This window comes from Lyngbya sp. CCY1209 (assembly GCF_055795065.1).
Genome location: NZ_JAYFER010000444.1, coordinates 1 through 57483, shown reverse-complemented (window position 1 = coordinate 57483; position 57483 = coordinate 1). Strand labels below are relative to the sequence as shown.

57 protein-coding genes and 1 pseudogene (1 of these 58 only partly in view) are annotated in these 57483 nt (G+C 55.4%); 8 read left to right on the top strand and 50 right to left on the bottom strand.

Going from position 1 to position 57483, the window contains the following annotated elements:
• The 38 genes from AC0QHF_RS13980 to AC0QHF_RS13795 form a co-directional block, all read right to left on the bottom strand.
• Positions 1–129, bottom strand: partial view of a hypothetical protein gene (locus AC0QHF_RS13980; RefSeq protein ID WP_324704832.1) — the 5' end (the start) only. 1836 nt of this gene lie to the left of the window's left edge; 129 of the gene's 1965 nt are visible here — the first part of the coding sequence; the start codon lies at positions 127–129; its stop codon lies off the left edge, out of view.
• Positions 130–253: 124 nt separating this feature from the next.
• Complete coding sequence (locus AC0QHF_RS13975) at positions 254–937, bottom strand: hypothetical protein (RefSeq protein WP_324704831.1); 684 nt, start codon at positions 935–937, stop codon at positions 254–256.
• Positions 934–2061, bottom strand: a complete 1128-nt coding sequence (locus tag AC0QHF_RS13970) for an AAA family ATPase (RefSeq protein ID WP_324704830.1) — start codon at positions 2059–2061, stop codon at positions 934–936. Before AC0QHF_RS13970 ends, AC0QHF_RS13975 begins: the two co-directional genes overlap by 4 nt.
• A gap of 53 nt (positions 2062–2114) precedes the next feature.
• On the bottom strand, positions 2115–2699 hold the full coding sequence (locus AC0QHF_RS13965) for a Uma2 family endonuclease (RefSeq protein WP_324704829.1): 585 nt from the start codon (positions 2697–2699) through the stop codon (positions 2115–2117).
• A 104-nt stretch (positions 2700–2803) separates the two neighbouring features.
• The gene (locus AC0QHF_RS13960) at positions 2804–4504 is read right to left on the bottom strand and encodes an ABC-F family ATP-binding cassette domain-containing protein (RefSeq protein WP_324704828.1); all 1701 of its coding nucleotides are present in this window, start codon (positions 4502–4504) and stop codon (positions 2804–2806) included.
• 129 nt (positions 4505–4633) lie between these two features.
• Complete coding sequence (locus tag AC0QHF_RS13955) at positions 4634–5044, bottom strand: response regulator (RefSeq protein WP_324704827.1); 411 nt, start codon at positions 5042–5044, stop codon at positions 4634–4636.
• Positions 5045–5792: 748 nt separating this feature from the next.
• Complete coding sequence (gene prfA / locus AC0QHF_RS13950) at positions 5793–6899, bottom strand: peptide chain release factor 1 (RefSeq protein ID WP_324704826.1); 1107 nt, start codon at positions 6897–6899, stop codon at positions 5793–5795.
• A 174-nt stretch (positions 6900–7073) separates the two neighbouring features.
• Entirely contained in the window at positions 7074–7307 is a 234-nt protein-coding gene (rpmE, locus tag AC0QHF_RS13945) for a 50S ribosomal protein L31 (RefSeq protein WP_324704825.1), read from the bottom strand.
• A gap of 207 nt (positions 7308–7514) precedes the next feature.
• Positions 7515–7925 (bottom strand): 30S ribosomal protein S9, encoded by a 411-nt coding sequence (gene rpsI / locus AC0QHF_RS13940; protein WP_324704824.1) that lies wholly within the window; start codon positions 7923–7925, stop codon positions 7515–7517.
• Positions 7925–8383 carry a 50S ribosomal protein L13 gene (gene rplM / locus AC0QHF_RS13935; protein ID WP_473113721.1) on the bottom strand — a complete coding sequence of 153 codons (459 nt, stop codon included), beginning with the start codon at positions 8381–8383 and terminating at the stop codon, positions 7925–7927. The genes rpsI and rplM overlap by 1 nt, the downstream gene beginning before the upstream one ends.
• 15 nt (positions 8384–8398) lie before the next feature.
• A complete protein-coding gene (truA, locus tag AC0QHF_RS13930) occupies positions 8399–9220 on the bottom strand; it encodes a tRNA pseudouridine(38-40) synthase TruA (protein WP_324704823.1) in 822 nt (273 codons plus the stop codon).
• Between the two features lie 19 nt (positions 9221–9239).
• Entirely contained in the window at positions 9240–9590 is a 351-nt protein-coding gene (gene rplQ, locus AC0QHF_RS13925) for a 50S ribosomal protein L17 (protein WP_324704822.1), read from the bottom strand.
• Positions 9591–9667: 77 nt separating this feature from the next.
• The gene (locus tag AC0QHF_RS13920) at positions 9668–10612 is read right to left on the bottom strand and encodes a DNA-directed RNA polymerase subunit alpha (RefSeq protein WP_324704821.1); all 945 of its coding nucleotides are present in this window, start codon (positions 10610–10612) and stop codon (positions 9668–9670) included.
• A gap of 122 nt (positions 10613–10734) precedes the next feature.
• Positions 10735–11127, bottom strand: a complete 393-nt coding sequence (rpsK, locus tag AC0QHF_RS13915; protein ID WP_324704820.1) for a 30S ribosomal protein S11 — start codon at positions 11125–11127, stop codon at positions 10735–10737.
• A 90-nt stretch (positions 11128–11217) separates the two neighbouring features.
• A complete protein-coding gene (rpsM, locus tag AC0QHF_RS13910) occupies positions 11218–11601 on the bottom strand; it encodes a 30S ribosomal protein S13 (RefSeq protein WP_324704819.1) in 384 nt (127 codons plus the stop codon).
• A gap of 285 nt (positions 11602–11886) precedes the next feature.
• Positions 11887–12000 carry a 50S ribosomal protein L36 gene (gene rpmJ / locus AC0QHF_RS13905; RefSeq protein WP_324704818.1) on the bottom strand — a complete coding sequence of 38 codons (114 nt, stop codon included), beginning with the start codon at positions 11998–12000 and terminating at the stop codon, positions 11887–11889.
• A gap of 108 nt (positions 12001–12108) precedes the next feature.
• Positions 12109–12333 carry a translation initiation factor IF-1 gene (gene infA / locus AC0QHF_RS13900; protein WP_009782729.1) on the bottom strand — a complete coding sequence of 75 codons (225 nt, stop codon included), beginning with the start codon at positions 12331–12333 and terminating at the stop codon, positions 12109–12111.
• A gap of 203 nt (positions 12334–12536) precedes the next feature.
• On the bottom strand, positions 12537–13106 hold the full coding sequence (locus AC0QHF_RS13895) for an adenylate kinase (protein WP_324704817.1): 570 nt from the start codon (positions 13104–13106) through the stop codon (positions 12537–12539).
• Positions 13106–14422, bottom strand: coding sequence for a preprotein translocase subunit SecY (gene secY, locus AC0QHF_RS13890; RefSeq protein WP_324704816.1), 1317 nt, complete (start codon positions 14420–14422; stop codon positions 13106–13108). The genes AC0QHF_RS13895 and secY overlap by 1 nt, the downstream gene beginning before the upstream one ends.
• Positions 14423–14461: 39 nt before the next feature.
• On the bottom strand, positions 14462–14947 hold the full coding sequence (gene rplO, locus AC0QHF_RS13885; RefSeq protein WP_324704815.1) for a 50S ribosomal protein L15: 486 nt from the start codon (positions 14945–14947) through the stop codon (positions 14462–14464).
• A 70-nt stretch (positions 14948–15017) separates the two neighbouring features.
• The gene (gene rpsE / locus AC0QHF_RS13880; RefSeq protein ID WP_324704814.1) at positions 15018–15551 is read right to left on the bottom strand and encodes a 30S ribosomal protein S5; all 534 of its coding nucleotides are present in this window, start codon (positions 15549–15551) and stop codon (positions 15018–15020) included.
• 68 nt (positions 15552–15619) lie between these two features.
• Positions 15620–15982: a 50S ribosomal protein L18 gene (gene rplR / locus AC0QHF_RS13875; protein ID WP_324704813.1), complete on the bottom strand. Its 363-nt coding sequence runs from the start codon at positions 15980–15982 to the stop codon at positions 15620–15622.
• Positions 15982–16521 carry a 50S ribosomal protein L6 gene (rplF, locus tag AC0QHF_RS13870; RefSeq protein ID WP_324704812.1) on the bottom strand — a complete coding sequence of 180 codons (540 nt, stop codon included), beginning with the start codon at positions 16519–16521 and terminating at the stop codon, positions 15982–15984. Before rplF ends, rplR begins: the two co-directional genes overlap by 1 nt.
• A 65-nt stretch (positions 16522–16586) precedes the next feature.
• A complete protein-coding gene (gene rpsH / locus AC0QHF_RS13865; protein ID WP_324704811.1) occupies positions 16587–16988 on the bottom strand; it encodes a 30S ribosomal protein S8 in 402 nt (133 codons plus the stop codon).
• Positions 16989–17011: 23 nt separating this feature from the next.
• Entirely contained in the window at positions 17012–17557 is a 546-nt protein-coding gene (gene rplE / locus AC0QHF_RS13860; RefSeq protein WP_324704810.1) for a 50S ribosomal protein L5, read from the bottom strand.
• A gap of 106 nt (positions 17558–17663) precedes the next feature.
• Entirely contained in the window at positions 17664–18020 is a 357-nt protein-coding gene (gene rplX, locus AC0QHF_RS13855; protein WP_324704809.1) for a 50S ribosomal protein L24, read from the bottom strand.
• Positions 18021–18023: 3 nt separating this feature from the next.
• Positions 18024–18392, bottom strand: a complete 369-nt coding sequence (gene rplN, locus AC0QHF_RS13850; RefSeq protein ID WP_324704808.1) for a 50S ribosomal protein L14 — start codon at positions 18390–18392, stop codon at positions 18024–18026.
• A gap of 103 nt (positions 18393–18495) precedes the next feature.
• Complete coding sequence (rpsQ, locus tag AC0QHF_RS13845; RefSeq protein WP_324704807.1) at positions 18496–18744, bottom strand: 30S ribosomal protein S17; 249 nt, start codon at positions 18742–18744, stop codon at positions 18496–18498.
• A 77-nt stretch (positions 18745–18821) separates the two neighbouring features.
• Positions 18822–19049, bottom strand: coding sequence for a 50S ribosomal protein L29 (gene rpmC / locus AC0QHF_RS13840; RefSeq protein WP_324704806.1), 228 nt, complete (start codon positions 19047–19049; stop codon positions 18822–18824).
• Between the two features lie 84 nt (positions 19050–19133).
• Complete coding sequence (gene rplP / locus AC0QHF_RS13835; protein WP_324704805.1) at positions 19134–19553, bottom strand: 50S ribosomal protein L16; 420 nt, start codon at positions 19551–19553, stop codon at positions 19134–19136.
• Between the two features lie 73 nt (positions 19554–19626).
• Positions 19627–20355: a 30S ribosomal protein S3 gene (gene rpsC, locus AC0QHF_RS13830; RefSeq protein WP_324704804.1), complete on the bottom strand. Its 729-nt coding sequence runs from the start codon at positions 20353–20355 to the stop codon at positions 19627–19629.
• 102 nt (positions 20356–20457) lie between these two features.
• Positions 20458–20820, bottom strand: coding sequence for a 50S ribosomal protein L22 (gene rplV, locus AC0QHF_RS13825; RefSeq protein ID WP_324704803.1), 363 nt, complete (start codon positions 20818–20820; stop codon positions 20458–20460).
• An 11-nt stretch (positions 20821–20831) separates the two neighbouring features.
• The gene (rpsS, locus tag AC0QHF_RS13820; RefSeq protein WP_324704802.1) at positions 20832–21110 is read right to left on the bottom strand and encodes a 30S ribosomal protein S19; all 279 of its coding nucleotides are present in this window, start codon (positions 21108–21110) and stop codon (positions 20832–20834) included.
• A gap of 89 nt (positions 21111–21199) precedes the next feature.
• A complete protein-coding gene (gene rplB, locus AC0QHF_RS13815) occupies positions 21200–22063 on the bottom strand; it encodes a 50S ribosomal protein L2 (protein WP_324704801.1) in 864 nt (287 codons plus the stop codon).
• 82 nt (positions 22064–22145) lie between these two features.
• The gene (locus AC0QHF_RS13810; protein WP_324704800.1) at positions 22146–22457 is read right to left on the bottom strand and encodes a 50S ribosomal protein L23; all 312 of its coding nucleotides are present in this window, start codon (positions 22455–22457) and stop codon (positions 22146–22148) included.
• Positions 22447–23079, bottom strand: coding sequence for a 50S ribosomal protein L4 (rplD, locus tag AC0QHF_RS13805; RefSeq protein ID WP_324704799.1), 633 nt, complete (start codon positions 23077–23079; stop codon positions 22447–22449). Before rplD ends, AC0QHF_RS13810 begins: the two co-directional genes overlap by 11 nt.
• A 19-nt stretch (positions 23080–23098) precedes the next feature.
• The gene (gene rplC / locus AC0QHF_RS13800) at positions 23099–23788 is read right to left on the bottom strand and encodes a 50S ribosomal protein L3 (RefSeq protein WP_324704798.1); all 690 of its coding nucleotides are present in this window, start codon (positions 23786–23788) and stop codon (positions 23099–23101) included.
• A gap of 704 nt (positions 23789–24492) precedes the next feature.
• Positions 24493–25230: an HAD-IA family hydrolase gene (locus AC0QHF_RS13795; protein ID WP_324704797.1), complete on the bottom strand. Its 738-nt coding sequence runs from the start codon at positions 25228–25230 to the stop codon at positions 24493–24495.
• 336 nt (positions 25231–25566) lie between these two features.
• Between AC0QHF_RS13795 and AC0QHF_RS13790 the strand changes: the two genes are divergently transcribed.
• Entirely contained in the window at positions 25567–26880 is a 1314-nt protein-coding gene (locus AC0QHF_RS13790; RefSeq protein WP_324704796.1) for a tetratricopeptide repeat protein, read from the top strand.
• A 79-nt stretch (positions 26881–26959) separates the two neighbouring features.
• On the opposite strand, the gene AC0QHF_RS13785 is transcribed toward AC0QHF_RS13790, so the two are convergent.
• The 4 genes from AC0QHF_RS13785 to AC0QHF_RS13770 form a co-directional block, all read right to left on the bottom strand.
• Positions 26960–28216, bottom strand: a complete 1257-nt coding sequence (locus tag AC0QHF_RS13785) for a gluconeogenesis factor YvcK family protein (RefSeq protein ID WP_324704795.1) — start codon at positions 28214–28216, stop codon at positions 26960–26962.
• Positions 28217–28302: 86 nt separating this feature from the next.
• On the bottom strand, positions 28303–29754 hold the full coding sequence (locus AC0QHF_RS13780) for a phosphohexomutase domain-containing protein (RefSeq protein WP_324704834.1): 1452 nt from the start codon (positions 29752–29754) through the stop codon (positions 28303–28305).
• A 674-nt stretch (positions 29755–30428) separates the two neighbouring features.
• Positions 30429–30644 (bottom strand): hypothetical protein, encoded by a 216-nt coding sequence (locus AC0QHF_RS13775; protein ID WP_324704794.1) that lies wholly within the window; start codon positions 30642–30644, stop codon positions 30429–30431.
• 119 nt (positions 30645–30763) lie between these two features.
• Complete coding sequence (locus tag AC0QHF_RS13770) at positions 30764–31369, bottom strand: superoxide dismutase (protein WP_324704793.1); 606 nt, start codon at positions 31367–31369, stop codon at positions 30764–30766.
• A 589-nt stretch (positions 31370–31958) separates the two neighbouring features.
• Here AC0QHF_RS13770 and AC0QHF_RS13765 point away from each other — a divergent pair.
• The 3 genes from AC0QHF_RS13765 to AC0QHF_RS13755 all read left to right on the top strand — a co-directional run bounded on the left by AC0QHF_RS13765 (position 31959) and on the right by AC0QHF_RS13755 (position 37507).
• Positions 31959–34139 carry a hybrid sensor histidine kinase/response regulator gene (locus tag AC0QHF_RS13765; RefSeq protein ID WP_324704792.1) on the top strand — a complete coding sequence of 727 codons (2181 nt, stop codon included), beginning with the start codon at positions 31959–31961 and terminating at the stop codon, positions 34137–34139.
• A gap of 196 nt (positions 34140–34335) precedes the next feature.
• Positions 34336–35688, top strand: a complete 1353-nt coding sequence (locus AC0QHF_RS13760; RefSeq protein ID WP_324704791.1) for a response regulator — start codon at positions 34336–34338, stop codon at positions 35686–35688.
• A 202-nt stretch (positions 35689–35890) separates the two neighbouring features.
• On the top strand, positions 35891–37507 hold the full coding sequence (locus AC0QHF_RS13755; protein WP_324704790.1) for a S8 family serine peptidase: 1617 nt from the start codon (positions 35891–35893) through the stop codon (positions 37505–37507).
• 69 nt (positions 37508–37576) lie between these two features.
• On the opposite strand, the gene phnE is transcribed toward AC0QHF_RS13755, so the two are convergent.
• From phnE to AC0QHF_RS13730, 5 genes are all read right to left on the bottom strand, one after another.
• A complete protein-coding gene (gene phnE / locus AC0QHF_RS13750) occupies positions 37577–38425 on the bottom strand; it encodes a phosphonate ABC transporter, permease protein PhnE (protein WP_324704789.1) in 849 nt (282 codons plus the stop codon).
• A gap of 232 nt (positions 38426–38657) precedes the next feature.
• Positions 38658–39731, bottom strand: coding sequence for a phosphonate ABC transporter substrate-binding protein (gene phnD, locus AC0QHF_RS13745; protein ID WP_324704788.1), 1074 nt, complete (start codon positions 39729–39731; stop codon positions 38658–38660).
• Positions 39732–39799: 68 nt separating this feature from the next.
• Positions 39800–40627 carry a phosphonate ABC transporter ATP-binding protein gene (gene phnC / locus AC0QHF_RS13740; protein ID WP_324704787.1) on the bottom strand — a complete coding sequence of 276 codons (828 nt, stop codon included), beginning with the start codon at positions 40625–40627 and terminating at the stop codon, positions 39800–39802.
• Between the two features lie 54 nt (positions 40628–40681).
• A complete protein-coding gene (locus tag AC0QHF_RS13735; protein WP_324704786.1) occupies positions 40682–42691 on the bottom strand; it encodes a potassium channel family protein in 2010 nt (669 codons plus the stop codon).
• Positions 42692–42704: 13 nt separating this feature from the next.
• Positions 42705–42965, bottom strand: coding sequence for a DUF1830 domain-containing protein (locus tag AC0QHF_RS13730; RefSeq protein ID WP_324704785.1), 261 nt, complete (start codon positions 42963–42965; stop codon positions 42705–42707).
• A 524-nt stretch (positions 42966–43489) separates the two neighbouring features.
• Here AC0QHF_RS13730 and AC0QHF_RS13725 point away from each other — a divergent pair.
• The 3 genes and pseudogenes from AC0QHF_RS13725 to AC0QHF_RS13715 all read left to right on the top strand — a co-directional run bounded on the left by AC0QHF_RS13725 (position 43490) and on the right by AC0QHF_RS13715 (position 53193).
• On the top strand, positions 43490–44500 hold the full coding sequence (locus tag AC0QHF_RS13725; RefSeq protein WP_324704784.1) for a CHAD domain-containing protein: 1011 nt from the start codon (positions 43490–43492) through the stop codon (positions 44498–44500).
• Between the two features lie 569 nt (positions 44501–45069).
• Positions 45070–48561: pseudogene (locus tag AC0QHF_RS13720) on the top strand (AMP-binding protein); the annotation flags it as partial.
• Between the two features lie 111 nt (positions 48562–48672).
• Entirely contained in the window at positions 48673–53193 is a 4521-nt protein-coding gene (locus AC0QHF_RS13715) for a non-ribosomal peptide synthetase (RefSeq protein WP_375341428.1), read from the top strand.
• Between the two features lie 56 nt (positions 53194–53249).
• On the opposite strand, the gene dnaN is transcribed toward AC0QHF_RS13715, so the two are convergent.
• Complete coding sequence (dnaN, locus tag AC0QHF_RS13710) at positions 53250–54443, bottom strand: DNA polymerase III subunit beta (RefSeq protein WP_324704782.1); 1194 nt, start codon at positions 54441–54443, stop codon at positions 53250–53252.
• Between the two features lie 292 nt (positions 54444–54735).
• Positions 54736–55638 carry a DMT family transporter gene (locus AC0QHF_RS13705; RefSeq protein ID WP_324704781.1) on the bottom strand — a complete coding sequence of 301 codons (903 nt, stop codon included), beginning with the start codon at positions 55636–55638 and terminating at the stop codon, positions 54736–54738.
• 51 nt (positions 55639–55689) lie between these two features.
• Here AC0QHF_RS13705 and AC0QHF_RS13700 point away from each other — a divergent pair, with 51 nt between their 5' ends.
• Positions 55690–56055: a hypothetical protein gene (locus AC0QHF_RS13700; RefSeq protein ID WP_324704780.1), complete on the top strand. Its 366-nt coding sequence runs from the start codon at positions 55690–55692 to the stop codon at positions 56053–56055.
• On the opposite strand, the gene dnaA is transcribed toward AC0QHF_RS13700, so the two are convergent.
• Positions 56004–57368: a chromosomal replication initiator protein DnaA gene (dnaA, locus tag AC0QHF_RS13695; RefSeq protein ID WP_324704779.1), complete on the bottom strand. Its 1365-nt coding sequence runs from the start codon at positions 57366–57368 to the stop codon at positions 56004–56006. The genes AC0QHF_RS13700 and dnaA overlap by 52 nt on opposite strands.
• Positions 57369–57483: the final 115 nt, after the last annotated feature.

Here is a 57483-nt window from a genome sequence, read left to right as displayed (position 1 = left end):
GAGGATCAACAGGGCGATCGCGCGATCGTAAAATAGGCGAAGTTGCGATCGCACCGCATCTCGATCGGGAAAATATTTCCGTATCGCGGCGGAGAATGGCGGAAATGAAATGAGTTTCTGACCAAACACCGCTTTTTTCCTCCCTTCCCCTTGGGTGTACGACTGATCTCGTCGGCGATCGCGATCGATCCCATCTTACAGTATAGCGGATCTCGGTATCATTTATTCCTCGACCTTCGTAAATTTTCGCCTTCTACATTTCTCTTTTCATTTTTTTGCAAAATTCCAAGAAGGTTTGAAAACTTTTTAAATGGTCGGGATTGTTTGTGACTCTTCTCTTGAGTTCGTCCAAGTAATACTGTTTCTGAGCCTCCCCGGGTCTTTTTTTGGTATAAATGATATTTTTTGCTATAAAAATTTCTCTCAAATATTCAAAATGAAAGTCAGCATGATTTTTCATATTATACTGACCCATCAATTCCGGATCGTTTTGAGAAACGTCATAATAACTAACATAATCTGACAATGGATATTCCTGGGGTTGCCTCGAATCAAAAATTTTACGATTTCCCAACAGCCAAGTTTCTATACATCGATTCTGTGCAATAATTATAATTTCCGTCCCGCCCAAATTAATATTTCTATCTTTGATAAAATTTTGAATATAAATCACTCGTTCATCGACAGTATCTTCATCTACATCTACACAAATCACCAAATAATCATAATTGTTGGTTTCATTAATTTTGTTAATTGCATTATCTAGACCATCATATAAAATATTGGGATAACCCCTGCCACTAATGATATAATAGTTGTTTTTGATCGCTTGATCATGATAATCAACTCTTTCAAGTTCGGGGATAAGATACTCAAGCCATTTGGGATAAATCTTCTTTTCTGTACTTCGTCCCTCCACCAAAAAGTAAATATTCATTCATCGTCCTCATCTTCAAGAATATTGATTAAATCAATAAACGCTTTCTGTCGCGATTCTGAAATATGAAAATCTTTGGCATTTTTGACTGTTACCAAGCTGCCTTGTCGAGTCACGATTTTCCAAAATGCCGGACTGATATTGTTAATGATATACGGATGATGACTGGTAATAATGAATTGTGAATTCTGATGATTCAAAATTAAATCGGTCACACTATCCATACAATTGACACCCAAACTATTCTCAAATTCATCAATTAGAATGACAGAATTATCGGGAGATAAATACAACTCGCTGATATACATCAATGTTTTGTACATTCCCGATGAAATATTGTCAATCCAGGTCGATACGCCTTTTTCTTTAATGCTGACAATCGTCGCCTCTTTTAAGAGTTGAGATAAAGCGATCGGTAACTCTTCATTTTTAATGGTTTCAATCTTAATGTCAGATACCTTATTAAAAATATTGGTAAAAGTTTTTTTGATGATTGCAAACTCTCGGGGCAGTGTTCGATATAGTATGGCTAGTTTGACGAAAATCGGAAGATCACTTTCCTTGAGTGTTGACAAAGAAGCATTTTCATATTTCTTAAAAATAGAAACTGGCAGTCGCCACATTTGATCGAAATCACGCTCTGAGTCAGTCAGAATAATTTTATCTAACTCTTCTTTGACGGGAATGATACTGTCTTCTTGCTTGAATAATTCGATAACACTTTCAAAAGGAGAGAGTTTTGGCGTTTTTACATCATCAAAAAATATTTCTTCTCCTGTCCTTTCTACGAGAGTCTTTCCGTTACATTGTAATTTCTCGTGGAGAATTTTAACTGGCTCGTTTTCGTCCGAATCAGTATCAATCGGTGTAATATTTTCTTTTGTTTCAAATTGACCACTCCAATGATACTCAATATTTTGATTCGTCTCAAAACAAACACTCCATTGGACTCCATTCATCGGTTTACCATTGGCGATCGCTTTTAACCGACGGATTGATTTTAAGATTTGCGTTTTTCCGGCCCCGGATACCCCAACCAGTAGATTCAGATTGGGCAAAAACTCGACCGGTTCCAGTTTCCATTGATATTCATCATCAAAATACTCTAATTTTTTAATTTTCATATTGGCATCAGTTAATCTACACCATATTACAGTATGCCGGATCTCGGTATCATTTATTCCTCGACCTTCGTAAAATCGACACCCTCGTATAAATCGCCGAAAGGAATTTCAAATTCTACCGAATCAAATTTCAATAAATTATCCTCGCCCTCGTACTCAGTCAACACCCATTGGCCGACTGAGTTTTTAACAAATTGCATGACATAGAATTGTTTGGGGTCGATTAAAATATATTCCTTCATTTCCGGAATCGAACGATAGTATTTGAATTGATCACCCTGGTCATAATTTTGGGTCGATTTGGATAAAACTTCCGCGACAACTGAAGGATTCATCACGGTGGTTTTTCCTTTTCCGGCATAGACGGGTTCGCCCCGAATCACCATGACATCCGGATAAGTGTATTGTCGATATCGGGGAATCCAAACTTTGACATCGCCGATATAAACGCGAAAATCCTTTTTCCGAAGTGCGAATCTCAGATAGGCGTACAAACTGCCCGCCACTTCGTTATGATTGGTCGTTCCGCCTGTCATGGGAATAATCTTTCCATCTCGATATTCGTGTTTAACTTCGGATTTTTCTTCGAGTTCCAAATATTCTTCTGGCGTATAATAACGAGTTTCCGTGATAACCATATATTTTGATTGAAATCTATTGCACCGGAATCGGAATAGAATTAACTCGTTGTTGCGCTTTAGCGCCCCCGAAAGGGGCTGAAGCACAACAACTCAACCCCAACTTACCGCCGCTTTGCCGCCGCCTTCTTCTTCGCCGTCTTAGCCGCCTTTTTCGCCGCCTTCTCCGCCGCTATTTTGGCCTGCCGTTCCTGTTCCTTCTCCTCGGCGAGTTTGTCGAGATAGTAGTGGTAATCCCCCAGATAGACGCGGAATTCCCCGTCGCGGATTTCCACAATTTTGGTCGCCACTTGGGAGATAAAATAGCGATCGTGGGAAACCAACAAAACCGTCCCGTCGTAATTCTGGAGCGCTTCCTCCATCATCTCCTTCGCCGGAATATCCAAGTGGTTCGTCGGCTCGTCCAACATCAGCAAATTGACCGGTTGCAGCAACATTTTCGCCAGGGCCAGCCGCGCCTTTTCTCCCCCGCTCAACGCCTGCACTTTTTTAAACACCGTTTCCCCGCTGAATAAGAACCGGCCCAACAGCGTGCGGACCTCCTCATTTTTCCAGTCGGGAACCTCGTCGTGGATGGTTTCCATCACCGTCCGGCTCAAGTCCAGAGCCTCGGCTTGGTTCTGTTCAAAGTAGCCGGGGATGACGTTGTGAGAGCCCAGCGTCACCGTGCCTTCGGTGGGTTTTTCCATCCCCATCATCATGCGGAGGAGGGTGGATTTGCCGCAGCCGTTGGGGCCTAGAAACGCCACGCGATCGCCCCGTTCGATCGCCAAATTCGCCCCCAAAAATAGGATCTTTTCGTCGTAAGTATGAACCAAGTCTTTGATTGTCACCACCTCCCGGCCGCTGCGGGGGGCGGGGGGAAACCGGAATTTCAATGTCTTCAAAGAAGCAGTCGGCGCTTCGATGCGCTCGATTTTTTCCAGTTGCTTTTCCCGGCTTTTAGCCTGGGTGCTGCGGGTGGCGCTGGCGCGGAATTTCTCGACAAATTCCTGCTGCTTTTCGATTTCTTTTTGCTGCCGTTCGTAGGCGCTCAGTTGGGCGACCTGGCCCTCCGCTTTTTGTTGCAGGTAGGCGGAATAGTTCCCCAAATAGGTCTGGGAAACGCCGCGCTCCGTCTCCACAATTTGGGTGCAGAGGCGGTCCAAAAATTCCCGGTCGTGGGAGACGATCACCATCGGCGTCGTCAGGCCTTTCAAGTAGGTTTCCAACCATTCGATGGTTTCCAAATCCAAATGGTTGGTCGGCTCGTCCAGGAGCAGCAAATCGGGGGCTTGGAGGAGGATTTTACCCAAACTCATCCGCATCTGCCAGCCGCCGCTGAAGGCGCTCACCAGGCGATCGCCGTCTTCGATTTCAAACCCCATCTCCGGCAGAATTTTCTCGATTTTCGCCTCCAAACCGTAGCCGTCCAAAGCCTCAAATTTCCGCTGCAGCCGGTCTAATTCGTGGATCAAGTCGTCGAGGCGATCGGGGTCGGCGGTTTCCATCTCCCGCTGCACCCGGCCCAGAGCCTCGTGGGTGGCGTTGGCTTCCGTGAATACCGTCCAAAATTCTTCCCGCACCGTGCGCCCGGGATCGACTTCAAATTCCTGCGTCAGATAGGCGATGTGGAGGCTCGACGGGCGGATCACCTCCCCGGAAGTGGGTTCGGTTTCCCCGGCGATAATTTTGAGTTGGGTGGATTTTCCCGCCCCGTTGACTCCGACTAAACCGATGCGATCGCCGGGTTTGACTTCCCAGTTGATATCTTTGAGGACGGTTCCCGTGGGGTAAATTTTGCTGATGTGTTCGAGTCGCAGCATCGAAAGTCTCCTAGGACGACAACGGGGGCGTTCGGGCAAACGAAAATTGAGCGGTCTAAAATCCCTCGCCCGCCTTGCATCTTAACAAAAATTAATCCCTTCTGGAGGTGAGGCGATCGCTCCCGAAGGTCAGGAATTTTTTTCCGCCTGCCGCTGCTGATAAGTCGCCTTTGCCTTTGCGATCGTCTCCTCAAATACCGCCGGGTCCCAGGGTTTCGTAATACAGGCAAAAATATCCGCCGCTTTCAGGGTTTCTCCCGAGGGGTCGAGCATTTCCGCCGAGTAACCGCTGAGTAAAATTCGGATCATCTCCGGAAACGGGGCGACGGTTTTCCGCAAAAATTCGATGCCCGTCATTTCCGGCATACTCTGATCGGAGATGACGATCGCCATTTCTCCCTCGGTTTCCAGCAGTTCCAACGCCGCCGTCGGACTTTCGGCTCGAAATACCCGAAATTCTCGGCGAAACGTTCGATACAGCAAATCCAGGTTATCGGGTTCGTCGTCAACCACCATCAATTTGAGTTTGTTTTTGGGCATCTCTCAACTTTAGACTGCGTTCGTCAGGGTTCCGGACTGTGAGCGAAGTCCCCATCACCTCAAATTCAATCGGGTCGCTTCTCGCCGAACAGAAACCACAGTTTCTCCCTTAATTATCTTATCGAACTGTTTATTTTCAGGCAAAATGTGGGGATGGGGTGTGCTCGGTGGGGTGTGGGGTGTGGGCGGGGGGAGCGGAGGGGGCGGAGGAAGCGGAGGAAGCGGAGGAAGCTAAGGGAGCGGAGGAAGCGGAGGAAGCTTCGGTAAGCGGAGGAAGCTAAGGGAGCGGAGGAAGCGGAGGAAGCTAAGGGAGCGGAGGAAGCGGAGGGAGCGGAGGAAGCGGAGGGAGCGGAGGAAGCGGAGGGAGCGGAGGAAGAATAGAAACGGGTGGAACATCCAGACCGCTTGGGAATCAATTCCCTTTTCTTGTAGCGAAAATCATATTCAGATGATTGGGGAGTTTGTACGGTTCAAAAACTGGCTCTGATATGGCAACCGCCTTGGCGGTTCGGACAATCAATGTCCAACTGAGTCCACGCAAGCGTGGACTTTTGCTGTGAGCCTTGAAATTCATTTCAAGGCGAGTGAACTCAATTGGCAGATCTGTCCCAACCGTTCTGGCGATCGCTATATCAACTTGCTCCCTCACCTGCCTCCGGTCGCCTCCGGTCGCCTCCGGTCGCCTCTCTCCCCAAAAAAAAGGCGGGACTCGCCAAAGTCCTCGCCGGGATGGAACGGAAATCGGAAATTAGACCGATGCGGTGGTGGTCGATTCGGCCAACTCCGCCAGCCGTTCCTGCTGGTCTTGAATGACGCAGGCTTGCACCACGTCCCCCATGCCACCTTCTAAAATCGGCGCCAGGGAGAAGTTCTGACCCAGGCGGTGGTCGGTGACGCGGTTATCCTTGTAGTTGTAGGTGCGGATTTTTTCGGAGCGGGAACCCGTCCCCACCTGCGATCGCCGCATGGACGTGACGGCTTCTTGCTGTTCCCGCAACTTCGCCTCGTACAACTTCGCCCGCAAAATTTGCAGGGCCCGCTCCCGGTTCTGGAGCTGGCTGCGTTCCTCGGTACAGAAAATCCGGATACCCGTGGGTTTGTGGAACAGGTCAACGGCCGTCTCCACCTTGTTGACGTTCTGACCCCCGGCACCGCCCGATCGCGCCGTGCTGATCTCGATGTCCTTGGCATCGATTTCCACTTCCACATCGTCCACCTCCGGCATCACGGCCACCGTGGCGGTGGAGGTGTGGACTCGCCCCCCGGCTTCGGTGACGGGGACCCGCTGCACCCGGTGCACCCCCGCCTCGAATTTGAGCTGGCTGTAAACGTTCGCGCCCTGAATTTCCAGGATCGCTTCTTTGAATCCCCCCATATCCGCCGGGGACTCGCTCAACATTTTCACCCGCCAGCCCTGGCCTTCGGCGTAGCGGGAATACATCCGCACCAAATCCCCGGCCCAAATGCTGGCTTCGTCCCCCCCGGTTCCGGCCCGGATCTCCAACATGATATTTTTGTCGTCGTTGGGATCTTGGGGGAGCAGGAGGATCTTGAGTCGCGTTTCGAGCCGTTCGAGTTCGGCGCCGAGTTCTTCCACTTCCGACGCCGCCATCTCCTTCATTTCGGGGTCGCCCCCCGCCTCTTTCAGGATCTGTTTAGCCCCGGCCAACTCCGTCTGGGCTGCCTTCCATTCCTGATAGGCGTTCACCACATCTTCCAGGGAAGATCGGGCTTTAGCCACCCGCTGAAATTCCTCCGGGTCGGTGGTAATTTCCGGGTCGGCCAGCCGCAGGGTCAGCTCCTGGAAGGTTTGCTCGACGGATTTGAGTTTGTCTAATAAATAACTTTCAGCCATTTTTAGGTTGCCTTTTGTCAGTTGTCGGTTGTCGAAGCGAGGGTTTGCGATCGGGTCAGCTCCGGTTCGTGAGCGCTATCCCTCAGTTATTTTCTGAGAACCGGAACCCTAAAATTGGTCGGTTGTCGGTAGTGAGAGCTACGGACAACAGACGACGGACAATTGACAACCGGGCTATTTTTTGTCTTCGGTTTGGCTTTCGTCGATCATGCCGTATTTGCGGAGGAAGCGCTCGACCCGTCCTTCGGTGTCGATCATTTTCTGGGTTCCGGTGTAAAACGGGTGGTTCCCGGACCAGACATCGACGTGCAGGGTGGGTTGGGTGGAGCCGACTTTCATGACAACTTCGCCGTTGCAGATGACTTCGGCTTCCGGATACCATTTGGGGTGGATGTCGGGTTTTGGCATGGTTCGATTTACAAATTTGTTGGATTGACGTTCAGTTATTATTTTAGTGGCGATCGCCTGTGTGCGGGAGTCGGTTGTTAGGGAGTCGGGAGTCGGGAGTCGGGAGTCGGGAAAATGACGGTTCCGCCGGAACGAATGTCGGGCGGGAATAACCGGGGGAAGGGAAAAATCCCGCCTTTCCCCCTTTCCTGGCAATCCTGCGGCAGTTTATCGCTTCGAGTATTGGGGAGCTTTCCGCGCTTTCCGCAGCCCGTATTTTTTCCGCTCTTTGGCTCGGGGGTCACGGGTCAGGTAGCCTTCCACCTTTAGGGGTTGGCGGTTCTCGGGGTTCAACTCGCACAGGGCGCGGGCCACGCCCAGGCGGATCGCCTCGGCCTGTCCGGTCAGCCCGCCGCCCTTGACGTTGACCAGGATATCGTAGTCATTTTCCAACCCCAGGGTTTCCAGGGGGGCTCGGGTGGCGGAGAGGTAGCTGTGGTTGAATTGCAGGTAATTTTCCCCTTCCCGGCCGTTGACGAGCAACTGGCCGCTGCCGGGAACCAAACGCACGCGGGCGATCGACGATTTCCGCCGACCGGTGCCCCAGTAAACTGCTTTGCCGGTATCTGTCGCTTGCATTATTTATCTCCTGTGGGAATGGTGTTGATGGTGATGGACTCGGGCTGTTGGGCTTGGTGGGGGTGGTTGGGGCCGGCGTACACTTTCAGCTTTGTGAACAGTTGCCGTCCCAGGGCGTTTTTCGGCAGCATCCCCTTCACCGCCTGCTCGATAATCCGCTCGGGGACGCGATCTTGCAGCTTGGCGAAGGTTTCGGTTTTCATCCCCCCGGGTCTGCCGGAGTGGCGGCGGTAGAGTTTTTGTTCCCGCTTTCGGCCCGTCACCTGAACTTTTTCGGCGTTGATGACGACGACAAAATCCCCAGTGTCCATGTGGGGGGTGTAGGTGGGTTTATTTTTGCCCCGGATAATTTGGGCGATTTCGCTGGCCAGACGGCCGAGGCGCTGGTCGGCCGCGTCGATGACATACCATTTTCGTTCGATGGAGTCAACGGCTGGCAGGTAAGTTTTGGTCATCATTTGAACTGTATCCTTCTATTTATCGGTCTGGGGGAAGCAAAATTGGGGGAGGGTGTCGAACCAGATATCGGGTGTGAAGGGGAAGTCGGGGTAGCCCACCCGCAACAGGCACAGACCCCGGGCGGGGGCGGAGGATTTAACGACTTCCCGGCGTTCGTTGACCCAGATATCTTTGAAGTTTTCGAGCGATCGCTCTTGGGTCCCCACCTGTACCAGCAACCCGACGAGGAACCGCATCATCCCATACAGAAATCCGCTGGCTTGGACTTCAATATGGATGAACGAGTCCCGCCGCCAACATCGGACATCCTGGACATCCACCCAGGCGTGGGGCCGACTCGACCCGGCCCGCTGGAAGGCGGACAGGTGGTGGCGTCCCAGCAAGGGTTTCAGGGCTGCGAGGATGAGGGTTTCATCCAGGGGTGCCTGGTAGTAGTGCCAGACGTAGGGCCTGACGAACAGGTTGGGCCGCGCCTCGGTGTACAGGGTATATCGGTAGCGCCGCCACTGGGCGGAAAAGCGGGCGTGCCAGTCGGGGGGAACTTGAGCCGACGCCCGGATCAGCACGTCGTCCGGCAGGCGGCCGTTGAGGATGGTTGCCCAGCGGTAGCCCGGAATGTGGGCGGGGGCGTCGAAGTGGGCGACTTGGGCCGCCGCGTGGACTCCGGCATCGGTGCGTCCCGCCGCGTGGACGGGGACTCGCTCCCGGTTCAAAACCCCCGCGATCGCCGTTTCGATCTCCTCCTGAACCGTCCGCCCGTTGGGTTGGCGCTGCCATCCGTGGAAGTGGGTCCCCCGGTATTGGATGACGATGGCGACGCGCTGCAGGTCGGTCATGGGCAATGGCGGAACGAGCCTAAACCAGTTCGATGATTGCCATTTCCGAGTTGTCCCCCCGGCGGCGCACGGTGCGGACGATGCGGGTATAGCCCCCGTCGCGATCGCCGTAACGATCCTTGGCCCCTTCAAACAGGGCGTGAACCAGTTGTTTGTCATAGATGTAACCCATCGCCCGACGGCGGGACGCCAGGGAGCCGTCCTTGGCGAGGGTGATCATCCGCTCTGCCTCCATCCGCAGGGCTTTCGCCCGGGTTTTGGTGGTGGTGATCCGGCCGTGGCGGATCAGTTCGGTGGTCAGCGATCGCAACAGGGCTTTTCGCTGGTCGGCCGGTTTGCCGAGTTTGGGAATACGACGACGATGACGCATGACAAGTATTTCGATCGGTACTAATGAACTGCTGCAAGTTGGGGGAAATCAGCCCCCGCTCGAATGGCGAGCCTCACTTAGGTTTTTGAGGCCCGCTCCCGGGGCAACGTGATGCCCAGGCGTTTTTGAAGGGCTTCGATCACCTCTTCGGCCGACTTTTGACCGAAATTTTTGATCTCGAGGAGATCTTCTTCGGTGTAATCCCGGAGGTCGGCGACGGAGTTGATCTGCGCTCGTTTCAGGCAGTTGTAGGCCCGAACCGAAAGCTGTAGCTCTTCGATGGGAATTTGACTGGTGGGATCGACATCATCCGTCTGGTCGCTCTTGATGGATTCCAGATTGATATCCTTGAGGGCGCCGAACAGATCCACCAGAATGGCCGCCGCTTGACTGAGGGCCTCCTGCGGTGTCAAACTACCATTAGTCCAGATTTCCAAGGTTAGCCGATCCTTCTCCATCGACCCCCCGTCCCGGGCATCCTCCACGGTGCAGTTCACCTTCCGCACCGGCATGAACACCGAATCAATTTGGAGAAAGTCCAAAGCGCTGGATTCGTCCCGGCCGCGCTCGACGGCTCGATACCCCGTCCCCTTCTCGATCTGGCACTCCATCTCCAGAGTTGACCCCGGAGACAAGGTGGCAATATATTGATTTTTATCGACGACCTCTGCTTCCGAGGGCAAATCGAAGTGACCGGCCGTCACGGTCGCCGGTCCCTGTACCAGGAGCCTTCCGATCTGCTTCTGATAGGAATAACTTTTGAGAACGACCTCTTTCAAATTCAGCAGGATCTCCAGGACATCCTCCCGGACTCCCTCAATCGTTGCAAACTCGTGGTTGACGCCGGCAATTCGGACGGCAGTGATGGCAGCTCCTTCCAAATTGGACAGCAGCACCCGCCTCAGTGCATTTCCAACGGTAATGCCTTGCCCCCGATCCAACGGCCCGAGGACAAATTTGCCATACTGACTGCGGTCAGTATCCATGCTGGATTCAATACACTCAATCTTAAACTGCGCCACCGATTGACCTCCCTTCTCCTGTAACCCCCAAACATTGGAATTGATTCATTAAAAATGAAAAATGAAAAGTCTCGGGGATGCCACTTCTCATTTTTCATGACGTTTACGACTCCATAACAGGACTAAACCCGACGCCGCTTGGGAGGGCGACAGCCATTGTGGGGAATTGGGGTGACATCTCGAATCAGCGTGATTTCCAGTCCGGCGCCCTGCAGGGCTCGGATGGCCGTCTCTCGGCCCGAACCCGGGCCGCTCACCATGACTTCAATTTGGCGCATTCCCTGGTCGCCAGCCCGACGTCCGGCGCTCTCGGCCGCCGTCTGGGCCGCGAAGGGTGTCCCTTTTTTGGCCCCCTTAAAGCCGGTGGAACCGGCGGAAGCCCAGGAGACGACCTCGCCGTTCTGATCGGTAATCGTTACAATTGTGTTGTTAAACGTAGACTGAATGTAAGCCACTCCGTTCGGTACGTTCCGCTTTTGCTTTTTTGCTCCGGTTTTCTTGGTTTGTCGCGCCATAGCTGTCTCTTTAACGATCTCTTTGAGTGAATTCAATGCCCACTGAATTGGAAAATACAGCAGGCGAACGGTTCGGAACCCGGCAAAATTCTATTTCTTGGCCGCGGCTTTCTTCTTGCCGGCCACGGTGCGACGGGTCCCCCGCCGGGTTCGGGCGTTGGTGCGAGTCCGCTGGCCCCGGACGGGCAGGCCCATCCGGTGACGGCGGCCGCGATAGGTGCCGATGTCCATCAGACGTTTGATGTTCATGGCTTCGAGGCGTCGCAGGTCCCCTTCGACCTGGTATTGGGTCTGGACGACGGAACGCAACTCGGCGACTTCCGCATCGCTGAGGTCTTTCACCCGGGTATCGGGGTTGACGCCCGTCTGCGCGAGGATTTCTTTGGACCGAGACAGTCCGATTCCATAGATGTAAGTCAGACCGATTTCAACGCGCTTGTCGCGTGGAAGGTCTACTCCGGCTATCCGTGCCACGTTTTTCTCTCCCTAATAATCGTGCTGTGTCAAAATGAATTACGATGCCGAGTCGTTTCTTTAGAATGGGGCGAGTCAGACGAGTTTCGACGTCTCACTGCCGGCGAGGGGGGACTGACTGGCGGGCCGTGAGCTAACCTCGGCGCAGTCATGAACCTCCTCGGAGCGTGTCGCTGGCGTTCGGCAATTGGGATTCGGTGAAGCGCTGTATTTCCCGCTAATCGGTCTATTCCAGCGAGCAACTGGGGGCTCGACATGGAAAGCTGGATAGAGGGTCGGCCCCCGCTATCCTTGCCTCTGTTTGTGTTTGGGGTTGGAGCAAATCACCATCACCCGGCCGCGGCGGCGAATGATGCGACACTTTTCACACATTTTCCGGACTGATGCTCGAACTTTCATGCGATATAGAGCAACACTACAACAAATTTATAATTATATCACAGACGAGGGCGATCGATCCAGGGTTGAGGTGAATCAACCTGGATGAATTAACAACTTTCCCTGCACCTATTTCTTTTTCAGGCGATATGTGATCCGACCTTTGGTGAGGTCGTAGGGCGTCAATTCGACCTTGACGCGATCGCCCGGCAGAATTTTAATGTAATTGCGGCGGATTTTACCGGAAATGTGGGCAAGTACATTAAATCCGTTATCGAGATCGACCCGAAACATGGCGTTAGGAAGGGACTCGGTGACGGTTCCTTCCATTTCGATCAAGTCTTGTTTGGACAAACTGTTAATTCCTCAATTCGACAGGTGAACGGTCGGGGCGGACTGCTTCAATCTAGCCCGGTAGATTTGGGGATTGGCATCCGGATGCATTTCTTAACAGATCTTATCAAAAATTTAGAGCGAAGCTCTCCCAGAACCATCAATCCTTCGGTGAATCTTCCCCATTGGTCGGCGGGCTAGATGCAGTCGGGGAGGAATGGCAGTCATTCGGGGGCGATCGCCTTTTTCAGGCAGGCCGTCACTTCGTCCATCGAGCGATCGCCGTCCACGTCGTGCAGTTGCCCGCGATCGCTGTAAAACTCGATCAGCGGGGCGGTCTGTTCCCGATACACCTGCAGGCGGCGGCGGATCGTCTCCTCGTTGTCGTCCTGACGGCCGCGGGCCAACAGTCGTTCCACGAGGACATCATCCGGGACATCGAGGTTGATCGCCTGCAATTCGCCCCCCGACGAACTGCCGTCGGAATCCAACAATTTTTCCTCCACAAATTCCGCTTGGGATACGGTGCGGGGGAACCCGTCCAGAATCCAGCCCTTTTGGGCGTCGGGTTCTTTCAACCGCTCCTCGACCATATCCAAAACGAGCTGGTCGGGGACTAAATCGCCCCGGTCCATGTAGGTTTTGGCTTGTTGGCCGAGGGGCGTTTCCCGAGAGACGTTCGCTCTCAAAATGTCTCCGGTGGAAATGTGGGGGATTTGCAGGATTTCGGCGATGCGGGCCGCTTGGGTTCCCTTCCCCGATCCGGGCGGCCCCAAAAAAATCACTTGTTGCACTATCGTTTCACCATTCCTTCATATCTTTGCGAGATGACGTAGGTTTGAACTTGCTTGGCCGTATCGATCGCCACCCCCACCAAAATCAGCAGGGAGGTCGCCCCGAATCCCCGGAACGTCGGCACCCGGGTGGCACTTTCCACCACCGTGGGAATGATCGCCACCATGCCGAGGAAAATCGCCCCCAAAAAGGTGAGGCGATTGAGGACCCGCTCGATATATTCGCTCGTCGCCCGCCCCGGACGGATGCCAGGAATACTTGCCCCCATCTTTTTCAAGTTCTGAGCCATGTCCACGGGGTTCATGATCAGGGAGGCGTAGAAATAGCTGAAGAATAGGATCAGCAGCAAGTAAAAGGCGATGTAGAGCCAGGGAGTCGGACCGCCGGGGCTCAGGTAGGTGGAAATTTGCACCAAGACCGGATTGTTGGCGAACTGGGACAGCGACAACGGCAGGATCAGCACCGCCGAAGCGAAGATGATCGGCATCACCCCGCCCTGGTTCAGACGCAGGGGCAGGTAGCTGGTTTTTTCCCGGTACAGCTTGCGGCCGACCTGGCGGCGGGCTGAAACAATGGGGATGCGGCGGCTTCCCTCCTGAACGAAGACAATGCCGACGATCATCGCCAGGAAGATAGCGAGTAAAATAATCACCCGGCCGACGATGGCGCGATCGCCGCTCTGGGCCAACTCGATGGTGTCGCCCAGCGATCGGGGCAGCACCGCCACGATATTGATAAAAATCAACAGGGAGGCGCCGTTACCGATGCCGCGTTCGGTGATCAGTTCCGACACCCACATCACGAACATCGACCCCGCGGCCAGGGCGAGGACGACTTCAGCCATCACCAAAGCCTGGGGCAGGTTCGGATTTTGGGCGAAGGGACTGACCCAGATAGCGATGCCGATGCTCTGCAAAATCGCCCATCCCAGGGCCACGTAGCGGGTGATTTGGGAGATTTTGCGCCGTCCCGCTTCCCCTTCATTTTTCTGCAAATCTTCCAAACTCGGGAGGGCAGCCGTCATGAGCTGCATGATGATGGAAGCGTTGATATAGGGCAGAATCCCCAGGGCGAAGATCCCCAGGGCCGAAAATCCGCCCCCCGAAAACAGATCCAGAAAACCAATAAAGGGGGTATTTTGGATGTTGGCGGCGAACGCCGCCCGGTCGATCCCGGGGATGGGCAGGTAAACGCCCAAGCGCACCAAAATCAACAGGCCGATGGTCACGAGGATTCGACCCCGCAACCCCGCCGCCTGAGCCATCTGCATGAACGTTTCCTGGGCAGTTGGCGCTTTTTCTCGACTGACGACCATGAAGGACTACCTCTTGAAACACCATTGGGACGGAGAGGGTTAGGCCGACTCCGCCGGTTCCTCTCCACCTGTGTTGTCGGCTCCCAAGACTTCGCAACTCCCCCCGGCCGCTTCGATTTTGGAGCGGGCGCTTTGGGTGAAGGCGGCGGCCTTGACCTGGAGTGCCACGTTCAGTTCGCCGTCTCCCAAAATCTTCAGCGGCCCGCGATCGCTCGTGAGAATTCCCGCTTCGATCAAAGAGGAGAGGGTGACTTCCGTATTGGCATCCAGAGAAGCCAGACGACCCACATTAATCGTAGTGTACTGTTTTCGATTCACCAGGGGGAAGCTTTTGAGCTTCGGCAGGCGTCGGTAGAGGGGGTTTTGTCCGCCCTCGAACCCCGGCCGGGTGCTGCCGCCCGACCGCGACTTCTGACCCCGCATCCCCTTGCCGCAACTGGCTCCTTGGCCGGCGGAAATCCCCCGGCCCAGGCGACGGCGACGGGTTTTTGAGCCCGCTTTGGGCTGGGCATCTTCTAATCTCATGGTTATACTGTCCGCAATTCGTGAGCTGTCAAATTGAGTTCGCAAACCGCTGCGCCACCCCCAGGGGAGGTCAGGCGTAAAGCTGTTCGATGGAGATATCGCGTTCTTTGGCGACCTCCGAGAACGTCCGCAACCCCGACAGGGCGTCAATAGTCGCCCGGGCGTTGTTGAGGGGGTTGCTGGAGCCGAGTTGCTTGGCGAGGACATTTTTCACCCCGGCCAGTTCCAGAACGGTTCGCACCGCTCCCCCGGCAATTACCCCCGTACCGGGAGCTGCCGGCCGCATCATCACCTGGGCGCCGCCGCCCTCGCCGTTGGCGGGGTGGGGGATGGAGTTAGATTTGGTCAGGGGGACTTCGACGACATTCTTACGGCCGTCGGCCACGCCCTTTTTGACGGCACCGATCACGTCTGCGGCCTTGCCGACGCCGACGCCGACCTGGCCTTTTTCGTTGCCGACGATAACGATCGCCCGGAAGCTGAGTTTTTTACCGCCCTTGACCACTTTGGTAACGCGGCGGATTTGGACGACCCGCTCCTGCCATTCCGATTCTTTTTCTTTTGTCCGATTGCCTTTTTTACGGCGCTGTTGTTGCTCTGCCATAATTTGAATTCCTCATGCGGTTTTGGACATCACTCCCCGATCTTTTGAGCGTAACACTTGAGGGGACATTAAAACTCCAAGCCGGCTTCCCGGGCCGCGTCGGCCAGGGCTTTGACGCGGCCGTGGTAGATGTAGCCGCCCCGGTCGAACACCACCCGTGCGATGCCCTGGTCCAGCGATCGCTTGGCGATCAGTTGCCCGACTTTGACAGAGGCGTCGCAGGTCGCCCCCGTTGACCGGTCGGTTTTCAATTCCGGGTCTAAGCTCGACGCGGCCGCCAGGGTGTGCTGCCGGCTGTCGTCGATCACCTGGACGTAGATGTGCTTGTGGGAGCGGAACACAGCCAACCTCGGCCGCTCGGAGGTTCCGTTCACCTTGCGCCGCACCCGGCTGTGGCGGCGCTGACGGGATTCGATACGAGTTCGCTTCATTACTTCTTACCTGCCTTACCAGCTTTACGTCTGACTTGTTCCCCGGCGTAGCGAATGCCTTTGCCTTTGTAGGGTTCCGGCGGCCGAACGGCTCGAATTTTGGCGGCCATGTTGCCGACCACCTCTTTATTAATTCCGCTAACAATCACATTGGTGTTATTTTCGACGGCCACGGTGACGCCCTCCGGCGGTTTCATTTCCACCGGCTTGCTGTAGCCGACGTTTAAAATCAGGTTTTTTCCTTGCACCTGAGCCCGATATCCCACGCCTTGGATTTCCAGGCGCCGTTCAAATCCCTTGGAGACCCCATCGACCATGTTGGCGACCAGGGTGCGGCACAGGCCGTGGCGCTGGCGGGCGACCCGGGATTCGTCCCGGCGCTTGACGAGCAGGGTGTCCCCTTCCTGTTCGAGGATGACTTCGCCGGGGAGTACCCGGGACAGTTCGCCCTGGGGTCCTTTGACGGTGACTTTTTGGCCGTCGAGGGTAAGGGTGACTTTGGGGGGAATCGGAATTGGACGCTTACCAATTCTAGACATAATCCTTTCGTTGATTGTCGGTGAGCAATGGTTGGAGGTTGGGGTGCCGTCCGCCGGGCGGACCGTTACCAAACGTAGCAGAGCACTTCGCCGCCCACGCCCTGACGTCGGGCTTCTCGGTCGGTCATCACCCCCCGGGAGGTGGAAATGATCGCGATGCCGATGCCGCCGAGGACTTTGGGCAGTTCTTTGCGGTTTTTGTACACGCGCAAACCGGGGCGGCTGACCCGCTTGAGTTTGCGAATCGTGGGGGTGCGGGTTTTGGCGTTGTATTTGAGGGAAAGAACCAGAGATTTTTTGATCCCTTCGCCGGTTTCTTCAAAGTTCCCGATGAAGCCTTCATCCCGGAGGACTTTGGCGATGCTGCGGGTCATTTTGGTGGATGGAATTTCGGTCGTTTGATGCCGCGCCATGCAGGAATTTCGGATGCGCGTCAACATATCTGCAATGGTGTCGTTCGTCGCCATAGTTGTCTCGTTGTTGTACTGCCTCAGTTCTCCCGGAAGGGCATTCCCATTTCTTTGAGCAAGGCACGTCCTTCTTCGTCGGTTTCGGCCGTGGTCACGATCGCGATGTCCAGACCCCGAATTTGGTCGATGCTGTCGTAGTCGATTTCTGGGAAGATCAGTTGTTCTTTGACACCCAGGCTGTAGTTGCCGCGGCCGTCAAAACTTTTGGGACTGATGCCCCGAAAGTCGCGGATGCGGGGCAAGGCGAGGTGGATCAGGCGCTCCAGAAAGGAATACATCCGATCGCCCCGGAGCGTGACCATGACGCCGACGGGCATCCCCTGGCGGATTTTGAAGCCGGCGATCGCCTTTTTCGCCCGGGTGACGACCGGTTTTTGTCCCGCGATAATCGCCAGTTCGTTCACCGAGGATTCCAGGGCTTTGGCGTTCTGAGACGCCTCGCCCAGTCCCCGGTTGACCGTGACTTTGACGAGTTTGGGAACCTGATGGATGTTCGCATATTTGAACTGTTCCATCAGTTTCGGGACGATGGTTTCCTGATAAGTTGTTTTGAGTGTCGGGGCCATAGTTACTGTCCTAAATACGTTCCCTGGGCTTGGTCAGGGATAGGAATTGTCAGAAAGACGTTCGATGTCAAAAAAGGGGAATTCGGGGAGTTTTGACCGTCGCCGGTCAGTCGATAATTTCCCCGGTTTTTTTCAGCATCCTCACCTTCCGCCCCTCGTCGGTGAAGGTGTAGGAAACCCGGCTGGCCACTTTTTCTTTGGTGGAATACAGCATCACGTTGGAGCTGTGGATGGGGGCCTCGAAGTTGACGATTTGGCCGGATTCGCCCTCCTGTTGGGGCTTGACGTGCTTGGTTCGCACGTTCACGTCTTTGACCACCACTTTGCTGAGTTTGGGGATGGCGCGGATCACTTCCCCGACCTTCCCCTTGTCCCGTCCGGCGATCACCTGGACGGTATCCCCTTTTTTGACGTGCATTTTGAAGCCCTGGGGTGGGGCCGCTATGCGCTTGCGCTTGGGCATGATTTAGAGTACCTCCGGTGCGAGAGAAACGATTTTGGTGAAATTCTTGTCCCGCAGCTCCCGCGCCACGGGTCCGAATACCCGGGTCCCTCTGGGGTTGCCGTCCGGGTTGATGATGACGGCGGCGTTGTCGTCGAACCGGATGCTCATCCCGCTGTCCCGGCGCAACCCCTGGCGGCTGCGGACGATCACGGCCCGGACGATATCGGACTTTTTGACCGCCATGTTGGGAATCGCATCTTTGACGACAGCGATGATCACGTCACCGATCTTGCCGTAGCGACGATTTCCCCCACCCACGACGCGGATACACATGAGTTTGCGGGCTCCGCTGTTATCCGCAACATTGAGTATGGACTGCTGTTGAATCATGGTGCTCGTTTTGTCAGTTGTTAGGGGACGAAGATAAACAGAAAATGACTTGTCGATTCTGTAATGGTGAGGTGGGTTGGTAGTTACGACGAACCCCTGACATTTACTCGCCGGTTTTGTTGAGAATTTCAATGACATTCCAGCGTTTGGTGCGACTCAGCGGCCGGGTTTCTCGAATCCGGACGCGATCGCCCTCCTGACAAGCATTCTCTTCGTCGTGAACTTTGTACCGCTTGGTCTTCACGACAATTTTTCCATATTTGGGGTGGGGGGAGCGGTTTTCGATGGCAACCACCACCGTTTTTTGCATTTTGTTGCTGACGACTACGCCAACTCGTTCTTTAACTGCCATGATCGTGAGAAATGAGAAATAAAAGTTCGGGTCGAGATGGGACAAACTTGCCCGCGAAATCGGGGTGCAAGTTGCGCTCATTCCGTCGCAGCCGCCGGTGCTTCAGCTTCGAGCTGTCTCTGCCGTTCCACGGTCAGCAATTGAGCCAATCGGTGGCGGGCGTGTCGGATTTCGTGGGGCTTTTCGAGGCGCCCGGTCGCTTTGAGCAGGCGCAGGTTAGCCAGTTCTTTTTTGATGTCCAGAATGGTCTCGGACAGTTCCTCATCTCCGAGCTGTCTGGCATCTTCGATGTTGGGAAGGGGCATGGTTCGTTCCTCAAATTAGGGTCTGGGGTGTGGGGAATGAATTGATAATTGACAATTATTTTTTCTCCCGACTCCCGTAGAAATTTAGGATTGTTCGGTTTCCCGGGCCAGAAACTTGGTTTTGATGGGGAGTTTGAAAGCGGCGAGGCGCATGGCTTCCCGGGCGACATTTTCGGGGACGCCGGCGATTTCAAACATGATGCGTCCGGGTTTGACGACGGCGACCCAATATTCGGGCGCACCTTTACCGGAACCCATCCGGGTTTCGGCGGGGCGCATGGTTACGGGTTTGTCGGGGAAGACGCGAATCCAGATTTTCCCGCCCCGGCGGATGTAGCGGGTCATGGCACGGCGGGCCGCTTCGATTTGCCGGGAGGTGATCCAGGAGGGTTCGAGGGCCTGCAGGGCAAAATCGCCGAAGTTGATCTCGTTGCCGCGAGTCGCCTGACCCCGCATCCGGCCGCGCTGTTGTTTGCGGAATTTTGTTCTTCTCGGACTTAACATGATCGCGTTTGGGGTGGTGGGTGGACAATGTGGTCGGGGTGTGGGTCGGAGTTAAAGGGACTCCAGACTACACTTAAGTCTCGTTCGAGCGGTCGTCGTACTTCTGTCGCCGGGGCTGTCGGCTCCGCCGGGGTTGAGCCGGAGCCGGGGCGGCGGTTTCTTCCTGACCGGGGATGATTTCTCCCTTGAAGATCCACACCTTGACGCCGAGGATGCCGTAAATCGTCAGGGCGGTGCAGTAGGCGTAGTCGATATCCGCCCGCAGGGTGTGCAGGGGCACCCGACCTTCCCGGGTCCACTCGGTACGGGCGATTTCCGCCCCGTTCAGGCGGCCGCTGACCTGGACTTTGATGCCTTCGACGCCGGCTTTTTGGGCGCGGGTGATGGCTTGGCGGACGACGCGGCGGAAGGAGACCCGCTTTTCGAGCTGCTGGGCGATGTACTCGGCGATCAGGGTGGCGTCGGCATCGACGCGGGAGACTTCCACGACGTTGATGCGGATCTGGCGGTTGCTGCCGAGTTCTTTCTGGAGGCCGACGCGCAGGGCTTCGATCCCGGTCCCCCCGCGGCCGACCACGACACCGGGTCGGGCGGTCTGAACTTCCAGGTCGATCTGGTCGGCTTTGCGCTCGATGCGGACATCGGAGATCCCGGCGTTGCTGAGATTTTTTTGGATGTACTGGCGGATGGTGTGGTCTTCTTGCAGGAGTTGGGGATACTGGGAGGTATCCGCAAACCAGCGGGATTTGTGTTCTTGGGTGACGCCGAGGCGAAAACCAATCGGATGTATTTTTTGTCCCATAAGAGCTTAATGATTCGGTCTGTAGTTTGACGGACGGGCGATCCGGCCGAAAATGCTTTCTTTAAGGTTTAAATGCTCGACCCGGCAGGTTTGACGACCCGTTTAGCCGGCATCTTCCATCGGGGCCACCGCCACGGTGATGTGGCAGGTGGGCTTGCGGATCGGGTAGGCTCGACCTTGGGCGCGGGGCCGGTAGCGTTTGAGGCTCGGTCCGGCGTCGGCGAAGGCTTGGGAGACGACCAAATTGGCCGGATCCAAGCCCTGGTTGTGTTCGGCGTTGGCGACGGCCGATCGCAGCACTTTCAGCACGGGGGTGCAGGCGCGGTAGGGCATGAACTCCAGGACGATCAAAGCTTCCCGGTAGCTGCGCCCGCGAATTTGGTCGAGGACCCGCCGGACTTTGTGGGGGGACATTCGGATGTAGCGAGCGATCGCTCGAACTTCTGTAGTGGTATCGACAGCCATATCTGTACTCCTTATCGGCGGGCTTTCTTATCGCTCTTGGCGTGACCTCGGAAGGTGCGGGTGGGGGCGAATTCGCCCAACTTGTGTCCCACCATTTGCTCGTTGATAAAGACGGGGACGTGCTGGCGGCCGTTGTGGACGGCGATCGTGTGGCCGACCATCTGGGGGACGACGGTGGAAGCCCGCGACCAAGTTTTGATCACTTCCTTCTTTTTGTCGGAATTGAGCTTTTCAATTTTTTTGAGCAAGTGGTCGGCAACGAATGGGCCTTTTTTTAGCGATCGAGACATGGTGTGTTCTGAAATTCATGTATGGGGTTGGAACGCTGGCAGACGGCGGGGCGATTCGCGCCGGAACCGCCTCGACCTCCCAAACCGTCTTAGGTCTGACGGCCGCCTTTGCCGCGCTTCGAGGATTTCCGACGGCGGCGCACGATCAAAGCCGTGCTGCGCTTCTTCGGATTTCGGGTCTTGGCACCCAAGGCGGGTTTGCCCCAGGGCGTCACCGGGCCGCTGCGGCCGATGGGAGCCCGTCCCTCACCGCCGCCGTGGGGGTGATCGACGGGGTTCATCACGCTACCCCGGACCGTCGGGCGCTTGCCCAACCACCGATTCCGACCGGCTTTCCCGATGCTGATGTTTCTGGCGTCCACGTTGCCCACCTGGCCAATGGTGGCGTAGCACCGGGCGGGAATTTTCCGCTGTTCCCCGGAGGGCAGTTTCAGGGTGACGTAATCCCCTTCTTTTGCCATCACCTGGGCGCTGGCCCCCGCGGCTCGCACCATCTGTCCCCCTTTGCCGGGAATCATCTCCACGTTGTGGACGCTCGTACCCAGGGGGATCTTGGACAGGGGCAGGGCGTTGCCCACTTCGATGGGGGATTCGGGTCCGGAGACGATGGTGGTGCCGACGGCCAATCCCGCCGGATGCAGGATATAGCGCTTTTCGCCGTCGGTGTAGAACAGCAGGGCGATGCGGGCGTTGCGGTTGGGATCGTATTCGATCTCGGCCACTTTCGCCGGGATGTTGTGCTTGTCGCGCCGGAAATCGATAATTCGATACAGTTTTTTGTGTCCGCCCCCCCGGTGGCGGCAGGTGATCACGCCCCGGTTGTTGCGACCTTTGTTGCGGTGCTTGGAGACGGTCAAGGATTTTTCCGACTCGGCGCGAGTGACCTCTGTAAATTCCGAGACGGTATGTTGGCGGGTACTGGGGGTGTAGGGTCGGTAAGAACGAATTGCCATTTTGGATCGATCCTCTGTCTGTTTCCGTGGAAGTTAGATATTTTGCCTAACCTCCCTATCCTGTTGGGGTTCCGGCTTAAACCTAAACCTCCGGGAAGAGGATTTTTCTCAGGGGTTCCCCATCCTCTAGGGTGACGATCGCTTTCTTGTAACTCGGCTTGTAGCCCGAAAACCGGCCGACACGGCGCTTCCGGCGCGGCGGGTTTTGGGTGTTCACGCTCCGAACTTTGACCTCAAACAGCAGTTCGATCGCCGCTTTGATGGTCGGTTTGTCGGCCCTCGGATCGACATCGAACGTGAACTGGTTGAGCTCCATCTGGATGGTCGCTTTTTCCGTCACGATCGGACGCCGGATCACGTCGGCTAGATCGCGGGTCTTAAATTCAGTCACCATAAACCTCCTGAACTTTCGCAAGGGCATCGGCTGTGGTCACGATTTTGTCAGCCACCAGAACGTCATACACGTTCAAGCTGTCGGCCAGACAAATTCTCATCTTCGCCACGTTGCGACCCGACAGGTAGACGTTTTCTTGTTTTTCGGGCAACACCAGCAGCACTTTCTCTCCGGCGGAGATGCCCCACCGATCTAAAGCTGCCATCAAATCTTTGGTTTTCGGCCGGGGCAGTTGGGTGGCAAAATTTTCCACCACCACCATGTCTTCGGCCCGACTTTGCAGCGCCGTCCGCAGGGCCAGGCGCCGCTCCTTGCGATTCATCTTGATGCCGTAATCTCTGGGCTTGGGGCCGAAGATGATCCCGCCTCCCCGCCACAGCGGAGAACGGATCGAACCGGCTCTGGCCCGTCCGGTCCCTTTTTGCCGCCACGGCTTGCGGCCGCCCCCCCGCACTTCGGCGCGGGTTTTGGTGTTTGCCGTCCCCTGACGCCCATTGTTCATCTGGCGAACCAATGCTCTGTGGACGATGTGGGAGGCGTTTTCTTCTTTTGCAACTTTCAGTTCCAGGGTCGCCTGTCCGACTTCTTCCCCCTGCCAGTTGCGAACGACACAATCAACCATATTTCCCCCTGTTTTCTCTCTACTTGCCACCCACCAGGTTGGCCGGTTTGATATTGAGCAGGCCGCCCGGTTTGCCGGGGATCGAACCCTTAATTAACAGCAAATTCCGTTCTGCATCTACCCGCACGACGGTCAGCTTCCGGGTGGTAATCTGCTTGCCGCCGTAGCGGCCCGCCATTTTCTTGCCGGGGTAAACGCGGCCTGGGGTGGTTCCGGGTCCGATGGAACCGGGGAGGCGATGGTTTTTGGAGCCGTGGGCCATCGGTCCGCGCCGGAAGTTATTGCGTTTCTGGTTGCCCGCAAAACCGCGACCCATGCTGATGCCGGTCACGTCCACCAGTTGGCCGGGCTCGAAGCGATCGACTTTGATTTCGCCGCCGAGCTCGAAGCTGTCGCTGCTCTCGACCCGATATTCTTTCAGGTGGCGAACCATCGGACTGCTGGATTTCGCCAGGTGCCCCTGTTCGGCGCTGCTGAGGTATTTGTTGACCTCTTTATCGGGCGATTTTTTGCTGTTGAGCTTGCGGGTTTTGTTGGGAACTTCGCCGTAACCGACCTGGATGGCGGTGTAGCCGTCCGTCGCTTCGGTTTTGACTTGGGTGATGGGGCATGGCCCGGCTTGAACGACCGTCACCGGAATTGCCTTTCCGCTTTCGGCGTCAAATATCTGAGTCATGCCGAGCTTGGTGCCGAGGATACCTACAGACACTTAAACTAGCCTCTCTTTTCTACGCATTACAATAGGGCGGGATTTCCCGTAACGGTTAATCCGCCAAACTGACGATGCTCGGGGCATCATCAAATTGAGTTCCCCGGGTTCGGGGCAGGCATACCGATCGCCTCTTCCGGTTTTGCCCCCCGGTTGGGGAGGCGGGTTGACCTGGAAGGCTTTCAGGCTATCAACTTGTTTAAGCTGTTCCAAGACTGAGGAATGGTCCTCAGTGCTGCCCGGATGTCGCTCGGACTTGAGTAGGGTTCTACTCAGTATCCTTTTCGGCGGCTGCGGTCAAACGGTTTTGAGGCTTGACCGACCTGACTGCTGGCGCGCTACAATTGGGCGAAGCTTTGGCAGCTTTGAACAATCGACGGGATTCGGGAGTGGAGTGGCGACGATAGAACCGCCGGTTCCTGGCAAATCCTAAGAGTTAGCCATCCCCATACCAGCAGTCGCCTGCGTTTTGACGACGATTTTTTATCATATGTTAAATGTGGGGTTTCGTCAAGCCCGGTTCCGACATTTTTGGGAAGCGGATCGGCATCCAGGAGGTTTTGGCCGGTGATGGAGTAGCCGAAAGACTTGCTGGATAAGGGTTTTAGGCGATAGTGACTGCCTTTGTCCAGGGGGCGGGGGGGATTCTTCAGTTTAATTGTGGCTGAAAAATCCCCCATTATCCCCCTTTGTAAGGGGGAATTTTAACTCAATTCTATTTCTGCGAAGGTGGTACATCGTCGCAGAACGGACGGGTGGGTTTGGGGGGTGTTTTCGCCGTCGCGATCAATCCAGATGGCGGGAATTCCGGCGGCTTTCGCCCCTTCGCAGTCGGCTTTTAAGCTGTCGCCGATGTGGAGGACTTCCGAGGGGGAAATGCCGTGTTTTTTGAGGGCGATCGCGAATATTTTCGGGTCGGGTTTGGCGGCTCCGACTGCGGTGGAGATGGTGACGCGGGAGAAATGGGGGGCGAGTTCCAGGGCTTCCAATAGGGGATAAAGTCGGGAGTCAAAGTTAGATAATACGGCGAGTTCGATGTCGCGATCGCGCCATTTTTTTAGAGCTGGAATGACATCGGGATAAACGAACCAAGGCTTGGCGGTGGCAAATTCTTCGTAAAGATCGACGAAAAACTCGGAAAAATCTGCGAACTGGTCGAAGGCTTCTACCGCTTTGAAACTGCGGGCGGCGACATCGAGCCACCATTCAAACTCCAACCGGGGAATATCGTCGGGGTCGGCGTCGGGAAAGGCCATCGGGGGGGCGGTGGAGAAGGCGTGGAAGAAGGCCCGGTTGAGGGGTTTGGCGGGGACATCCACGCCCCACTGTCTGGCGATGTTTCCGTAGATTTCCCCCACGCTATCCCGGAGGCCGAATAGGGTTCCGACGGCATCGAGGAAGATCAGTTTGGGGCTGGGGATCATATCGTCTGTCGGGTTCATGTTGTCGGTTTCGTTTGCCGTTCAGAAGTTCGAGGAACTGCCGTTATTTTAGCAGGCGATCGCCCCGATGTTCCGGTCGGGATGGATGAGTGTTTTCCCCGCCGCCATCAAAGCGATCGAATTGTTAAAAGATGTGGATTTCCGGGCCGAGCCGTGATAGGATTATATCGCGCCAGAATCGAATCGGTGTTTGAGTTCATAAAAAACGGATAGAAATCTGGCGGATTCTGCACCGCCAGGGAGCGCCAGAATCTTCATTAAGAAGAACATGAAAACAGCAGTTATTCTGATTTGTCAAGCTAGAATTTTATCGGACTTATATGATGGTTTGGGGTTATGACTGGTGATTCTCAGGCTGCGGCGACTCAACCGGCCAATAGCTTTGTCGTCCAACAGTGGATCGGACGGGGCATCGAGCTCCAGAATGCCGGCAAATTCCGGGATGCCTTATCTTGCTTTGTTCGGGCTTTGGAATTAAATCCCGACCAGATGGATGTTTGGTATAAGGTGGGGGTATGTTGGCAGAGTTTGGGTCATTTTGAAGATGCGATCGCGTCCTACAAGACCTGTTATCAACGCTCCCAAACTCGACAGCATCTCTGGTTTCAGGGGGCATCCCAATTGTGTTTGGGGCAGTGTTACTTCCATTTGCAGCAACCGGACTCTGCGGTTTCCGCTTATTCTTTGGCCTATCAGTTATTCAGTCAATTGGAAAATCATCCCCAAACTCGGCAGGCGTGGGATTCTCTGAGTGTGATCGGCAATAATTTTTTGAATAACAAAAAGTTTCAGGAGGCAACTTTATTTTATCAAAAGTTGCTGAAAATTGTCAAAACCACTCGAGATCGTCGCAAGTTGGGCTGGGTTTGGCACGGTTTAGGTCGAGGATTTTCCGGGGAGGGTCTGGATGAGTTGGCCGGGGAATGTCATCGGCAGATGTTGGAGATTTCCCGGGAGTTGTCGGATTGTCAAATGGAGGGGACTGCTTTGTATTGGTCGGCTTGGGGAAGCTGGAAACGGGGAAAATTGGCGGATGCGATCGCTGATTACGAACGGGCGATCGCGGTTTGTGATCAATGGGAAGAGGGCAAAACGTGGATCGCCGTCATTTTAGAATATTTGGAGAATTTATATCAAAAAACAGAAAATTTTGAGAAGGCGATCGCGGTTTTAGAAAGGCGGTTAGCGATCGTCAGAGAGGGTCGGGACAAGCGGGGTGAGTTCAAACTTTTGGAGCAAATTGCGGGGTTATATTATCACCAACTCAAGGATTACCGTCGGGCTTTTGATTCTTATCACTCGGCTTTGGAAGTGGCACAGGGTTGGGCGGAAAGGCGGCGCTGGGATGAAGCCAAAACTTATTTTATGTTAGGGTTGACCTGCCAACATTTGAACCGCTTCGATGGGGCGCTGTCGAATTATCGAGAAGCGTCGAAACTGTATGCCGAGTTGGGTCATCAAGGAGGGGTCGATTCGAGTCGCCGGCGAATTCTGGAATTGGAAGATATCGTGGCTTCTCGTTCGTCGGGTTTTCTGTCTAAAACCGATCCCCAGCTCGAGTTTTTATTGAATGTTTTGAAAGGGACGGAAGAGGGCGGAGGTGTCCCCGAAGCGATCGAGCTGTCGGATGGGCAGTTGAGGGAAAGCTGACGGCTCAAAGCCGAGTGTCGAGCGCTATAAAAGGAGACTGCGGGGCGACAAGGGGCCCCTTGTCGCCCCGCAGTTTCAACTATACCGATCGCGTCGGCCGATGTTCTTCGTACCAATTCAGGAGAACCCGGGCCAGTCGTTGGGGATGGTGGCGGACGGCGCCGGTTTTTTCATCCTCCTGCATAACATTGGCCGCGATCGCGGAGCATCCGAGTTCTTCGACCTCCTCGCGGTCGAAATAGACGGGGTGAATATTGTCTTGGGCGTAATGCATCAGCGATCGCGCCGAAGGGCTGCCGCGCTGCACCAAAACCGCATCAAATAGGGAGCCGCCGCAGGCGTCGTGGAGGGTGCGAAGGTGTTCGGCGACCGTATATCCGTCCGTTTCGCCCGGTTCCGTCATGATATTGCAGACGTAGACGCGCAGGGCCTTGGCCGAGGCGATGGCATCTCGAATTTCGGGGGCGGTCAGATTCGGAATCAAATGGGTGTGCAAACTTCCCGGACCGACAACAATACAGTCAGCTTCTTGAATCGCCCGCACCAATTCTGACCGCATGGAATCCCGGATACACTCGCCCCCGTTGAGGCAGGGGAGCGACTCGGATGAGGCCACCCAAGACGGGTAATTCGCCGGAGTCCCCGGACATGGAGGTGTGGATTTCTCGGCGACCGACACTGCGGACGACCGGGGCATCCCCGTGCCGACCGTTTGAAATAAATTGACCGAGTTTTGCAGGAGGCGATTGGGTCCCGAAAACGAATCGGGCCAGAGGGAGAAAAGCGGATGCTTGCTGTTGAAGGACTCAGATTGTTTCCCCCCCGCCGTCAAGTCGATGGTGGCGGTGATAGTGGCGCGATAAGATTTCAAACCTCGCGAGATGCCGGACAACCCTTTTCCGCCTCCGATGAGGACGACTTTGGGAGAGGGCTGGGAAGAAAGGGACTCCAGGCGGCGATCGCGGGACACGACGGCCGCTCCGGCGAGCAGGTCGGTCATGGAAGTCGCCGCCCGCACCTGCCCCCAGATCGTCAAAAACAGGCCCAGGAAGACCGCGATCGCGCCGGCGGCGGGGCCGGGTAATACCCGGACGACATTCTGAAGGCAAACCGCCAACTGTTGCCAATCCATCGAGATGCGAGTCAGGCAAATTCCCAGACCCAAACCGATCAATAGAATTCCGATACCGCTGACCAGCAACCACCGCTTGAAAAATCGCCCGGGCAGCAGCCACTTGAACCAGAAAACAGATTCCCAATTGCGAGAACTCGCGCTTCCCGGAACTAGATAGCCGAGCCGACTGGTAAATTCGGCCGGGTGTTTGACGAAACCCATGATTGAACCTCCAAACTTCATGAAAAATACCCTAAACTGATAGAGTGAGTGGGAAGTCCACCCTTGGAAATCGAGATTTTTATCTGCTAGGAAGAAAGTTCCCGTCGGACAGTAGAAAGTAAATATTCTAACCAATAGTGGGCGATATTTACATCAGAAGCTTCCACCGTGATCCCCAATTTAGGTTCCGATTTTGCGGTCACTTGAACGATGACGCGCCCTTGATTTCCCATGGCAATTTCTGCCTTTTCGATCGCCCGTCGTAAGGACTCGCATTCCCACCAAATGAGCAGGCGATCGCAGTGTTTAACGGACACCGTCTGCCTCCGTTGGGGATACAGTTGAAAGCTCTCCCGTTTCAGTCGAGCCAGGGACATTCCGGCTTCTCGGGTCAGGGCGGCCAAATGCAGGGCACTGAGCACGCTGTCCCCCGTTCCGCCGTAGTGCCGGCAGAAAATGGAACCGGACGGGTCGCCGCCCAAAATCGCCCCCAACCGCAGCATTTCTTGGTGGATGTGGGACTCGTCGCCCCGAATCCGCACCAAGCGTCCCCCAGAGACGGCCCAGGCCCGTTCAAAGGCCAAGTTCGCCATCGGGTTGGAGACGACCGTCCGATTCGGAAGTTGCCCCCGCCGTTTCAGGGCCGTCCCCCACAAATAGAGGATGTGGTTGCCATCGACGATTTCCCCCCGGTCGTCCATCGCCAAAACCCGTCCGGCATCGCCGTTGAAGGCGAACCCCAGATCGGCCTGGTGCTCCAAAACGGCTCGCCGCAGCAGGTCGGGAGAGTTAAAACCGCAATCGATATTGATGCGATGGCCGTCGGGTTGGTCGTGGAGGCGGATGACCTGTGCCCCCCAGGACTCGAAGAGGGGGGGGACGAGGTGGGCGGCTGCCCCCCACGCCAAATCTAGGACAATTCGCATTCCGCACAAATCTGTCAGAGGTCTCGAATCCTGTAAAAATTGGCGGTAGTGTTCGAGCCACTCCGTCCGGTGGTACTGCCGCCCCCAGCGGTAGGAGTCGAGGCGATCGCACCCCATGAGATCGCCCTTTCCCCGCACCCCCGCTTCGATTTGGTAGTGGAGACTCGGAGAAATGGGCATCCCGTCCGCGCCGAGTATTTTGATGCCGTTTTGGTCGGGGGCACTCTCGTCGGCGGAAATCATCACGCCGCCGACGGCCCCGGTGGTCGCACTCAGGTGGGACACCGCCGGGGCCGGACACAGTCCCAGATGCCACACTTCCAAACCGGTTGCCGCCAAACCGGCGGAGAAGGACATGGCCAACAGATTGCTCGACGGCCGGGAATCCTGGCCGAGAATCACGGGGCCGGGACGGGAGGTGGAGGCTTGCAGCACTTGCCCACTCCAATACCCGATCTGGAGGGCCAGGGACGGGTTGAGAAATTCTCCCACCCGTCCGCGAAAGTCAGTGGCACCAAATTGAGGGGGTTGGGGTAAGGACTGCGAACTCCACGCCCGGTCAGGGAAAGTTTTTGAATTGAAAGGAGAATTGGAAGATGGCAACGCAACCATGTTTACGATCATTGAACACCATAGGACTCGAGCCGACAGAGTTTGAATGGATTGAAAATCCCAAATCTCGGTCAATTCAAATAAAAGATTGGGATTTTTGAGATGATCAATAGGGAGAGATGGGAGAGTTATAACAACCCTCTTTGATGAGAAGAGGCGGGAATTACGAAGTCGCAGACTCCGTCAGACATCGACGAATTCAAGGGGGAGAGAGGGGCGATCGCCCCTCGGGTTCGGACTGTAACGCTCACATTTGTCGATGGGAGTCGCGAGTTAGTCTCGCTCATTCGAGCTGAAAAAATTTTTTTAAAGTCATTTGTTTCCATGCACCCGGCGCAAATTTTGCCGATTAAAATATTTTTCTAGCTAACATGGAACCTTCTTATTTCTGGGATGTCAAGGAATTTCCAGCCAATTTACCAATTCTTTAACAACTCGGACGGCGTGCTTTACCTGAGAGGAGCTTATTTAAAGCGGGGCCGGTGATCGCCCCATTTTGATGCCGAGCAACTGGAACACACAATTGAGAAATCACGGTCGGGCCAAAACTTCTGTCGCCGATCGCACAATTGACGGGTGCGGAGATGGGAAAAGCGCCCGTCGGGGGGAGTTGACTTGACTGCTGATTGGGGGGGAATCTCAAATCTCAAATCTCAAATCTCAAATTCCCACATTCAGCGATCGCCGAACACTTCCGGCTCGATCCCGACCCACCATTCTCCCAAATTCATCAATTCTTCGTGCAAAGCGGACAATTCCCGGACGTACTCCGACTCCGATAACTCGGACCGCCGCTCCCGGAGTTTTTTGAGGCGCAATTGTACCAGGAGCCACGGTTTAGAAATGCCGTCGGTGGCTTCGATGTAGCGGGCGAGATCTCGAGAATCCATAAGAGTCTGCGTCTACGACAAAACAGCCACGATGACCGTGACTGTCCGTTGAAACTTGAGTGGCGGATGTCCACTCAAGCCATCAAAATGGGCAAATTATAGCCAGATTGTCACCAATTTTAGCTGGCGGATGCGAGATTTTCGGCGACGAAATCCCAGTTGACCAGGTTATTCATGAAGTTGTCGATGAAACCGGGCCGGGCATTTTGGAAGTCGAGGTAGTAGGCGTGTTCCCAAACATCCAAAGTCAGCAGGGGGGTTTTGCCTTCGACGATGGGGTTGACCGCGTTGGGGGTCTTCATCACTTTCAGGGTGCCGTTGTCGAGGACCAACCAGGCCCAACCGCTGCCGAACTGGGTAGCCGCCGCATTCTTGAACTCTTCGGCAAATTTGTCGAAGCTGCCGAAGTCGGCGTTAATTTTGTCGGCCAGGGCGCCGGTGGGTTGGCCGCCGCCGCCGGCTTTCATGCACTTCCAGAAAAAGCTGTGGTTCCACACCTGGGCGGCGTTGTTGAACACGCCGGACTTGGAGGAATCGTTGTAGGTCGCCTTGATAATCTCTTCGAGGGACATATTTGCCATGTCCGTGCCTTCGATCGCCGCGTTGAGTTTGCTGACGTAGGCGGCGTGGTGCTTGTCGTGGTGGTACGACAGGGTGTCGGCAGACATCTTGTCGGACGCGAGAGCGTCTTTGGAATAGGGTAAATCGGGAAGTTCAAAAGCCATCGTGTTTGCTCCTCTCTAAATTGCTTCGGACGATCGCCCTTGCCCGGGGGCAAAGTTGATCACCGATCTCAATAAAACTTTACAATATTCTCATCATATACCACCAGAGGTTGTCAAAACAACTTTTTTTGAGCCAATTTTCGATTAAAATCCCCCGGATCGAAATCATTTCCCAGACCGCAGGTCTTGACAAAAAACATTGGATATGATAAGAAGCGGGTCTAGTTAAGCCCATTATCCGGAAGGTTCGTCTCGGCGTCGTCTATCTCAAGAGAGAGCCTAGCAGAAGATCAATCCCCGATCGCGGTTGACGGGCGATCGGAGTCCGAAACCGTCGAAATTCTCGCCACTTTGATAACCTGGAAGTTAGCCCTCCCGTCGCTCTCACTTCGACTCCATTTGTTTTCAGTTGCTCGCTCCGGTCTTCCCTCGCCGGCGGAAGCGATCGCCTTCCGTCCGAGATCACGGCCCCTTTCGATCTGCCTCACCCCAACCTTCAATTAACTTTTGTTAACTTTTCTGAAGGTGGAGGAGGCGATCCCCCGAGGTGGGGCGCTGCCCAGTTGAGATTCGAGATCTGACAAAACCCATGGACACACAGCAGTTAACGGACGAGCAAGCCCTGATCCTCAATGAAATCGACCACGCCATCGCCCTGTTCGACCCGAGCGATCGCCTCGTCCGGTTCAACCAAAAACTCGCGGATCTCTGGGGGTTCCCCGCCGAATTCCTCGCGGCCCGACCCGACATCGAGGCACTCTGCGCCGCCATCACCTCCCGGGGCCACTGGTCCGAGGATCAGTGCGAACACCTCAAACGCACCATCGGCAACTCTCCCGGGGGGCGCCTGTCCTTCTGCATCCAACAGCACAACCAAATTTGCCTGGAAATCCAAAGCATCCCCACCCCCCAGGGCGGACGCCTGCTCACCTTCCGGGACGTCACCGACCACCGCAACACCCAACTGAACCTCAACACCGAAGTCCGGCGGCTGCGCTTTCTCCTGGGACTCAACGAACGCCTCCAGGACCTCGACAACCTGCAAGAGATCGCCCAATTCGCCCTCAACTACCTGATTCAAGTCATGGACGCGGCCTTCGGCGATGTCAAAGTCATCCTCGGGGAAGGCAACAACCGCGTCACCGGCATGGTGGGAAACCAAATTTCCGGCCAATTCGTGGCCACCTACGGGGAACCCGCCGTCACCGAAATGCAATCCATGTTAAATCAAGGCATCCCCCACGGCGAAGGCCTGCTGTGGGACGTGGTGGAGACGGGGCAACCCGTGTTCGTGGAAGACTACGCCAACCACCCCCAGTCCGTCCCCGCATTCCGCCACCCGGGGATCGGCAAGCTGGGAATTTTCCCCATCCCCTGCACCACCGGCCAGATCATCGGAGTCCTGACCCTCGAATCCCGGGATCTCGAAAAAATGCAGGAATATCCCCAACTCGATATGCTCTTCGCCGCCTGCCGCACCCTCGGAACGGCGATCGAACGCGCCCAGGCCCAGGAACGGCTGCGCCAGAGCAACGAAAACTTGGAGCGGGCCTCCCAACTGAAATCGGAGTTTCTTGCCTCCATGTCCCACGAACTCCGCACCCCCCTCAACAGCATTTTGGGCTTCTCCGATCTGCTCAAACGCAAAACCGCCGGGGAACTCAATACGCGCCAGATCAACCAGGTGCAGTTTATCGAAAAAAGCGGCAAGCACCTGTTGCAGCTCATCAACGACATCCTCGACCTCTCCAAAATCGAATCCGGCAAAACCGAGTTGAACCTGGAATCGGTCAACATCCACCAACTGTGCAGCGAGTGCCTGAAAATGATCCAACCCCGGGCCGAAAAAAAATGTCTGGCCCTCTCGTTGGAGTTAGATTATCGCATCACCGAGGTTTTACTCGACGAGCGGCGGGTGCGCCAAATTTTGATCAACCTGCTCTCCAACGCGGTGAAATTCACCCCGGAAGGGGGAAAGGTGCGGTTGAGCGGACAACTGGCCTACGGGGCGCAGATGGAGGGAGATTACCGCCCCGATCGCTCTCCGGTCAACGAGAGCACTCCCTATTTGTGCCTGGAAGTGCTCGACTCCGGCATCGGTATCCCTGAAGATCGCTGGCATCTGCTGTTCCAACCCTTCCAACAGATCGACTCGTCCCTGACGCGCCGCCACGAGGGGACGGGATTGGGGTTGGTGCTCACCAAGCGTCTGGCCGAACTGCACGGGGGGACTGTCTCGTTGCAGACCCGGGTTGACGAGGGGAGCCGGTTCCGGGTGTGGCTGCCGCTGACGGAAATGCGGCAGGAATTGGCAAAAAGCCCCCCTTCCGAGATGGAGACTTATCAAACTGCCGGACCGATGCCCGAGTTGAAAAAGGGAAATACCCCCCGGATGTTGGTGGTGGAGGATCAACCGTTCAATCAGTTGTTGATTTCTGAGATGTTGGAATTGCAGGGGTATCAGGTGGAATTGATCGCCGACGGCCAGACGATGTTAGATTTGATTCATTCCCCCCTGGTGAAAGCCGGGACGTTGCCGGATCTGATTTTGATGGACATTCAACTGCCGGAGATCGACGGGTTTGAACTGATGCGGGAATTGAAGCGGCATCCGGTTTGGAAGGCGGTCCCGGTGGTGGCGGTGACGGCGATGGCGATGCCGGGGGACCGCGATCGCTGTTTGGAGGCCGGGGCGATCGCTTATTTGAGCAAACCGCTGGATGTGGAAACGGCGTTGAAGACGGTGAAAGGCTTGCTCGACGGCGACTGAGGACAGCCGCTCCGGACAATTCTCAGGATCGTTACAATTTCCGTAGGTGAGGATCGGTTCGATCTCAATTTTTCACCGGTCAACAGGGGTATCTGCCGAAAAGATAAAATTAAATAGAGCCGATATCGCGATCGATTTTGCCGTCCGGCAGGTCGTCAAACTTCCCTATTCCCCGAACAGTTACCCCCCCAACCCCATGTCTGAAACACAGTCGCACATTCTCCTGGTCGATGACGAACCGGCCAATTTGGTGTTATTGGAAGAGTTATTAATTTCGGAGGGTTACAGCACCGACCTGGCTGAGTCGGGACTCGAAGCTTTGGAACTCGCCCACAAGTCGCCGCCGGATTTGGTGTTGCTGGATATTATGATGCCGGATATGGACGGGTTTGAAATTTGCGAAAAACTTCGGAAAGATAGCCGGTTGCAGACGATCCCGATCATTTTTTTGACGGCTTTGGATGACGACCAGTCCCGGTTGAAAGGGTTGGAGACAATGGGGGACGATTACATTACCAAACCGTTTAACAGCGAACTGTTGTTGGCGAAAATTACCAATATTTTGAAGCTCAATAAAATGCGATCGCGGACGAATCAGGTGCAGTTGCAGCGGCAGGTTCAAGAACAAAACCGGCGGCAACTGTCCGCGGCTTGGCAGATCAACGAATATCTGTCGGACAAATTTCAACTCTTCGTCCCCCAGCAATTTTTAAAACGCATCGCCCCCGAAGGGGTGGAGTCGATCCAGTTGGGAAATGTGACGGAGGAGGAACTGACGGTTCTGTTTTGCGATATTCGCGGCTTTACGGCGATCGCGGAATCTCAACAGGCGCGAGAAACCTTTGAATGGTTGAATGCATTTTTCAACCAGATGAGCCGCTGTATTTCCACCCACAACGGATTCATCGACAAGTATTTGGGAGACGCGATCATGGCGGTTTTTGATCGCCCAAACGATCACGCGACGGACGCTTTTAATTCGGCTTTGATGATGAAACAGAGTTTGCGGGAATTCAACCGCGATCGCCGCCAATTTAAAATCCAAAAACCGATCCGCATTGGCATCGGCATCGACACCGGCATCGGCATGATCGGCACTCTGGGATCGGAATATCGCATGGATTCTACCGTCATCGGAAATATCGTCAATACCGCCTCCCGTTTGGAGGGACTGACCAAAGTTTACGGATGCCACATCATCGCCAGTAAAGTGGCGGTAGAAACCGCAGAATCCATGACAGATAGACAAGCAAAATCAAACTTTTTTTATACTCGCTGGATTGATCGCGTAACCCCCCGAGGTAAAACCCAACCTTTGGAAATTTACGAACTGCTCGGAAGTCGAAATTATCCCATTTCCGAAACCAAAATTCGCACCCGCCCTTTATTCGATCGCGCCACCCAAGCTTGGAGAAACAGCCGGATTGAAGAAGCGTTAGAATTATTTGAAGCGATCATTGCTAAAAATCCCTCGGATCAAGTAGCCCGATATTACATCCGCCGATGTGGCGAAGCACTGGCGACAACCCCCTCAGATGCCAACAATTAATCATTAATAATTAATAATTGTTAATCGTTTTCAGATTCTTTAATCTTTTTTTTATTAATGCGCGGATCTCCCCCGGTGCGAACGTTGTGGCGAAAAGGGGTCGGTTCAAATGTTTTGACAAACGTTATATTAAAAGAGTGAGGAGTCCGGAGCAAAAAAGAACCGTCGGTTCCGTCGGTTCCCCGTGTAGGAGGCTCACCCCATGTTAGACTTCGGCAGTTGGCAAGCGGACGAATTATATTCGACTGTCAATTCGGATGCCGCGATCGCCCCAGAAAATCACCTCTCGCCACCCATTCCATCCGCACCGTCGGAAGAGACGCCATTGATTTTTCCGCCGGACGACCCCGCCGAGATTGGGTTGCGATCGCCCCAAATTTTCTCCCCGGAACCGACCGTTTCTTCCACCGACGGCGGGGAAACTCTCCCAGACTCCGCCGCCGATCCCCTCACGGGTTCAAATTCCGAAACCGGACGGCAAAGCAGTTTTTATGGGTACGATTCCTTACTCGGCATCGTGGACTTGGGCGATCTGAACGGCACGCAAACCGTCGGCGACTCGGTGGGCTATTTCGACTCGGGAGATATTTACCGTTTCACCCTGGCGACTCCCGCCGATTTCCGCCTGGTTTTGGAGGGGTTGAGTGCGGATGCGGACGTGGAACTGAGCCGGGATTTTAACGCCAACGGTCGGGTCGATTACGGAGAAGCGATCGCGGGTTCTTACCATTGGTTTAATCGCCCGGAATTGATCGAAGCCAACCTCGAACCCGGAACCTATTTTGTCAACGTCTATCCCTACCAAGGAACGACTGCCTACAATCTCACCTTATCCGCGACACCGACATCGAATCACCTTCACGCCGGTTTTAACAGCCGCTACGGATACGGCTTGGTGAATGCCTCCGCCGCCGTTGCCGGTGCGATCGCCTCCCCCGCCCCCTTACAGGAGGTTCCCGATCGCTTCGGGGACAACTGGGGACTCGACACCATCGGCGCCCCGGAAGTCTGGAACGCCGGCTACACCGGAACCGGAGTGGTCGTCGCCGTCATCGATAGTGGCGTGGACTACACCCACCCGGATTTGGCGAACAATATCTGGCACAATTCGGATGAAATTCCCGGTAACGGCATCGACGACGACGCAAACGGGTTTGTTGACGACGCGATCGGCTGGGACTTCGTAGACGGCGATCGCGATCCGATGGATGCGATCGGCCACGGGACCCACATCGCCGGAACCATCGCCGCCGCCGGTGACGGATTCGGAATCACCGGAGTCGCACCCGGCGCCCAAATCATGCCCGTCCGCGTCCTCGACAGCGAGGGCGCCGCCGCACCCAACGAGGTGGCGACGGGAATTTACTACGCCGTCGATAACGGTGCCGACATCATCAATCTCAGCCTGGGGGGAAATTTTCCCTCGCCGCCGGAAGAACGGGCGATCGAATTTGCGGTGGAACGGGGAGTCGCGGTGGTGATGGCCGCCGGTAACAGCTACAGTTCCGCCCCCGCCTATCCCGCCTACTACGCCAAAGACAACGGCATCGCGGTGGGGGCCGTGAATTCCGCCGGAAATTTGGTCAGTTTTTCCAACCGCGCCGGGGAGGTTCCCCTCGACTATGTCGGCGCCCCCGGACAGGCCATTTATTCGACCACGCCAAACAACACCTACAGTTGGTATGACGGAACCTCGATGGCGACACCCCACGTCTCCGGCACGGCGGCATTGATGTTGAGTGCCAATCCCGGTTTGAGTGTCGAACAGGTGGAAAGCATTCTGATCGAAACCGCCAATCCCGATGCGGTGTTGGGGTGAGGGTGCGGGGAAAGTGAAAAGTGAAAAGTGAAAAGTGAAATTTTCCCGACTCCCTATCCCCTATCCCCTTCAAACCAACCAATTTCGCAACTTGGCGGAACCGAAATCGATCGCGGACGTTGCCACGATCAAAATAATCAGAATGGCGCAAACTTTCTGATAGTCGAAGGCTTGGAAACTTTGGTAGAGGGAAACCCCGATGCCGCCTGCGCCGACGATTCCCAAAACGGAGGCGGAACGGACGTTGGATTCAAAGCGGTACAATACAAAAGAAGTCCACAGCGGCATCACCTGGGGCACCACGCCGAACAGGATTTCTTGGATGTTATTCGCCCCCGTGGCGCGGATGCCCTCCACCGGACCCGGATCGATGGATTCGACGGCTTCGGAAAACAGTTTTCCGAGGGCTCCCGCCGTGCTGACACTCAACGCCAGCACCCCGGCAAAGGGACCCAAACCGACGGCGACGACGAAGATGAGGGCGAACACCATTTCGTTGATCGCCCGCATGGCATCCAAGAGGCGCCGCATGGGTTGGACGATCCAGATCGGGCAGATATTTTCCGAGGCAAAAATCGCCAGGGGAACGGCGACGATCGCGGCGATTAACGTCCCCCAAATTCCCATCGAAATGGTGATAATCGTATCTTCTAAGTAAATTCTCCAATCGGAGAAGTCCGGGGGGAAATAACCGGCGATGTAGGTCGCCATGTTGCCGCTGTTTTCCGCCAAGACGGCAACGTTTATCTCGCTTTGGATGAAGGAAAAAATTAAAATCGCGATCGCCATCAGCCCGAAGAAAATGCGGACTCCCGTTACCCGCTTTTCTTCTTTTTCGAGCATCTCTAAAACGGCTGGAGAGGCTTCCAATTGCAGGGATGTTTGGGAGGAATCGAAACGACTTGAAGAACCGTTCATTTTGAGTTAATATAAAATCAGTGTTGGTTGGGCTTCAGCCCCGTTTCGGTGGCCCTAAAGCGCAACAACGGGTTGATATAGCGCTGTGCGAGCCGCGTAGTTACACAGCGGATGGGTGAGAATTGTCAATCCCCCGACTCCCCACTCCCGACTCCCGACTCCCGTTTCTAGACCTTGTAACTACACGATCGCGCACTGCTATAAGTGGTTGGGTTCGGGGGTTCCAATCGTCTTATTGCAGGGCTTCCAATTTCTGCCGAAGTTGCGTCAATTTTTGCTCCCTCGTCGCTGCGTCGATCTTCTCGTCCGACTGGACTTCCAAGATTTCCTTGCCAACTTCCAATTCGCGGATGGGGTTCCAATCCGCATCTCCGGCCGGAACGAAACCAGACCACTCCAACGGACCGAGAATCTGTTCGTCTTGATAATTATAGAAGAAATCCCGAATTTTTTGTTTCATTTCTTCCGGCAAATCCTTGCGGTAGGCGATCGGATCGCTGGGGATTTCTACGGAAGTCCAAATGATTTCGATATTTTTACGGGCTTCCGGAGCGGTTTTTTCCAGACGACTGAGGGATTCGCTGTTGTTGGTTGCCACATCGACCTGATTGTTTGCCACCGCCAAAGCCGTCGCCTCGTGACTTCCCGAAAAGACGAGTTTTTCAAAGGCTTTCTTGGGGTTGACATCATTTTTTGCAAAAACGTAATAACTGGGAACTAAGAAACCGGATGTGGAGTTTGGATCGTTAAATGCGAAAGTCAATTTATCCGCATTTTCTATCACATATAAATCTCCCTTCCCGTCTTTGATTTCGCCGACGATCGGGTTATCCTTATTTGCGATCAGGTGGGCATAGTACCCCTGGGAGCCGTCGAGGGCGACGGTGCGGGCGAAGGCTTCGGCATTAGCCATTTTCGCCGCTCCGATATAGGATTTTCCACCCAGCCAAGCCAGGTGAACTTTCCCGAAGCGCATGGCTTCGATTACCCCGGCGTAGGAGGTGGCGTAGGAGGCTTTGACGGGGATTCCTAGTTCTTCGGACATCGCCGCTACGAAGGGTTCCCAGAGCGGTTTTTGATTGGCTTGGGACTCGGTGGAAATGATGCCAAATTCCAGGGTTTTCAGGTCGGGGTCGAGGGCGGAAACATTGGTCGCTTTGGCGGTTTCCGTGGCTTCTGTCCCGGTTTTACCGTCCGCTGCCGGGGTCGTTGAGGTCGAGTTGGAAGAACAACTCGCCAGCAGTTTTGCACCGGCGGCGGAGAAAACAAATAGAGAAGTTGATTTTAAAAAATTTCGTCTGTCCATAGGATACAGTTGGGATTGAATAAATAAGTGGAAATGGAAAACCGAAAAAGGCTCGTTTGGGGGCGACTTTATTTCAATTCTCCGTGTCCGCTCAGGACGAGTTCTTGGGCCGCCGTGCCGTACAGGCGGTTGAGTTCGGTGTCGTCGAGGGCCGTTGTCGGGCCATCGAACATCACCGCCCCGTCTTTGAGGGCGACCGATCGCACAAAATAGCGGCGCACCATCTGCACTTGGTGCAGGGAGGCGATCACCGTGATGCCGTGGGTGCGGTTGAGGTCGCCGAGTAGCTGCATCACCCGGTGGGCCGACTCCGGGTCGAGGGAAGCGATCGGTTCGTCGGCGAGGATAATTTTGGCACCCTGAACCAAACATCGGGCGATCGCCACCCGCTGCTGTTGACCCCCGGACAGTTGGGAGGCCCGCTGGTAGGCCTGTTCCAAAATCCCCACCCGTTCCAAGGCGGAAAGGGCGGCTTGTTTTTCCGCCGGGGTGAACAGGCGGAGTGCCGAACGGGCCAGGGAAATGCGGGACAAATTCCCCACCCAGACATTTTCAATGGCGGTGAGTCGTTTGACCAAATTGAACTGCTGAAAAATGCAGCCGATCTGACTCCGCAGGTGCCGCACCTTAGAATGGAATCGGCCGTCGGTTTGCAAGGGCATCCCGAAGATTTCCACCCGGCCGCGATCGCCCCGTTCCAAGCCGTTGAGGTGGCGCAACAAGGTGGATTTTCCCGAGCCGGAAGCCCCCACCAACGCCACCATTTCGCCCGATCGCACTGTCACGTCAATCCCCTGAAGGGCGACCTTTCCCTTGAAGCTCTTGGTCAGATCGAGCGTCTCGACCGCCGTGCCGGTATTGATATTCAATGTACCGTTACCCCCACTGTCTGTCATCAATAGTCTGCAAGGTTGAATTTAAGGAATTGTGAGCTTTAGATTATTATCCGGTTAAATTTCTCCGGTGTCATCCGGGGGAATCACCCGGGCGATGACCTGCGATCGCCGCAACTCCTCCGACAAATGATAGACCTGGTGCTCGAACAGCAGCCGGGGCAAGATCGCGGGTAAATCCGCCATCAAATTCCGGGCCACATTTAACGGACATCCGCAGATGCGGACGATCGCATTTGCCCCTTCAAATACCGCTCCCGACGTCAGAGCTTTTTCGATGCGAATTCGCCAGCGGGGGACGGTGAGAAATATCCCCTCCTCCACGGCCCGCAACCCCTCCATCGTCGCCAACACCACCATGCGATCGCCGACCGCCAACTGGATCTCGTCCGGCGGCATCAACCGGGGCGACTGGGAACCCCGCCGGTGCCAAATCGGCACCACGCCGTAACCGTAGGCCACCTCCCCCAACAGCAACTCGTTGAGCGTGTCCCCCGCCTCGATTTCGTACTCCGTCACCAAAACGGTGCGATCGCCCAACCGGAACAAATCCAGGATATTTTCCCCGAACGCCGCCCCCGCAAACGCCTCCGCCGTCACCCCGTAGGCGCAAATGACGTGAGTCCCCGGCAGCAGGTGATTCAAACTGTCGGTGAGACTCTGTTCCTCCGTCCGGATCGCCAAATGGCAGTTGGGATTCGCCGAACGGGCCATCAAGCTGATTTCCAGATTCAACATCTCGTCGTCCGTCACCACCACCACGCTGCGGGCCGCGGCCAGATTCACCCGACTCAGGGTTTCTTTGAGATTGCCCGTGACGATGGGAATAGCCGGCAAAACCGCCGGGTCGAACTGGGGGTTGAACGTGATGCCCACCACCGGCTGTCTGAACTCCTGCAGGAGCCTCACCACCCGCTGTCCGACCCGCCCCAACCCGACAACGATCGCGTGATCGTGGGTGGGAATCGGGGGGCGGCGGCGGGTGAGTTGAAATCGGCTACTCAGCATCGCCTGGGTGAGCAAAGCGTACAACACCCCCACCAACGCCGTCCCCACCAGGGTGAGGAGGAAGGCGAAAAACTGCAGCCACCCGGGGACGGCCGGATCGATTTGAAAATCCCCGAATAATTCGGCGTATTCGCCCAGCAACAGGACGGCGACCCCGTAGAACGCCCCCACCAGGCTGGCATCCGGATAGAAGCGGTAAAATAGGGCGGTTCCCAGGACGAGCAGCGCCGCCACGAAAGCCAGACACACGATCGCCACCGGGCTGACGGACTGCTCCCGGTTTCCCTCCCACAGTTCCACCAACCGAGGGCGCAACTCCCGCCACCGGGGAAACTGAAACCATTTCCACCGCCATCGCCGGGGAGAATCTGGATTGGCGGATTCAAAGTGGGGGCGATCGACCACTTCGATATAGATCACCGTATCGCCCGGTTGCAGTTCGGCTTTCGGTGCCCAGTCGTGCAGGGACTCTTGGGGGCGATCGTCGTCCCGGGTGTGGCGCAAAATCCGCCGGGTGCGGCCGTTGAGTTCCCGCAGTGACGTTCGATAACACCAGCGATCGCCCGGGACGATCTGCCGCCGGACGACTTGCACTCGCAACCCGTCTAACTGGAAAAATCCCAAAATGTCCGTTCCCAGGGCCGCCAATGCGAAGGCCGGGGCGGGGAGTTGGGTGGGTTCAAAGGCGACGAAGTTGCCCAGATGTTCGCCCAACAACTGATTGAAATTTTCTTTCGCAGAGCGCACCACCAACCGGGCGCGGGGATTGATTTTGCGGATCGCCAGGGCGGTTTCGGCGTTCATCCGTTCCTGACTCGTCACGATCAGCACCGCCCGACATTGGCGGATGTCCGCCCGTTCCAAAACCGACCCTTGGCGGGCGTCGCCGACGATCAACCGGTCCAACAATTCCGGCAGGCGGGGGATTTCCCAGTGTTCGGGTTCGGCGAGGTTGATGCCGTTGACCCGGACTCCAAATTCTTTCAGGGCGACCACGCAATGTTGGCCGAGGCTGCCTAAACCGCAGACTAAAAAGCGATCCCGTGGATTGGAATTCACCGTTTCGACTGGCTCACACCCCCTCGTCCACTTGCAGGGTCCGACAGGAAATCCGGCGCATTTCGATCGCTTCGGATGAGACGGCATAGAAGATTTTGAGATGGGATTCCCCTGTTGCCTCGAATAGGAAAATTTGGCCGGGAAATACGATCCGCTCGAATGGGTCACATCCGGGATCGTCCATCCGCAAAATCTCAATTGTGGATGTCCGGTTCTGATAGCTGCACAGCACTTGGGTCGGGCTGCTGATTTTGGGGCGATCGCTCGAGATCATGGTGGAAGTTATCTGGTTTTTTTATAAGAGTGGAAATGGCCGAGAATTTGGGTCTGGGGTGCGGGAAAAAATCGATAATTATCTATTATCGGTTATCGACGACCGATTCATTTTCTCCACACCCGGCCTCCCAGCCTCATCCTCGGGTCGGGAGCCCCAAGATAGGAGCCCGATCCTGTTTCCATCAAAACACAAGGACTTGACATTGACAGTTAAAATCTGGTTAAATGTTAGCTTTGTGTTGAATATGGCGAAGGAAAGGTGAAGGTTTGGGGCGATCGCGGGCGATATCAGATGGGAAAGGCTTTTCACGGCTTCGAGGTTCCCGGTGCCGGGGTCGGCGATTACCGCCAGAGGTTAACAACTGGCGATCGAGTTGACCAGTGAATATCCCGGTGGTCTCCAGGGGTGGGCCGGAGGACTCAGTATTTTTCTCAAAATTGATAAAGTTTTGTAAAATCAGTTTTTGTGAATTGCTATAGTTAAGCTTGTCCTAACACCATTCTCTATTTTAGAGAGCAACCATGACAATTGAAACACAACTGAAACCCAATACATTGGGAAATTGGGCTGCTTTAGGTATTCAAAAATATCTGAACAAAGTCCTCAGCCACGAAGCCGCAGTTTTGAAAGACGAAGATCCCGAAGAATTGCACCAAATGCGGGTGGGAATGCGGCGGCTGCGGTCGGCTGCGACTGGGTTCGCCCCGGTGTTGAATTTGCCGAAAGCGGCGGGCGATCGCCCGATCGGAAAAATTGCTCGCCGCCTGGGAGAATTGCGGGATTTGGACGTGCTTTTGGAAGCGTTGAATACCCACTATTACCCCCAGCTTCCCGAACCGGAAAAAAAAGCCCTGGATGTGGTTTTATTGCAGTTAGTCAAACGCCGCCACAAGGCTTTTAAACTGGTGCGATCGACCCTGGAAGGTAAGAAGTATCAGCAGATGAAACAACAGTTGCAGCAGTGGATCGACTTTCCGCAATATACGGCGATCGAAAAACTGCCCGTCGAAGAAGTGTTGCCAGACCTGCTTCTCCCCCAAGTCAGCAAGCTGTTTTTGCACCCGGGTTGGCTGTTCGGTGTCGAACACCTCTCCGATGAAACTGAGGCGGTGGAAAACAATTCGGACGGCAATCAACCCACTCAAACCCTGTCCAAGAAAAAAGTCGAAAAACTGTTGACGGCCCACGGAGAAGTCTTGCACAGTTTGCGGAAACAGACCAAACGAGTCCGGTATTTGATGAATCTGTTCACTGATTTTTACGGCCCCACTTACGACGCCTATCTCCAGGACATGAAAGATATTCAAGAATGTTTGGGCGACATTCAAGATAGCATGGTTTTGGAAGCCGTTTTGGTGGATATTTTGGGCGACGATATCAAAAAGAACCTGCCCAAACTTGCGAATCATCTCGCCCGCAGTCGCTATCAGGCGTGGTGCAGATGGGCCCAGTTCCAGCGCCGGTATCTCAACCTCGTGATTCGCAAAGGTTTTCACTCCGCCCTGCTGCATCCCGAAGTGGAATCGAGCTAAGTTAAACGGCGCTTGAGTCGGGGCGGGATGATAGGACTTTCCTGCCCCCGCGTGTCACGCCATACTTTCCGGTCGATTTTGAGATGTCTCCCCTCGACGTTTGGGACATTGCTATTGTAGAAAGGGAAGAGGGAATAAAGAATATGTTTTTCCCACATCCCACACTCCACACCCCACCGCCGTTCGGAATCTGTCTGGTAAATAACCGGATTTGATAGTAAGATCGGATGGCAGGGTGCCATTGTCATCTCGAAGAGCCGGATTTTTATCATCTGCCCGCCCGATCGCGCCGACAGCCACTCGAACCGGAATCCTCCAGACGGCGACATCAATCCGATTCCGATCGGTTTGATCGCCCCGTCTCAAGATTGGGGAGTCGCTTTCGCGGACGATACCCATCGCGTGCCTGAAAGTTTAATTTTAATGTTGAAAACTCACCCCTTCGAGGGGGGAAGAATCCTTGGCGGCTGTTGCGGAGCCATTCCAACTGTTCAGGGTGTTGAATGTAGTCCGGGACTTCGGAACTAAGCTTTCATGCAAGTTTGAACTATTTTTCCCATCTGAAACCTATGGAAATCAACCGACAACAGGTAGAACAAGAAATCCTCAACGATTCTTCTGTTGATGATGTCTATGTGGCGATTCGCACGCCCGAAAATTCCGCTCCGGAACTGATTGCCTATATTGTCACATCCGGACGATTCGACCCCGAGAAATGGCACGTTTCCCTACAGCAGACGCTGCCCGGACACCGGTTGCCCGAAACCTACCTTCCCGTCGCCTCCATCCCTCTGACTCCCCAGGGTAAAGTTGACGAACGGGCTTTATTTGACGTGCCGGTTCTCGACCCCCATTCGGTTCGCCGGTGGGAAGAAACATTGCAGTCTGTTTCCGGCATCCGACAAGTTGCCGGGACGGTCGAAGAATGTCGGGAGAAAATTCCTCCCATTCATTTATCGGAATTATTAGATGGGTGGGAATTGAACTCGACATCCGCCCATTTACAAGGGACTCAAAAGCCGGTCGCCACCGCCCAAACTGACTCCGATGCGGAAGAGAAATCCCCATCCGTCGCCCGGGGTGAAGCCCTGCCGGTCGAGCCGGACGACCCCAAAAACCTCGGCGAAATTTTGCGGCGGACGGCCGCGCGATCGCCCCACGGGATCACCTACATTCGCGAAGATGGGTCGGAAACCAACCAATCCTATCCCGAATTGTTGGAGGCGGCGGGGCGGATTTTGGCGGGATTGAGACAACTCGGCTTAAAAGCCGGAGACAAAGCGATTTTTCAGTTCGACGACAACTCGGATTACATCCCGGCATTTTGGGGGTGCATTTTGGGGGGAATTGTCCCCGTCCCCATCGCCACCGCCGCCATCTACGAACCATCCAACGGCACCGTAAAAAAAATTTGTAATACTTGGAATCTCCTCGACAAACCCATCGTCCTGAGCAACGAAAGTTTGGCATCTAAACTGCGGGGAATGGCGGAACAGTTGAACCTGGAGGACTTTCAAATTGTCCGAATTGAATCCTTGGCAACCTGCCCGGGCGATCGCGACTATCACGACAGCCGACCCGAAGATTTGGCCGTCTTGCTCTTTACCTCCGGCAGTACGGGAGTCCCCAAAGGGGTGATGCTGACCCATCAAAACATCATCAGCAATATCGCCGCGAGTTCCAAAATCAATGATTTTACCCCGGATGATATCTCCCTCAACTGGCTGCACCTCGACCACGTGGGCAGTTTAGTCCGCTGTTCCATTCGGGATATTTACGTCGGTTCCCGACAAGTTCACGCCCCGAGTTCTTTGGTATTGGAAAATCCTCTGACGTGGTTGGATTGGATCGAAAAGTACCGGGTGACATTTGCTTGGGGACCCAACTTTTTTATGGGTTTGATCTGCGATCGCGCCGAGCAAATTCGATCCGGACGCTGGGATTTATCATCCCTCAAATCCATGCTGAGTGTGGCGGAAGCGATCGTCCCCAAAACCGCCCAGAAATTTGCCAAATTACTCGCCCCCCACGGGTTTTCCGACTCCCTCATGCACGCCGCCTGGGGAATGTCGGAAACCGGCGCCGCAGTCACCTTTTCGCACCGGTATTTACTGGCATTGTCCGCCGAGGATGCCCCCTACGTCGAAGTCGGAAAGCCGACCCCCGGATTTCAAATGCGGATCGTCGATCGCCAAGATCGGATCGTCCCGGAAGGGACGGTGGGACGCCTGCAAATTCGGGGTGCGATGGTGATCGCGAACTACTACCAAAATGCCGAACTCAACCGAGAGGCTTTTACGGAAGAGGGTTGGTTCAAAACCGGAGATTTGGGCTATCTCCGCCGGGGATGTCTCACGATTACAGGTCGGGAAAAAGATCTGATCATTATCAACGGTTTGAACCACTACAGTTATGAAATTGAAGCATTGGTCGAAGAAATTGCAGGGGTCGCGGTGTCCTACACGGCCGCCTGTGCCATTCGCGAGGCGGACGCGAACACGGACGAGCTGCTGATCTTTTTCAACCCCTCCACCTCCGAAGAAGGGCAGGTCGTCCGCATTTTCAAAGAAATCCGCAGCCATCTGGTCCGGGAATTGGGAATCGGCCCATCCTACCTGATCCCCGTGGAAAAAGAAGAAATTCCCAAAACCTCGATCGGGAAAATTCAGCGCCTGCAACTCAAACGACAATTTGAGGCGGGAGAATTCGCGGAACGGGTCAAACGGGTTGACATTTTGTTGGAAAATGAAAACACGATCCCGAACTGGTTTTATCGCCCGGTCTGGGTTCAAAAAGAAGCGGCCACCCGCGCCGATAACTTGCCGGGGGGAATCGCCCTGGTTTTCTGCGATCGCGCGGGTTTGGGGGCGGCGTTGTGTTCCGAATTTGAGGAACGCAAACATCCTTATATTGCCGTCTACGCCGGGGAAAGCTTTCAAAAAATTGATGAAAAAACGTATCGCATCAACCCGGAAGACCCCGGACACTACCGCCGACTGTTCGAGTCCGCCATCGCCAAAAATGCCGCCATTTCTCATCTCCTGCATTTGTGGACTTACGATCGCCGAACCGAAACGGACTTGACGCCGGAAGCGATCGCGGCCGCCCAAAATCTCGGCCTTTACAGCCTGCTATTTTTGGTTCAAGCCCTCGAAAAGAACGATGCCGACCGAACTTCAGTTCGACTGACCGTCATCTCCCGCCGCGGTCAAGCCACCTCTCCGAGCGACGAAATAGAAGTCGAAAAAACGCCAATTTTGGGCGCGATCGAAACCATCCCCCAAGAACTGCCGTGGCTGGATTGCCGTCACCTAGATTTGGAGGGCGAAGAGATAGCCGCCCAAGTCCGACAGGTTTGGACGGAACTGCACGTCGTCCGGCGGGAACGAGAGGTCGCCCATCGCGGCGGAAAGCGCCTGATCCCCCGCCTCAAAAGGGTGGAGATGCGCCCGGATTCTCGACGGGGAACCCCCTTTAAAAACGGAGGAATGTACCTGTTGAGCGGCGGTTTGGGGGAAATTGGCGTCGAGATTGCCAAACAGTTGCTCAACCGCCACGAGGCGCGATTGTTGTTGGTCGGACGGACGAAACTTCCCCCCCGCGAAACCTGGGCGGATGAATTGAAAAAAGACGGCAAACTCTCGCGCCAGATCCGCGCTTATTTGGAATTGGAAGAACTCCCCGGTGTCGCGCATTACGAGGCGGTCGATATCTGCGATTTCGCCCGATTAAAACAAGTCGTCGATCGCCTGTCCTCGCGGTGGGAAACTCGCCTCGACGGCATCATTCACCTGGCCCGAGTCACCCGGGAAGAATTGTGGGGGAATGAAACGCGGGAAGGTCTGGCGAAAATGCTCGCGCCAAAAGTGTGGGGGACCTCGGCATTGCATCAGTTGATAGAAAACAATCCGGATGCAATCTTTGTCAATTTTTCTTCCGTTTCCAGTATTTTTGGAACGTATCGGATGGGGGGGTATGCCGCGGCAAACCGATTTTTAGACGGATTTACCCACTATCAACGCCATCAAAAATCCTTGCGAAGTTACTGTTTTGCCTGGAGTATTTGGGAAGAAGTGGGGGCCGATCGCACCTATCAGATGCGCGATCTTTCCCGCGCCCGAGGCTACCAGACCTTGCGATCGCGCCAGGGTTTGCATTCCCTGTTCGGGGGATTGTCCCACGATTGCGATTACCTGATCGTCGGTTTGGATGGAAGCAATCCCTACATCCGCCACCGCCGGGAACGGACTCCCATCGCCACGCAAAAACTTGCCCTTTATTTTACCACAAAAGGCGGCGCGATCCCCCGGGATACCCTGGAAAATATCGCCGTCCGCGATCGCTTCGGAACGCCGATCCCCTGCCAATTCTATCGACTTGAAGAACTGCCGTTGACGGCGGCGGGCGACATCGATCGCGAAGCGTTGGAACGTCGCCAGACCGAGGGCGATCGGGTCTATCCCTCGACGGAAACCGAACGCCAAATTGCCCGGATTTGGGAGTCGATTTTGGGGGTGAGCCGGATCGCCATTCACGACAACTTCTTCGAGTTGGGCGGAACCTCTATTTTGGCCACCCAAATGATTTCGCGGATGCGTCAAGAATTGGCGATCGACCTGACCCTGCGACAGCTATTTGAATCGCCGACCGTCGCCGATTTGGTGGCACAAATTCAGACACAAATCACCCGGACGGCCCGAGCGATCGAGGCGACCGACCGCCCCGATACCATCCCCCTTTCATTCACCCAACAACGTCTCTGGTTTTTGGCTCAACTGGAACCGGAGAGTACGGCCTATCACCTTTCGGCCGTTTATCGCCTCCGAGGTTCCCTCAACCAAACCGCCTTAGAAAAAAGTTTCAACCACATCGTCGCACGCCACGAAACCCTGCGGACGGCGTTGATTTCCCGGGGGGGACAGCCGGTGCAGGTCATCTCCCCAAATCTCACCCTTCCCCTGGAGACGGTCGATCTCCGAGACCAGTCCGAAACCGAACAGAAAATCAAAATTGAGGCGGCCCTCGCCCGAACCTGCGAAACCCCTTTCAACTTCGATCGCCCCCCCCTGATGGGAACCACTCTGGTGCGTTTGAGTCCGTCGGAACACATTTTAATCGTGGCAATTCATCATATTATTTCCGACGGCTGGTCGATGGGAATTTTGATGGGAGAATTGGGGCAACTTTACGCCCACCACGATCGCGGAGAACCCCTTTCCCTCCCGGAACTCTCCGTTCAGTACGCCGATTTTGCCCTGTGGCAGCGGCGGGCGGTCGAGGGGGAAATAGCCGCTTCCCAACTCGCCTATTGGCAGGAAAAACTCGGCGGAAACCTCCCCGTTTTGGAATTGCCGACGGATTACCCCCGCCCCCCCGTGCAGACATTTTCCGGGAAAAAAGAAACGCGATCGCTCTCGCCCTCGTCGAGTCGGGCCCTGAAAACCTTCAGCCAACAGCAGGGAGTGACCCCGTTCATGACTTTGTTGGCGACCTTTCAACTGCTGTTATCCCGGCACGCCGGACAAGAGGATTTGGTGGTGGGAACTCCCATCGCCGGACGCAATCAAGTGGAAGTCGAACCCCTGATCGGCTTTTTTGTCAATACCCTCGTTTTGCGAAATCAATTGTCGGGCAATTCCCGCTTCAAAGACCTCTTGAATCAAATTCGATCCGCCACCTTGGACGCTTACGCCAATCAGGACGTGCCCTTTGAAAAACTGGTGGAAGTGTTGCATCCGGATCGGGATTTGAGTTACAGCCCCATTTTTCAGGTGTGGTTTAATTCGATCAATTTGGGCGATCGCAACCTGAAGCTTCCCGGCTTGGAGGTCGAACCGCTGACCGTCCCCGAAACCCATTCTCTATTCGACTTGAATTTTTACATCCGAGAACAGCCGGACCGTTTGAAATTGGAACTGGTTTACAACGCCGATTTGTTCGGCCGGGAGCGGATGTATCGGATGTTGGAAGCCTTCGAGTATTTGCTGGGGCAGGTGCTGGAAACCCCCGAATTGAAGGTCGATGAATTTTCCCTGCTCCCCCCTTCGGCCCGCCCCCTTCTGCCCGATCCGACCCGGCCTCCGACCGCCGCCTGGGAAGGTCCGCTGTCAACTCAGTTTTCCCAAATGGCCCGACAAATTCCCCAAAAGATAGCCGTGGCCGATGCGGAAGGAAGCTGGACCTATCAAGCGTTGGAAACCCGCAGCAATCAACTGGCCCGCGCCTTAGTTGAAGCGGGCGTCAGTCGCGAAGATATTGTCGCGATTTATGCCGACCGCGCCGCGTCCTTGGTGGCGGCAATTTTGGGGGTCTTCAAAGCCAATGCCGCCTTTTTGATTCTCGACCCCACTTATCCCGGCGATCGCCTCGTCACCTGCCTGCATCTGGCAAATCCGAAGGCGTTGATCCGACTCCCGTCCGCCCCCGATTTCCCCCCGCAACTGGCCGAGGCGACCGCCAATTTTCCCGCTTTATCTCATCTGATTTTCGATGAAAAATCGCTGGCCAATTATCCCGGCGATCCCCCCGATATCGAATCCGAACCCGATGACTTGGCTTACATCGCCTTCACCTCCGGTTCCACCGGCGTACCCAAGGGAATTCTCGGCACCCACCGCCCCCTCGCCCACTTCATCCGCTGGCACGTCCGACAGTTCCAATTGACCGCCGAAGACCGCTTCAGCTTGCTGTCCGGACTCGCCCACGACCCGCTGTTGCGGGATATTTTCACCCCCCTGACGGTGGGGGGAACGCTGGAAATTCCCAAAGCCGACGACATCTATTCACCCGACATCCTGTCGGAGTGGATGCGAAGCCGCCAAATTGGCGTCGCCCACCTGACGCCGGCCCTGAGTCAATTGCTGGCAGAAATGGGCGATCGCGCCCGACTCCCCGACCTGCGATATCTGTTTTTCGGAGGCGAAAAACTGAAAAGTCGGGATATCGAAAAAGTCCGAAAATTGGCGCCGTCGGCGACCTGCGTCAACTTTTACGGCGCCACGGAAACCCCCCAAGCCATGAGTTATTTCGTCATTCCCGAGACGGGCAAAGGTGGCAACATCCCCGTCGGCCGGGGGATCGACGGCGTGCAACTGTTGGTTTTGAACGGTCGCGGACGACTCGCCGGCATCGGCGAAATCGGAGAAATTTGCATCCGCACCCCCTATTTGGCGAAAGGATATTTGAACGATGAAACCCTGACTCGGGAACGATTTATCGAAAATCCCTTCACCCAAATTCCGGGCGATCGCCTCTACAAAACGGGAGATTTGGGATACTACCAACCCGACGGCAACGTCGAATTTTTCGGGCGCAAAGATCGCCAGGTTAAAATTCGGGGATTCCGGGTCGAAATGGGAGAAATTGAAGCCGCACTCTCTCAATATCCCCACATAGACGGGGTGGCGGTCACCTGTCGCGAATCGGAGGCGGGCGACCCCACCCTGACCGCCTACCTCGCGTCCAATTCCGCGCCCCCCGACCCCGACCGACTGCGCCAGTTTTTAAAAGGAAAACTGCCCAATTACATGATTCCCGCCACCTTCGTGAACTTGGACGCACTGCCGCTCACGCCGAATCAAAAAATTGACTATCGCGCCTTGCCGATTCCCGACTCTGTGGCGATCGCGCCCACCTCCGACTCCCTCGAACCCCGGGATGAATTGGAATTGAAACTCACGGAAATTTGGCGGCAAGTTTTGAACAATCCGGCGGTCGGCATCCGGGATAACTTTTTCGATGTCGGGGGGCATTCGTTACTCAGCGTCAAATTATTCTCCGACATTCAGGCCGCCTTCAACAAAACCCTCCCCCTGGCGACGCTGTTCCACGCGCCCACCATCGAGCGGCTGGCCGACATCCTCCGCCAGCGGGGGTGGACTCCGACTTGGAAAGCTTTGGTTCCGATTCAGCCCCGAGGTTCAAAACCGCCGATTTTTGCCGTCCACCCGCTGAAAGGTGGGGTATTTTACTACCGAGATTTGGCGCGAAATTTGGGGACCGATTATCCGTTCTACGGACTCGCCGCCCAGTTCGACCAAGAGGGGCAAATACTGCGCCGAAAAATTGAAGAGATCGCCGCTTTCTACGTTCAAGAAATCCGACAGATCCGACCGGAAGGCCCCTATTTTCTGGCGGGGATGTCCTTCGGCGGCCGGGTCGCCTTTGAAATAGCCCAACAACTGACGGCCGCCGGATGTCAAGTCGGTTTGCTGATCATGTTCGATACCACGGCTCCCGGCGCCATCAAATATTTGCCCCCCCAACATCGCATATCCGGCCACTTGCAACGCCTGTTGCGGCGGGGTCCGGGCTACCTGTGGGAGCGGGTGAAATATCGGCTCGGGTGGTTGCGGCGACAACGGCGGTCGCGTCAGGTCACGGCGGAGTTGACCCGACAGCGGAATCTGTCCATCGCCGATCAAAATTTGGCGATCGAAGCGGCCAATTTAGAGGCGATGAAAGCTCACGTCCCCCGACCTTACGCCGGTCAAATTACCCTGTTCCGGGCGGCGGACCGCCAAGCCGGCTTGGGTCGCACCATCGACCCCCAACTGGGATGGGAGGAATTGGCTCTCGGGGGAGTGGATATCATCGAGGTTCCCGGCCACCATCTGAGCATCTTAACCGAACCCAACGTGAAGATTTTGGCCGAGAAATTGCGCGATCGCATCGATCGCAGTTTGGAATCTTGACCGAGTTCGCGCGGTCCGCCGGGACTTGAAAATCCGGCGGACTGACAACTCTCAACCTAGCTGCGAAGCTGAACCGGCATCACCAGATAGGTCATCTTCAACCCCCCCAAAGGATTGAGAATCACCGGCGCCGTCGCCGCATTCAACTGTATCTGAATTTCTGAGCTGTTGAACACCTTCAACCCCTCCATCAAATACTTCACGTTGAAGGCGAGTTGCTTGGGTTCGTCGCCGGAAATTTGGGCCGGCATCGACTCCAGGGCATTTCCCACGTCCGCCGCCTCCACGGAAAGGGAAATCTCTTGATTCACCCCGTCGATCGCGCACTTGATGATATCATTTTTTTGACTTGCCAAAACCGCGATCCGTTCCAGGGCCCCCAAAAACGTGCGGCGTTCCACGTTCACCTGACTCAAAAACTGATTCGGAATCAACTGTTCGTAGGCGGGATAGGCTCCCTCCAACTTCCGCGACGTCAGGCGGCGATAGGTGTCCGAACTCTTGTCGCGATCGCCCAATTCAAACACGACTTGGGTTTCGTCGAACCGCAGCGTCACCCCCGGTGCCGGGGCGTCTTCCTCCGAGGAATGACCCGCGTGCCGCATCCCGATCATCCGCTCCACCTCCCGCAGGGCGCGGGCCGGAACCGTCACTTCAAACTCTTCGAGATCCGCGGCTTCCCCGTCCCGGACATTTTCCGTCTGCACCACCGCCAACCGGTGTCCGTCCGTGGAGGCAAACGCCAAATTGTCCGCCCCCACCTTCAGATTCACCCCCGTGAGCACCTGCTTGGTTTCGTCCGGGCTGGTGGCGAACAGGGTCCCCCGCAGGCCCTCCATCAGCGCCTCCGCCGACAGTTGGATCGTGTCTCCCTCCTCCACGAAGGGCAAATCCGGGTATTCCTCCGCCCCCATGCCCCGCACCTGGTAGCGGCCCGAACTCGAGGTCAGGGTGGCGATCGCTTCCCCCGCCTCGTCATCCACCTCGATTTCCCCTCCTGGCAACCGGGAGACGATATCGTTAAGCAGTTTCGCCGGCAGGGTGAGGGTCCCCTCCTCCTCCACCTGGGCCGGAAAACTGGTGTGAATTCCCAAACTCAGGTCGAAGGCCGTCAGACTCAACCGCTGGTTTTCCTTGTCGGCACCGACCCAAATATTCGACAAAATCGGATGGGTCGGACGGGAGGGAATGGCTCTCGAAACCCAAGATAAATTAGAACTTAACTGTTGCTGTTCTACAATTAAACGCATCGTGTCGATTTCCTATTCAGATTCCATATGTTGGGAATTTCCACCGCGCCGACGGGCGGCGGACGGTCTTTCCGGCCAATCCCCCCAGCCCGGGTGAGGGTGTAGGGTGTAGGGTGTGGGGTGTAGGGAACTGAAACCGCTTTTCTGTCAGGGTTTCAAGATTTCTTCCCCGATCCCAACTCTCAATACACTCGCTTCCCATTGCGATATCTCACCATCGGGCGGGCTCGAACATTATATAGCAGTTGGCACTCGGCGATCGGGAATCTGCCATTCGGAGCCGTCGGATTCGTCAGCCGATTCTGGCTCGATGCCTGTAGGTCAGACCCACACCCGCAAAAACGATCGCGAGTCCGAGTATGTCGCTCCCTTGAAGCGTGTCGCCAAAAGCAACCCAGGCCAGCAACATTGTGACTGGAGGACCCAGGTAGAACAGGCTGGCCACGCGGGTGGCGTCGATCCGGGCGATGAGTTGCCACATCATGCCGTATGCCCCCAGAGATACGGCCAGGACCAGCCACAACAGCGCTCCGATCAACTCGCCGTTCCACTCTGTGGCCAGACCCTCCAGCCAGATCGCCGGCAAGGTGACGGCTAACGCAGTCCCGAACCCTTGAAAAAACAGATCCAAGTCTGCGGGAAGCGACAGGTTTTCATGGGATAATTTGGCTCGCCGTTGCAAGAGACTGGCGATCGTCATCGCCATCACCGAAAGAAGCGGAATCAGATAGGCGAAGACCGATTCAAAGTCATCGAATTCGATGCGGTTTAACAGCACGACGCAGACTCCCGCAAAGCCCACGACCAAGCCGACCCATCGATGCGGTGGAGTCCGCTCGCCCGTCATCCATCCGGAAAGCGCGCCGGTGGCCAGGGGTTGCAGCGCGACCACCAGAGCGACGATGCCCGCCGGCACGCCTCGGTTCAAAGCGATCGTCGCGCAGGACAGCCAGACGCCGTGCGAAAGAATCCCGACCAGCATGGCATGACGGACGGCACCCGTGCCGGGTAAACGCAGTCGGCGGGTACGGCTGAGTGACACAGCCAGAATGAGAGTGAGTGTCCAGTATCGCCAAAACATCAAAGTAAAGGTCGGCGCATGGGGTAGGGCGTACTCCGCCCCGATAAAGCCCGAATTCCAGAGAAGAACGAAGGCGAAAGCGAGGGATGCCGTCGATCGAATCATAGTAAGCATCCGGTTTCCTCTGCTTGATTGCTAAATGTCGAGAACCATGGGCGCCAATGAATGCAAGCGGATCTGAGTCGGAGTTGCGAGGATTTTATCATTTCCGAACCGTTATGGCGTTTGCCGTACCCGCTTTGTCCGCCATTTGCGATCGCACTCGCCGGGCGCTCTTTTCCCGTCTTCCGGCTGTGGAAACTGTGGAAATTATTTCTCAATTTGAGCAGTATCAGCCGTTTCGCAGACTTCACTTCTGTGGAAAACCTGTGGAAAATCATCCGGATCGGAGCCGATTCCGGGGCAAGAAACCCGCCGTCAATGGTCGAGTTGAGCATCAATTGCACGGTTATCCACAACCTTTTCCACAGGCTGCCCGGTCACGATCGATTGCTCAAATTAATGCGATCGCTCAACCGCCGCAAAATTTGATTCAACTCCGGATCGCGATCGCGACGTTTGGTAATCTTTTCGCAGCCGTACATCACCGTCGTATGGTCTTTCCCGCCGAACAGTTCCCCAATTTTCGGCAAGCTCAGATCCGTATGCTGCCGCATCAAATACATCCCCACCTGCCGCGCCAAACTGATCTCCCGGCGTCGGGAACTCCCCTTCAAATCCTCCACCGAAACCTTGAACGTCTCCGCCACCGCCTGAATCACCGCCTCCGGCGAAGACTCTTCCACCCGTTCCGTCGGCGTCAAAACCGGGGCGATATTCTCCACCGTCATCGGCAAACCCGAGATCGAAATGTAAGCCACCGCCCGGATTAACGCCCCCTCCAGTTCCCGAATATTCGAGGTGTAGTTGGCGGCGATATACTCGATCGCCTCCCGGGGCAGACGCACGTTTTCATACTCCGCCTTTTTCTGCAAAATCGCCATCCGGGTTTCCAAATCCGGCGGCTGGATGTCGGCCACCAACCCCATCGAAAACCGCGAACACAGCCGCTCTTGCAGCCCCGGAATTTTCGTCGGCGGGCGATCGGATGCCAGCACGATCTGTTTCCCCGCTTCGTGCAGGGTATTGAAGGTGTGGAAAAATTCCTCCTGGGTGTACTCCTTCCCCTCGATAAATTGGATGTCGTCCACCAACAGCACGTCCGCCGCCCGGTAGTGGTCCCGAAAACTCTGCATACTGTCCCGGCGGATCGCCCCGATCAGGTCGTTGGTAAACTTCTCCGTCGAAACGTAAAACACCCGCGAATAGGGGTTGATTTCCAAGCGGTAGTGGCCGATCGCCTGCATCAAATGGGTTTTGCCCAACCCCACCCCCCCGCACAGGAACAGCGGGTTAAATTCCCGCCCCGGCGACTCCGCCACCGCCAAAGCCGCCGCGTGGGCCAGACGGCTGTTCGCCCCCACCACGAACCGGGAAAATACATATTTAGAGTTGAGATTGGCCGGTTTCGGATCGGGATGGGGACCCTCTGCGCCGTTACTGTTTCCGGGAGACGGCCAGATCGGGTGAGAATCGTCGGCCTTCGCCAATTCCCCCGTCCCCGTGGTGATGTAGATGTCCACGGAGTCGCCCAAAATTTCTTGCACCGCGTCCGCGATCAGATCCCGGTAATATTTTTGCAGCCAATTGCAGGCGAAAGGGTTCGGCGTGCGGATCACCAGACAATTATCTTCGAGGCGTTCCGCATTCGCGGTCTTGATCCAGGTGTCGAACGTCGGTTCGCCAAGTTGGACTTGGAGACGTTCGAGCACTCGATTCCACAGATGTTCGAGGGGAATGTCCACGGCTGACTTCTCGGGCTAGGGGTTGCTGGGCAGGGGGGAATTATAGCGCTGCGCGCGGGTGTAGGGTGTAGGGTGTAGGGTGTAGGGAATAGAAACCGCATCCCCCCCAGCCCCC

Coding starts and splice junctions, on each gene's coding strand:
- rpsH (WP_324704811.1), bottom strand. CDS start 16,988: ATGGCGACGAACGACACCATTGCAGATATGTTGACGCGCATCCGAAAT.
- AC0QHF_RS13755 (WP_324704790.1), top strand. CDS start 35,891: ATGTTAGACTTCGGCAGTTGGCAAGCGGACGAATTATATTCGACTGTC.
- phnD (WP_324704788.1), bottom strand. CDS start 39,731: ATGGACAGACGAAATTTTTTAAAATCAACTTCTCTATTTGTTTTCTCC.
- rpmJ (WP_324704818.1), bottom strand. CDS start 12,000: ATGAAAGTTCGAGCATCAGTCCGGAAAATGTGTGAAAAGTGTCGCATC.
- rpsI (WP_324704824.1), bottom strand. CDS start 7,925: ATGCAAGCGACAGATACCGGCAAAGCAGTTTACTGGGGCACCGGTCGG.
- AC0QHF_RS13770 (WP_324704793.1), bottom strand. CDS start 31,369: ATGGCTTTTGAACTTCCCGATTTACCCTATTCCAAAGACGCTCTCGCG.
- rplO (WP_324704815.1), bottom strand. CDS start 14,947: ATGAGATTAGAAGATGCCCAGCCCAAAGCGGGCTCAAAAACCCGTCGC.
- rpsQ (WP_324704807.1), bottom strand. CDS start 18,744: ATGGCAGTTAAAGAACGAGTTGGCGTAGTCGTCAGCAACAAAATGCAA.
- AC0QHF_RS13725 (WP_324704784.1), top strand. CDS start 43,490: ATGACAATTGAAACACAACTGAAACCCAATACATTGGGAAATTGGGCT.
- dnaN (WP_324704782.1), bottom strand. CDS start 54,443: ATGCGTTTAATTGTAGAACAGCAACAGTTAAGTTCTAATTTATCTTGG.
- rplE (WP_324704810.1), bottom strand. CDS start 17,557: ATGGCCCCGACACTCAAAACAACTTATCAGGAAACCATCGTCCCGAAA.
- truA (WP_324704823.1), bottom strand. CDS start 9,220: ATGACCGACCTGCAGCGCGTCGCCATCGTCATCCAATACCGGGGGACC.
- rplF (WP_324704812.1), bottom strand. CDS start 16,521: ATGTCTAGAATTGGTAAGCGTCCAATTCCGATTCCCCCCAAAGTCACC.
- rpmE (WP_324704825.1), bottom strand. CDS start 7,307: ATGCCAAAACCCGACATCCACCCCAAATGGTATCCGGAAGCCGAAGTC.
- AC0QHF_RS13780 (WP_324704834.1), bottom strand. CDS start 29,754: ATGGTTGCGTTGCCATCTTCCAATTCTCCTTTCAATTCAAAAACTTTC.
- AC0QHF_RS13970 (WP_324704830.1), bottom strand. CDS start 2,061: ATGAAAATTAAAAAATTAGAGTATTTTGATGATGAATATCAATGGAAA.
- rplP (WP_324704805.1), bottom strand. CDS start 19,553: ATGTTAAGTCCGAGAAGAACAAAATTCCGCAAACAACAGCGCGGCCGG.
- phnE (WP_324704789.1), bottom strand. CDS start 38,425: ATGAACGGTTCTTCAAGTCGTTTCGATTCCTCCCAAACATCCCTGCAA.
- AC0QHF_RS13810 (WP_324704800.1), bottom strand. CDS start 22,457: ATGGTGACTGAATTTAAGACCCGCGATCTAGCCGACGTGATCCGGCGT.
- AC0QHF_RS13730 (WP_324704785.1), bottom strand. CDS start 42,965: ATGATCTCGAGCGATCGCCCCAAAATCAGCAGCCCGACCCAAGTGCTG.
- AC0QHF_RS13795 (WP_324704797.1), bottom strand. CDS start 25,230: ATGAACCCGACAGACGATATGATCCCCAGCCCCAAACTGATCTTCCTC.
- rplV (WP_324704803.1), bottom strand. CDS start 20,820: ATGGCTGTCGATACCACTACAGAAGTTCGAGCGATCGCTCGCTACATC.
- rpsS (WP_324704802.1), bottom strand. CDS start 21,110: ATGTCTCGATCGCTAAAAAAAGGCCCATTCGTTGCCGACCACTTGCTC.
- AC0QHF_RS13955 (WP_324704827.1), bottom strand. CDS start 5,044: ATGCCCAAAAACAAACTCAAATTGATGGTGGTTGACGACGAACCCGAT.
- phnC (WP_324704787.1), bottom strand. CDS start 40,627: ATGACAGACAGTGGGGGTAACGGTACATTGAATATCAATACCGGCACG.
- rplX (WP_324704809.1), bottom strand. CDS start 18,020: ATGCCCAAGCGCAAGCGCATAGCGGCCCCACCCCAGGGCTTCAAAATG.
- rpmC (WP_324704806.1), bottom strand. CDS start 19,049: ATGCCCCTTCCCAACATCGAAGATGCCAGACAGCTCGGAGATGAGGAA.
- rpsE (WP_324704814.1), bottom strand. CDS start 15,551: ATGGCAGAGCAACAACAGCGCCGTAAAAAAGGCAATCGGACAAAAGAA.
- rplB (WP_324704801.1), bottom strand. CDS start 22,063: ATGGCAATTCGTTCTTACCGACCCTACACCCCCAGTACCCGCCAACAT.
- rplQ (WP_324704822.1), bottom strand. CDS start 9,590: ATGCGTCATCGTCGTCGTATTCCCAAACTCGGCAAACCGGCCGACCAG.
- rpsC (WP_324704804.1), bottom strand. CDS start 20,355: ATGGGACAAAAAATACATCCGATTGGTTTTCGCCTCGGCGTCACCCAA.
- AC0QHF_RS13765 (WP_324704792.1), top strand. CDS start 31,959: ATGGACACACAGCAGTTAACGGACGAGCAAGCCCTGATCCTCAATGAA.
- AC0QHF_RS13760 (WP_324704791.1), top strand. CDS start 34,336: ATGTCTGAAACACAGTCGCACATTCTCCTGGTCGATGACGAACCGGCC.
- rplD (WP_324704799.1), bottom strand. CDS start 23,079: ATGGTTGATTGTGTCGTTCGCAACTGGCAGGGGGAAGAAGTCGGACAG.
- rpsK (WP_324704820.1), bottom strand. CDS start 11,127: ATGGCGCGACAAACCAAGAAAACCGGAGCAAAAAAGCAAAAGCGGAAC.
- secY (WP_324704816.1), bottom strand. CDS start 14,422: ATGGTCGTCAGTCGAGAAAAAGCGCCAACTGCCCAGGAAACGTTCATG.
- AC0QHF_RS13975 (WP_324704831.1), bottom strand. CDS start 937: ATGAATATTTACTTTTTGGTGGAGGGACGAAGTACAGAAAAGAAGATT.
- AC0QHF_RS13700 (WP_324704780.1), top strand. CDS start 55,690: ATGCAAGCGGATCTGAGTCGGAGTTGCGAGGATTTTATCATTTCCGAA.
- rplM (WP_473113721.1), bottom strand. CDS start 8,383: ATGATGACCAAAACTTACCTGCCAGCCGTTGACTCCATCGAACGAAAA.
- AC0QHF_RS13775 (WP_324704794.1), bottom strand. CDS start 30,644: ATGGATTCTCGAGATCTCGCCCGCTACATCGAAGCCACCGACGGCATT.
- AC0QHF_RS13965 (WP_324704829.1), bottom strand. CDS start 2,699: ATGGTTATCACGGAAACTCGTTATTATACGCCAGAAGAATATTTGGAA.
- AC0QHF_RS13705 (WP_324704781.1), bottom strand. CDS start 55,638: ATGCTTACTATGATTCGATCGACGGCATCCCTCGCTTTCGCCTTCGTT.
- AC0QHF_RS13785 (WP_324704795.1), bottom strand. CDS start 28,216: ATGGGTTTCGTCAAACACCCGGCCGAATTTACCAGTCGGCTCGGCTAT.
- AC0QHF_RS13960 (WP_324704828.1), bottom strand. CDS start 4,504: ATGCTGCGACTCGAACACATCAGCAAAATTTACCCCACGGGAACCGTC.
- AC0QHF_RS13790 (WP_324704796.1), top strand. CDS start 25,567: ATGACTGGTGATTCTCAGGCTGCGGCGACTCAACCGGCCAATAGCTTT.
- prfA (WP_324704826.1), bottom strand. CDS start 6,899: ATGGCTGAAAGTTATTTATTAGACAAACTCAAATCCGTCGAGCAAACC.
- rplN (WP_324704808.1), bottom strand. CDS start 18,392: ATGATTCAACAGCAGTCCATACTCAATGTTGCGGATAACAGCGGAGCC.
- rplR (WP_324704813.1), bottom strand. CDS start 15,982: ATGAAGCGAACTCGTATCGAATCCCGTCAGCGCCGCCACAGCCGGGTG.